Below are 56483 nucleotides of genomic sequence, written 5' to 3'. Positions count from 1 at the left end.
ATCGTAAGATCGTTCCCACGCTCTGCGTGGGAATGCAGCCCTGGACGCTCCGCGTCCACAGCGTGACGCAGAGCGTCACAGGAGGCGCTACCACGCGGAGCATGGGAGCGATCAGTCTTAGACCGGTGCTGGCACGTACATAAGATCGTTCCCACGCTCTGCGTGGGAATGCAGCCCTGGATGCTCCGCGTCCACAGCGTGACGCAGAGCGTCACAGGAGACACTCCCACGCGGAGCGTGGGAGCGATCGGTCTTAGACCGGTGCTGGCGCCCGGCGTACATCCGGCTGCTTCCAGCCATCTGCCGCGGCTTCTTCAATCGCTTGCTGGATCGCCTTCTTGCGTCGCTCTTCAGCACGGCGGCTGAAGAACCACACCAAAAAGGTCACCAGCGACACCGCCAACAGGATCAGGCTGGCCACGGCGTTGATCTCAGGCTTGACCCCAAGGCGCACCGCCGAGAACACTTCCATCGGCAAGGTGGTCGAGCCCGGGCCCGAGACGAAGCTGGCCAGTACCAGGTCATCCAGGGACAGCGCGAACGACATCATGCCGCCCGCCGCCAGCGAAGGCGCGATCATCGGGATGGTGATCAGGAAGAACACCTTCCACGGCCGCGCCCCCAGGTCCATGGCCGCTTCTTCGATCGACAGGTCCAGCTCCCGCAGGCGCGCCGACACCACCACCGCCACATACGCCGCACAGAACGTGGTGTGAGCGATCCAGATGGTGACGATGCCACGCTCCTGGGGCCAGCCGATCATCTGCGCCATGGCCACGAACAGCAGCAACAGCGACAGACCGGTGATCACTTCGGGCATGACCAGTGGCGCGGTCACCAGGCCGCCGAACAGCGTGCGGCCCTTGAACTGGCTGATACGGGTCAGCACGAACGCGGCCAATGTGCCCAGCGCCACCGCGGCCACCGCCGTGTAGCAGGCGATTTCCAGGGAACGCGCCACCGAGCCCATCAACTGGGTGTTGTCCAACAGGCCCACGTACCACTTGATCGACCAGCCGCCCCACACCGTCACCAGTTTCGATTCGTTGAACGAATAGATCACCAGGATCAGCATCGGCAGGTAGATGAACAACAACCCGGCTACCAGCATGAAGCTGGAGAAACTGAAGCGCTTCATACCTTGCCCTCCATCTCTTTGGCTTGGCTGCGGTTAAACAGAATGATCGGCACGATCAGGATCGCCAGCATCACCACCGCCAGGGCGGAAGCCACCGGCCAGTCACGGTTGTTGAAGAATTCTTGCCACAACACTTTACCGATCATCAGGGTTTCCGGGCCGCCCAGCAGTTCCGGGATCACGAACTCGCCCACCACCGGGATGAATACCAGCATGCAGCCGGCAATGATGCCGTTCTTGGACAACGGCACGGTGATTTTCCAGAAGCTGTTGAAGGTGCTCGAACCCAGGTCCGACGCGGCTTCCAGCAGGCTCTGGTCATGTTTGACCAGGTTGGCATACAGCGGCAGGATCATGAACGGCAGGTACGAATAGACCACGCCGATATACACCGCGATATTGGTGTTGAGGATCTGCAACGGTTCGTTGATCAGGCCCATGGACATCAGGAAGCCATTGAGCAAGCCGTTGTTGCTGAGGATGCCCATCCACGCATACACGCGGATCAGGATCGCGGTCCAGGTCGGCATCATGATCAGCAGCACCAGCACGGTCTGCATCTCTTTGCGCGCACTGGCGATGGCGTAGGCCATCGGGTAGCCGATCAGCAGGCACAAGGCCGTGCTGAAAAATGCCATCTTCAGCGAGCCCAGGTAAGCGGCGATGTACAGTTCGTCGCCGGCCAGCAGGCTGTAGTTGGCCAGGTTGAGCACCACCTCCAGCTTCTGCTCGATGTAGGTGTAGATCTCGGTGTAGGGCGGGATCGCCACGTCGGCTTCGGCAAAGCTGATCTTCAGGACAATGAAGAACGGCAGCATGAAGAACAGGAACAGCCACAGGAACGGAATCCCGATGACCACCTGCTTGCCGCTGGGAATTATTCGGTGCAATCGCCGTTTGAATTTCTTTATGTTCATGAGCGAAGTACCACGCCGCTGTCGTCTTCCCACCACACGTAGACCTGGTCACCCCAGGTCGGCCGCGCGCCACGGCGTTCGGCGTTGGCGACGAAGGACTGCACCAGCTTGCCGCTCGGCAGCTCGACGTAGAACACCGAGTGGCCGCCCAGGTAGGCAATGTCATGCACCTTGCCGCTGGACCAGTTGTGCTCGCAGGTCGGCATTTCGGTGGTGACCAGCAGTTTTTCCGGGCGGATGGCGTAGGTCACCGACTTGTCTTCCACCGACGTGGCGATGCCATAGCCCACGTAGATATCGCGGTCCAGGTCGGCGCACTTGAGCACCGCGTGGCCTTCAGCGTCATCCACCACCACGGTGTCGAAGATGTTGACGTTGCCGATGAACTCGCACACCAGGCGGCTGGTGGGGGTTTCGTAGATATCGATCGGGCTGCCGATCTGCGCGATCCAGCCCAGGTGCATGATCGCGATGCGCTCGGCCATGGTCATGGCCTCTTCCTGGTCGTGGGTCACCATCACGCAGGTCACGCCGACGCGCTCGATGATCTCCACCAGTTCCAGCTGCATCTGCGAGCGCAGCTTCTTGTCCAGGGCGCCCATCGGCTCATCGAGCAGCAGCAGTTTCGGGCGCTTGGCCAGGGAACGGGCCAGGGCCACCCGCTGACGCTGGCCGCCAGACAACTGGTGCGGCTTGCGCTTGGCGTACTGGCTCATCTGTACCAGCTTGAGCATCTCGGCCACGCGGGCCTCGACTTCGGCCTTGGGGATCTTGTCCTGCTGCAGGCCGAAGGCGATGTTCTGCGCCACGGTCATATGGGGGAACAAGGCGTAGGACTGGAACATCATGTTGATCGGCCGCTCGTAGGGCGGCATGTCGGTGATATCCACACCGTCGAGGAAAATCCGCCCTTCGGTCGGGCGCTCGAAACCTGCGAGCATGCGCAGCAAGGTGGACTTGCCCGAACCCGATCCGCCGAGCAAGGCGAAGATCTCGCCTTTCTTGATTTCCAGGGACACATCGTCCACGGCAATCGTCTCGTCGAACTTCTTCGTGACCCGGTCGATTTTGACCAACACCTTTTTCGGTGTCTGGTCGCCCTCGAGGGCTTTCTTATAGGCGCCGGAGGCAACTGCCATTTACGAAACTCCCAGAAAAAAAGAGTGCAGAACGTCCAATACGAACGAACCTTAGATAGTGTGAGCCTTACTTGCCCGTCTTGACCTTGGTCCAGCTGCGGGTCATCAAGCGTTGCACTTTCGGGGGTAGCTCGACGTTGACAAACGTCCGATCGAGAACCGCCTGCGGTGGATAAACCGCTTCGTCAGTGCGTATCGATTGCTCCATCAGCGTGTCCGCCCCTGGGTTAGGGTTGGCGTAGCCGACATAATCACTGACCTGAGCGATCACTTCAGGTTGCAGTAAATAGTTGATGAAGGCGTGGGCCTCCTTGACGTTGGTCGAGTCCTTGGGGATCGCCAGCACGTCAAACCACAGGTTGCCGCCTTCTTTCGGAATCGCGTAGGCGATATTCACACCCTTGCCCGCCTCGGCTGCACGGGCCTTGGCCTGGAACACATCGCCGGAGAACCCGGCGGCCACGCAGATATTGCCGTTGGCCAGGTCCGAGATGTATTTGGAAGAGTGGAAGTAGGTCACATAGGGACGCACTTTCAGGAGCTTTTCCTCGGCCTTCTTGTAGTCGGCCGGGTTGGTGCTGTTGGGGTCCAGGCCCATGTAGTTGAGCACCGCCGGCAGCATTTCATCGGCCGAGTCCATGAAGGACACGCCGCAACTGGCCAGCTTTTTCATGTTTTCCGGCTCGAACAGCACGGCCCAGGAGTCGATCTTGTCGACACCCAGCACTTCTTTGACTTTATCGACGTTGTAGCCAATGCCGTTGGTGCCCCACAGGTAGGGCACGGCGTATTGGTTACCCGGGTCGTTCTTTTCCAGGCGCTTGAGCAGCGCCGGGTCGAGGTTGGCGTAGTTGCTCAACTGCGCCTTGTCGATCTTCTGGAACGCGCCCGCCTTGATCTGCTTGCCCAGGAAGTGGTTGGACGGCACCACCACGTCATACCCGGTGCGCCCGGCCAGTAATTTGCCTTCCAGGGTTTCGTTGGAATCGAACACGTCATAGACCGGCTTGATGCCGGTGGCCTTTTCAAAGTTGGCCAGGGTCTCGGGGCCGATATAGTCCGACCAGTTATAAACATGCACAGTCGAAGCCGCCTGCACGCTGACTGCCAACGTGAGACCCGCCCCTACCAGCAAGGCTTTGCGAAATAAAGAAATTGGCAAGTGGAGGTCCTCTTAAATAGTTGGGCCCAAAGTTGTTGCCCGACAACAAAACCGGCGCGCAACTTACCCTCGATAAACCGATCCGGCAAAACTTTCTGTCATTTAATTTGTGAGAGCGGGCCTGGGTGGGAGCGAGCAAGCCCGCTCCCACACAAGCTCGCTCCTACAGGTTCTTGCTTATTTACCCGACTTGATCTTGGTCCAGCTGCGCGTCAGCAGGCGCTGGGTCGCGGCCGGCAGATCGCTGATTGCATACAGCTTGGCTTTCACGTCATCCGACGGGTAGATGCTCGGGTCGCCCGAGATATCCTTGTTCACCAGCGGCGTGGCGGCCTTGTTACCGTTCGGGAAACGTACGCTGTTGGTGATTGCCGCCATGACTTCAGGCTTGAGCAGGTAGTTCATGAACTGGTAGGCGGCGTCCAGGTTCTCGGCATCTTTAGGGATGGCAACCATGTCGTAGAAGCTGCCTGCGCCTTCCTTCGGAATGGCGTAGGAAACCTTGACCTTGCCACCGGCTTCAGCCGCGCGGGACTTGGATTGTTCCAGGTCACCCGAGTAACCCACGGCCACGCAGATGTTGCCGTTGGCCAGGTCCGAGATGTACTTGGAGGAGTGGAAGTAGCCTATCGAAGGACGGATCTTGAGGAACAGTGCCTCGGCTTCAGCCAGTTGCTTCTTGTCCTGGCTGTCGGTCGGGTAGCCCAGGTAGTGCAGGGCCACCGGGATCATTTCGGTTGGCGAGTCGAGGAAGCTCACGCCACAGCTCTTGAGTTTTTCGATGTTCTCGGGCTTGAACAGCACATCCCAGGAGTCGATCTTGTCCACGCCCAGCGCAGCCTTGACCTTGTCCGGGTTGTAGCCGATGCCGATGGTGCCCCACATGTACGGGAATGCGTGCAGGTTGCCTTTGTCGCTGGCGTCACCGACGGCCTTGAGCAGGTCGGTATCGAGGTTCTTCCAGTTAGGCAGCTTGGACTTGTCCAGTTCCTGGTACACGCCGGCCTTGATCTGCTTGGCCAGGAAGTTGTTCGACGGCACCACCACGTCGTAGCCGGACTTGCCCGCCAGCAGCTTGGCTTCCAGGGTTTCGTTGCTATCGAAAACGTCGTACACCACCTTGATGCCGGACTCTTTCTCAAAGTTGGCGATGGTGTCCGGTGCGATGTAGTCGGACCAGTTGTAGACGTGCAGCACTTTGTCGGCAGCCTGGGCCATGCTGGCCATTGCGCCCATCAGGGACAAGGCCAGGAGGGTCTTGCCAGCGTTCTTCAAACCTAATGCCTTCATTCGGTCATGCTCCAATTTTTTCTTTTTTGGGCCACATTTCTCTATGTTTCATGGCCCGTCGAGGGGCGACAAAACAGGGCGACAGTCTGGCAAGTTCAGGGGCCGGCTTTCAACCAAAGCCCCGCATTTATCATTGCCCGGATGCAACAGCCGCAGCCGCTGCATTCTGAGCCTAGCACTTAGCCCTGCAATGCCGCCAAAGTCAGGTCCAGGCACTGGCGAGCCTTGGTGACCAACTCGTCAATTTCGGCCTTGCTGATCACCAGCGGCGGCGAAATGATCATGGTATCGCCCACGGCGCGCATGATCAGGCCGTTCTCAAAGCAGAAGGTGCGGCAGATCATGCCCACGCCCTTGCCTTCATAACGCTTGCGCGTGGCCTTGTCCTGGACCAGCTCGATGGCCCCCAGCATGCCGACACCACGCACTTCGCCCACCAGCGGATGATCCGCCAACTCGCGTAGACGCTTTTGCAAATACGGTGCCGTTTCGTCATGGACGCGGCTGACAATTTTTTCATCGCGCAGGATGCGGATGTTTTCCAGGGCCACCGCCGCCGCCACCGGGTGGCCGGAATAGGTGAAACCGTGGTTGAAATCGCCACCTTCGTTGAGTACCGCCACCACTTCGTCGCGCACGACCAGGCCGCCCATGGGGATATAACCCGAGGTCAGGCCCTTGGCGATAGTCATCATGTCTGGTTTGAGGCCGAAAAAATCGCTACCGAACCACTCACCGGTGCGGCCAAAGCCACAGATCACTTCGTCGGCGACAAACAGGATGTCGTACTTGGCGAGGATTTCCTTGATGCGCGGCCAGTAGGTCTCTGGCGGCACGATCACACCGCCGGCGCCCTGGATCGGCTCGGCGATAAAGGCACCGACGTTGTCCACGCCGACTTCGAGGATCTTCTCTTCCAGTTGGTTGGCCGCCCATACCCCGAATTCTTCAGGGCTCATGTCGCCGCCTTCGCCGAACCAGTACGGCTGGGCGATGTGCACGATGCCCGGGATCGGTAAGTCGCCCTGCTCGTGCATATACGTCATGCCGCCCAGGCTGGCGCCGGCCACGGTGGAGCCGTGGTAGCCATTCTTGCGGCTGATGATGGTTTTTTTGTTCGGCTGGCCCTTGATCGCCCAGTAGTGGCGGACCATGCGCAACATGGTGTCGTTGCCTTCGGAGCCGGAGCCGGTGAAGAACACATGGTTCATGCCGGCCGGAGCGATATCGGCGATGGCCTTGGCCAGTTCCAGCACCGGCGGGTGGGCGGTCTGGAAGAACAGGTTGTAATAAGGCAGTTGTTTCATCTGCTGGGCGGCGGCATCAGCCAGCTCGTCGCGGCCATAACCGATGGCCACGCACCACAGGCCGGCCATGCCGTCGAGGATCTTGTTGCCTTCGCTGTCCCACAGGTAAACGCCCTTGGCGTTGGTGATGATGCGCGGGCCTTTCTCTTTCAACTGCTTGAAATCGCTGAACGGCGCCAGGTGATGATCGTTGCTCAGGGCTTGCCATTCACGGGTTTGCGGGTTGTTGCTGGACATACCAATCTCCAAAAAGTAGGTGAAGGTGCGGCGTATGACAGCCGCACCCGGCGCATCAGACGGCGAAGAGCAGGAATTCCCGCTCCCACGAACTGATCACGCGCTTGAAGTTTTCATGCTCGGCCCGCTTGACCGCGACGTAGCCAGTGATGAATTTGTGACCCAGGTATTTCTCGATGGTCTTGCTGTTTTCCATGCGTTCCAGTGCGTCTTCGATGGTCAACGGCAGGCGCAGGTTGCGGCGCTCGTAACCACGGCCGACCACCGGGGCGCTCGGGCTGATGCCTTCGACCATGCCGATATAGCCGCACAGCAGGCTGGCGGCGATGGCCAGGTACGGGTTGGCATCGGCGCCCGGCAGGCGGTTTTCCACACGGCGGTTCTGCGGGCCGGCATCCGGCACGCGCAGGCCCACGGTGCGGTTCTCTTCGCCCCACTCCACGTTCACCGGCGCCGAGGTGTCCGGCAGGAAGCGGCGGAACGAGTTGACGTTGGGCGCAAACAGCGGCAACAGCTCGGGGATGAACTTCTGCAGGCCACCGATGTGATGCAGGAACAGCTCGCTCTTGGAGCCGTCTTCATTGGAGAACACGTTCTTGCCGGTGGCGATATCAATGATGCTCTGGTGCAGGTGCATGGCGCTGCCGGGCTCGCCGGTCATGGGCTTGGCCATGAAGGTGGCAGCCACATCATGCTTGAGCGCGGCTTCACGCATGGTGCGCTTGAACACCAGGATCTGGTCGGCCAGGGACAGGGCATCGCCGTGACGGAAGTTGATTTCCATCTGCGCCGTGCCGTCCTCGTGGATCAGGGTGTCGAGGTCCAGCTCCTGCAACTCGCACCAGTCGTAGACGTCTTCAAACAACGGGTCGAATTCGTTGGCCGCTTCTATAGAGAAGGACTGGCGACCGGTTTCCGGGCGGCCGGAACGGCCAATCGGCGGTTGCAGCGGGAAGTCCGGGTCTTCGCAGCGCTTGGTCAGGTAGAACTCCATCTCCGGCGCCACGATGGGCTGCCAGCCTTTGTCGGCGTAGAGCTTGAGGACTTTCTTGAGCACGTTGCGCGGCGACAGCTCGATCGGGTTGCCTTGCTTGTCGTAGGTGTCGTGGATCACCTGGGCGGTGGGCTCGATGGCCCAGGGCACCAGGAATACCGCGTTCTGGTCGGGGCGGCAGATCATGTCGATGTCGGCCGGGTCGAGCAATTCGTAATAGATGTCGTCTTCGACATAGTCGCCGGTCACGGTCTGCAACAGAACGCTCTCGGGCAGGCGCATGCCTTTTTCGGCGATGAACTTGTTGGTCGGCGAGATCTTGCCCCGGGTGATCCCCGTGAGGTCGCCAATCATGCATTCGACTTCTGTGATCTTGTGGTCTTTCAACCAATCGGTGAGCTGGTCGAGGTTGTTACTCATAAATGCCTCTGGGCTGGGTTTCCTGACATCCATTAAAGGTCAGGCGTTGTTTGACGCGTGTGCGTCTCTTTGTTTCGCCCGCGTTCGGCAGGCATCGCCAAATGCCTGGAAGATCGCGAGGTAGTACGGGTTGGAGCTTACCTGCCATTCGGGGTGCCATTGCACTCCTAATGCAAAAGCCTCTGCAAATGCCTTGCCCTGTTTGAGCGAAAAAGCCTCGACCAGGCCGTCCGGCGCGCGCGCTTCGACCTGCAGGCCGGGCGCCAGACGGTCAACGCCCTGGCTGTGGATCGAGTTGACCTGGATCGTGTCCGGCAAGCCCAGGCCAGACAAGACCCCGCCCGGCGTGATCGCCACGGCATGCGCCGGGCCGTACTGCACATCCAGCGGCTGGGTGTCGTCTTCGCGGTGATCGAGCATACCCGGCAGTTCATGAACCTTCTGGTGCAGGCTGCCGCCCAGGGCCACGTTCATTTCCTGGAAGCCCCGGCAGACTCCCAGCACCGGCACGCCTGCGGCAATCGCCGCGCGAATCAGCGGCAGGGTGCTCTGGTCCCGTGCAGGATCATGGGCAGTCCCGGGCGCGCTGGCCGGACCGTCGTAGTGAAAGGGTTCGATATTGGAAGGTGAGCCGGTAAAGAGAATGCCGTCCAGGCCGTCAAGAATATTGGCCGGGTCGAGCAACTGCCCCAGGGACGGAATAATCAATGGCAGGCCCTTGGCAGCGATTGCCACGGCGCGGACATATTTGTCGCCACTGATGTGATAAGCATGCAGACCGACCTGTTTGGAGCAGGCGGTGACGCCGATTAACGGCAGGCCAGACATGAAGCACCCCGGTATTATTGCTGTTATGGGTTTGAATCGAGCTTAGCCTTGTTCATTTTTTTACACAACACCCCCGTAAAAAATACAACACGGCCCGCTCAAGCCTGCTAGTCCCAAGCCGGTCAAACCGATAAAACTGCCCAAAAAAGCCACAAAAAAGCCCTCAACGCGCTTTTTTAGGGCAAAAAAGGCCTCGCTTGACTTCGGCATGCCGTTCGGGTTGACTGAAACCAGAAAAGATCAATGATTGATATTTTTAACAACAAAGGTGTTGCATCATGTCGGTACCCCCGCGTGCCGTTCAGCTTAACGAAGCGAACGCGTTCCTTAAGGATCATCCTGAGGTTCTGTACGTAGACCTTCTAATTGCGGATATGAATGGTGTGGTGCGCGGTAAGCGCATCGAACGCACCAGCCTCCACAAGGTTTACGAGAAAGGCATCAACTTGCCGGCCTCTTTATTTGCCCTGGATATCAATGGCTCAACGGTGGAAAGCACCGGCCTGGGCCTGGACATCGGTGATGCTGACCGAATCTGTTATCCAATCCCCGACACCCTGTGCAATGAACCCTGGCAAAAGCGCCCTACCGCGCAACTGCTGATGACCATGCACGAACTTGAAGGTGAACCTTTCTTCGCCGATCCGCGCGAAGTGCTCCGCCAAGTTGTAACCAAGTTTGACGATATGGGCCTGACCATCTGCGCCGCCTTCGAGCTTGAGTTCTACCTGATCGACCAGGAGAACGTGAACGGCCGACCACAACCTCCCCGCTCGCCGATTTCCGGCAAACGCCCGCACTCGACACAGGTCTACCTGATCGACGACCTCGACGAATATGTCGATTGCCTCCAGGACATTCTGGAAGGTGCCAAAGAGCAAGGCATCCCGGCTGACGCCATCGTCAAGGAAAGTGCCCCGGCGCAGTTTGAAGTGAACCTGCACCACGTCGCCGACCCGATCAAGGCGTGCGACTACGCGGTACTGCTCAAGCGTTTGATCAAGAACATTGCCTACGACCATGAGATGGACACCACCTTCATGGCCAAGCCTTACCCAGGCCAGGCCGGCAATGGTTTGCACGTGCATATTTCGATCCTGGACAAAGACGGCAAGAACATCTTTGCCAGCGAGGATCCCGAGCAGAACGCCGCATTGCGTCACGCGATCGGCGGTGTGCTGGAGACCCTGCCTGCACAAATGGCCTTCCTGTGCCCCAACGTCAACTCCTACCGTCGTTTCGGCGCACAGTTCTACGTGCCGAACTCGCCGTGCTGGGGCCTGGACAACCGCACCGTGGCGATTCGCGTACCGACCGGCTCGTCCGACGCCGTACGTATCGAACACCGTGTGGCCGGCGCCGATGCCAACCCTTACCTGCTGATGGCTTCGGTCCTGGCGGGCGTGCACCACGGCCTGACCAACAAGATCGAGCCTGGCGCACCGGTGGAAGGCAACAGCTACGAGCAGAACGAACAAAGCCTGCCGAACAACCTGCGCGATGCCCTGCGCGAGTTGGACGACAGCGAGGTGATGGCCAAGTACATCGATCCGAAATACATCGATATCTTCGTCGCCTGCAAGGAAAGTGAGCTGGAGGAATTTGAACACTCCATCTCCGACCTTGAGTACAACTGGTACCTGCATACCGTGTAAGCGGTGGCTGCAATAAATGAACGCTGCAGGCTTATGGCCTGTGGCGTTTTTTTATGCCCTGCTCCCTCGTTCCCCCGCGGAGCGTGGGAACGATCAAGGTCGCGTACAATGCCCGCTGCCTTGTAGGAGACTTCCATGACAACCCGCCCCGCCGCCCCTCGCAAACCCCGCGCCCGCAGCCAGGCCCGGATCGACGCGATCCTCGACGCCGCCCGCACGTTGCTGGCCGCCGAAGGCGTGGCCAGCCTGTCGATCTACAGCGTGGCCGAACGGGCGCAGATTCCGCCGTCATCGGTGTATCACTTTTTCGCCAGCGTCCCGGCCTTGCTCGAAGCCCTGACAGCCGATGTGCACGCCGCCTTCCGCGCCGCGCTGCAAGCGCCCATCGACCACGACCAACTGCACACTTGGCGCGACCTGTCGCGCCTGGTCGAGTTGCGCATGCTGGCGATCTACAGCAAGGACGCCGCCGCCCGCCAATTGATCCTCGCCCAGCACGGCCTCACGGAAGTGACCCAGGCCGACCGCCAGCACGACCTGGAGTTGGGGGACTTGATGCTGCACGTGTTCAACCGCCACTTTGAAGTGCCGGTGCTGCCGGCGGATGTGGACGTGTTTGCCCTGGCGCTGGAACTGAGCGACCGCGTGTATGCACGCTCGGTGCATCAGCATGGGCAGATCACCCCGCGCATGGCGGAGGAAGGGATGCGGGTGTTTGATGCGTATGTGGGGCTTTACCTGCCGGCGTTTTTGCCCAAGCGCCTCCAATGATCGTTCCCACGCTCTGCGTGGGAACGCCTCTTAGGACGCTCTGCGTCCGCTGTTGTGACGCAGAGCGTCACGGGGTGCATTCCCACGCAGAGCGTGGGAACGATCATCCGCAGAGCGTGGGAACGATCATCACAGCTTGGCGATCGACACCTCGGTGGACTTCACAAACGCAATCACTTCACTGCCAATCACCAGCTCCAGCTCTTTGACCGAGCGGGTGGTGATCACTGACGTGACGATGCCGGATGCCGTCTGCACATCGATCTCCGACAGTACGTCGCCTTCGACGATTTCCTTGATGGTGCCTTTGAACTGGTTACGCACGTTGATGGCTTTAATAGTCATGGTGTTCTTCCTTCGTAGGACAAGTGAGTTATTGCGCCCACCGCAATTGCGTAGGCAACGGTGAAACAGGTTCCGGCGCAGGCGGCGTGCCGGGCAGTGCCAGCACACGGTTAAGCACTTCGGTTTCCAGGGCCGCCTGGCGATGGGAGCCACGGACCCGCGGGCGCGGTAGTTCCACCTGCAAGTCGAGGCCGATTGCGCCGTCTTCGATCAGGATCACCCGGTCGGCAATGGCCACGGCTTCGCTGACATCATGGGTCACCAGCAACACGGTAAAACCGTGCTTGCGCCACAGGTTCTCGATCAGTTGCTGCATCTCGATGCGGGTCAGGGCATCCAGCGCGCCCAAGGGCTCATCCAGCAGCAACAGGCGCGGTTGGTGAATCAGCGCGCGGGCCAGGGCCACCCGTTGTTTCTGCCCGCCGGACAACGCCGCCGGCCATTCATCGGCACGCTCGGCCAGGCCGACCGCTTCCAGCGCCTCCAGCGCCTGGGGCCGCCAGTTGCCTTTAAGGCCCAGGCCGACGTTATCGATGATCTTTTTCCACGGCAGCAGGCGCGCTTCCTGGAACATCAGTCGCGTGTCTTCGAGGGCTTCGCTCAACGCTGCGGAGCCTGCAAGCAACTCGCCACTGCTGGCGCTATCAAGGCCGGCCAGCAGGCGCAGCAAGGTACTTTTGCCGCAGCCACTGCGCCCGACCACAGCGACGAACTGGCCCGCCGGGATGTGCAGATCGATCTCGCGCAGCACTTCCCGCGCGCCAAACGCCTTGCGCAACTTGCGCACCGCCAACGGGATGCCGCGCAGCAAACGTGGAGGTTGTTGAGCGGTCATGCCGCACCTCCCTTATGCACTTGATAGGCCGGATGCCAGCGCAGCCACACCCGCTCCAGGCCTCGCGCCGCGAGGTCCGCCAACTTACCGAGCACGGCGTACAGCACAATCGCCAGTACCACCACGTCGGTTTGCAGGAACTCCCGGGCATTCATCGCCAGGTAGCCAATACCGGAACTGGCCGAGATGGTTTCCGCAACGATCAGCGTCAGCCACATAAAGCCCAGGGCAAAGCGCACCCCCACCAGGATCGAGGGCAAGGCGCCGGGCAGGATCACCTGGCGAAACAGACTAAAGCCGGACAAGCCATAACTGCGGGCCATCTCCACCAGCGCCGGGTCGACGTTGCGGATGCCGTGATAGGTATTGAGGTAGATCGGGAACAGCGTGCCAAGGGCCACCAGGAAAATCTTCGCCGTCTCATCGATGCCAAACCACAGGATCACCAGCGGGATCAGCGCCAGGTGCGGCACGTTGCGAATCATTTGTACCGAGCTGTCCAGCAGGCGCTCGCCCCAGGCCGACAGACCGGTGATAAAACCCAGGGCCAAGCCGATGCCGCCGCCGATCACAAAGCCCAGGCCGGCACGCCAGCCACTGATGGCCAGGTGGGTCCAGATTTCACCGCTGCTGACCAGGTGCACCCCGGCCGCAATCACGGCGCTGGGAGCCGGCAGAATCCGTGTCGACAACCAGCCCGCCGACACCGACAACTGCCACACCGCCAGCAACAGGATCGGCAGCGCCCACGGCGCCAGCCGATGCACAATCCGTTGACTCTTCATGACGGCGCCTCAGCTCTGCGACGCGGCTTTGGGAAGAATGTCGTTGGCCACCATCTCGCCAAACGGGCTGACGTAACCGGCGCTTTTCGGCAGCTCTGGGCGCTCGATATCCAGGTGCGGGAACAGCAATTCCGCGACCCGGTACGACTCTTCCAGGTGTGGATACCCAGAGAAGATAAAGGTGTCGATGCCAAGCTCTGCGTATTCCTTGACCCGCGCCGCCACGGTCGGGCCATCGCCCACCAGTGCCGTGCCAGCACCGCCGCGCACCAGGCCGACGCCGGCCCACAGGTTGGGGCTGACTTCCAGGTTGTCGCGGCTGCCGCCATGCAGGGCGGCCATGCGTTGCTGGCCCACCGAATCAAAGCGCGCCAGCGACGCCTGGGCGCGGGCGATAGTGTCGTCGTCCAGATGGGAGATCAGTTTATCGGCGGCTTTCCATGCCTCTTCGTTGGTTTCACGCACGATCACATGCAAGCGAATACCAAAGCGCACAGTGCGCCCAAGCTTGGCCGCCTTGGCCTGTACCTGCTGGATTTTTTCCGCCACCGCCGCCGGTGGTTCGCCCCAGGTCAGGACCATTTCCACCTGTTCGGCCGCCAGGTCCTGGGCCGCTTCGGAAGAGCCGCCGAAATACAACGGCGGGCGCGGTTGCTGGATCGGCGGGTACAGCAGCTTGGCGCCTTTGACGCTGATGTGCTGGCCGTCGTAGTCCACGGTTTCGCCTTCCAGCACGCGCCGCCAGATGCGGGTGAATTCCACCGAGGCCTGGTAGCGCTCCTCATGGCTGAGGAACAGGCCGTCGCCGGCCAGTTCTTCCGGGTCACCACCGGTCACCAGGTTGAACAACGCCCGGCCACCGGACAGCCGGTCCAGGGTCGCCGCCTGGCGCGCCGCCACCGTCGGGGAAATGATCCCGGGGCGCAGTGCAACCAGAAATTTCAGGCGCTGGGTCACCGGGATCAGCGAGGCGGCCACCAGCCACGAGTCTTCGCAGGAGCGGCCGGTGGGAATCAACACCCCGCCAAAGCCCAGGCGATCAGCGGCCTGGGCCACCTGTTGCAAATAACCGTGATCCACGGCGCGAGCGCCTTCGGCAGTGCCAAGGTAATGGCCATCGCCGTGGGTAGGCAGGAACCAGAAAATACTGAGGCTCATGGAGTTGTCTCCTGAAGAAGTCGGATTACGGCGCTTTGGCCACGGTCGCAGGTGGGGTCCAGATCACGTCCTTGATGCTCAAGGGCTTGGGAATCAATTTGAGCTGGTAGAAGGTGTCGGCGATTTTCTGCTGCGCGGCGACCACTGCCGGGGTCAGGAACAGCGCGCCATAGCCCTGGCGTTTCACCGATGTCAGGGTGATGTCAGCCGGCAGGCCGAGCAGCGGTGCGACTTGTTCGGTGACTTGCTGGGGGTTGGCCTTGGACCATTCGCCCACGGCGCGCACTTCTTCCACCAAGGCCTTGATCACCTGCGGGTGTTTCTCGGTGTAAGGCTTGGTGGCCAGGTAGAACTGATGGTTGTCGGCAATGCCGGTGGCGTCACGCAACGTGCGGGCTTGCAACTGCTTCTCGGCAGCCGCCTGGTACGGATCCCAGATCACCCAGGCATCGACACTGCCCCGCTCGAAGGCAGCACGGGCGTCGGCGGGCGGCAGGAACACGGTCTGTACATCGGTGTATTTCAGACCGGCATCTTCCAGGGCGCGCACCAGCAGGTAATGCACATTGGAGCCTTTATTGAGCACGACTTTCTTGCCCTTGAGCCCGGCCACCGATGTGATCGGCGAGTCCTTGGGCACCAGGATGGCTTCGCTGGTCGGCGCTGGCGGTTCATAGGCGACGTACAGCAGGTCGGCGCCGGCGGCCTGGGCGAACACTGGCGGGGTCTCGCCGGTGACGCCAAAGTCGATGGAGCCGACATTCAGCCCTTCAAGCAACTGCGGGCCGCCGGGGAACTCGGTCCACTGCACGTTCACGCCCTGCTCGGCCAGGCGTTTTTCCAGGGTGCCCTTGGCCTTGAGCAGCACCAGAGTGCCGTATTTCTGATAACCGATCCGCAGGGTTTCGGCCGCTTGAGCTTGAACAATGGCGCCGAAGGACACAGCCGCAGCAAACAGTGCGACCAGGCCCCGACGCAAGATGACAGTGCGCATGGCGCTCTCCATATTGACGATAAGGGTTGTGGCTGCACCTGCTTGGCCGTTGGCGGCGAAGTAAGGTGAGGGTTTCTTACATTAGGGTTCGGCTTAGATGCTCCAGCGAGCACTCAACAAACGCTCATTCAACACATGGGGGTCCAGCGGTTGCGGGCGGCGGGCCATGGCGCTGTAGAACTGCTCCAGGGCTTCGCTCAAGCGTTGTTCCAGGATCGGCAGCAACTGCGCCTGGGCACTGCCTTCGCCATAGGCAATCTGACTGTCTTCGGCAAAAATCCCGTGCAGCAGCTCCTGGGCTTTGAGCGCCGACAGCACGGGCTTCAAGGCGTAATCCACCGCCAACATATGGGCAATGCTGCCACCGGTGGCCATGGGCAATACCACCTTGTGGGCCAGGGCCCGTTCCGGCAGCAGGTCGAGGACGGTTTTCAACGCGCCGGAAAACGAAGCCTTGTACACCGGCGTAGCGATCAGCAAACCATCGGCATTGGCCACCTGGGCCAGCAGGTCGAGGACCTTGGGGCTGTCAAAGCGGGCATACAGCAAATCTTCGGCCGGGAAGTCCCGTATCTGATAACTCACCACTTCCACGCCTTGCTGCTGCAGCCAGCGCCGGGAATGATCCAGCAGCACCCCGGAGCGGGAGCGTTGGCTGGGACTGCCACCAAGTGTTACGACCAGCATCGGGGAGGTTCCTTGAGCAAGTGTCGGCGGTTCGCGGTGTGGCGATGGCGCCAAGATGGAACAGACCTTATCAGCAGATTTATATATCTATAAATCTTATTTATTCATTTGTTTATTCTTAAATTGCATATGAGAAAGAGCATTCGGAGGGCGAAAAAAAAGGCCGTCGAAACGGCCTGAAAACCCCTGCTAGGTGAGTCGCTCCTCATGCAATGTTTGCAGCGTTTGTACTGACGCCATCGCGGGCAAGCCCGCTCCCACAGGGGAATGCGGTCAACTGTGGGAGCGGGCTTGCCCGCGATGGCGATGTCAGCTTCAGCGGTTGGGCTGCGGGGTCAGCCGCAGATACGGCTTCACCGCACGATAGCCCTTGGGAAAGCGTTTCTTGATCTCGTCCTCATCCTTGAGCGACGGCACGATCACCACTTCATCACCGTCCTGCCAGTTGGCCGGGGTGGCGACCTTGTAGTTGTCGGTCAGCTGCAACGAGTCGATGACCCGCAGGATTTCATGGAAGTTGCGCCCGGTGCTGGCCGGGTAGGTGATGGTCAGGCGAATTTTTTTGTTCGGGTCGATCACGAACAGCGAACGCACGGTAAGGGTGTCGTTGGCATTGGGGTGAATCAGGTCGTACAGGTCCGAGACCTTGCGGTCGGCATCGGCCAGGATCGGGAAGTTGACGAGGGTGTTCTGGGTTTCGTTGATGTCCTCGATCCACTTGTGGTGGGAGTCCACCGGGTCTACCGACAGGGCAATGGCCTTGACCCCACGCTTGGCGAATTCGTCCTTGAGCTTGGCAGTAAAGCCCAGTTCGGTGGTGCACACCGGGGTGAAGTCCGCCGGATGGGAAAACAACACGCCCCAGCTATCGCCCAGCCACTCGTGGAAGCGAATCTTGCCGGCGCTGGAATCCTGTTCAAAGTCGGGGGCGATATCGCCCAGTCTGAGGCTCATGGTGTGGCTCCTGATGAGTGCTTATGGAGCCCACTGTGCCTGCGCTGCTGGATTTTTTAAAAGAATAAATATCGATTTATTTAGACGATATAGGAATATTAAAAATCTGTTCACTGGACCGTGAGAAAGAAGAGTTCAGGGAGGGCTGGTGAGGGTTTCGACTTGAAAGCAACAGCACCTTGCCCGGCATTGCGCCGGGCAAGGTTTTTACCGCTGTTGTTACAGGATCGGCAGGGTGTAGCTGACGATCAGACGGTTTTCGTCCTGGTCACGCTGGGTAGTGACCTGGGAACGCAGCGAGGCGTTTTTCCACGCCAGGCCCAGACCCTTGAAGGTGCCTTCCGGGATTACGTAACCGAGGTTGAAGTCACGCTCCCACTCGCCCTTGTCGCCGGTCGAAGTGGCGATGTTGTCACCCTTGAGGTAGACAACAGAGGTGGTCAGGCCTGGCAAACCGATGGTTGCGAAGTCATAAGCGTACTGGGCCAACCAGGTGCGCTCGCCGGCGCGTTGGAACTTGCCGATTTGCGAGTCGGTGATGATGTAAGCCGAAGCGCCATCACCCTGGTTGAGGAACGGGAAGTCGCTGGTGCCATTGACACGCTGGTAGCCGGCGCTGATCGCATGGCCTTGCAGGCTGTACGTGAACTTGGCGCTCCAGGTGCGGTTGTCGACTTCGCCGCCATTCTGGTAGCCCGAGGCACGGTAGCCGGCAATACGACCTTCCTGGCTCGAGTTCTTGCCATCGGAGTCACTGTTGAAGTAACGCAGGTCGGACTTGAGGCTACCCACTGGCAGCGCCCAGTTGTGAGTCAGACCCAGGAAGTGCTGCTTGTAGAAGTCGGACAGGTTGCCGTAGTAGTACTGGGCAGTCAGGTCCTTGGTGATCTTGTAGTCACCACCAGCAAAGTAGAACTCGTTGCTGCGTGCGTTGGCCGTCGCGGTACGGGTTGCGCCGTTGGAGCCAGCGATGGTCAGCGAGTCGTTGTTGGTGGAGTTACGACCTTTGGCGTGTTCCAACTTACCGCCAACCAGGGTCAGGTTGTCGATGTCGTTGGAGGTGATCTGACCGCCTTCAAAGGTCTGTGGCAGCATACGACCGTCGTTGGACGTCACTACCGGCAGTTTCGGCAGCAAGGTACCCAGCTTCAGTTCGGTCTTGGAGATCTTGACCTTGCCGGTCAGGCCCAGGCTGGCGAAGTCGTCTACCGCACGACCGTCGTGGTCGCTAGGGAACACGGTGCCGCCCTTGGAGTTATTGCCGTTGTAGGCAGTGCCTTTACCGGAGTCCAGCTTGACGCCGTACAGGCCGATGGCATCCACACCAAAACCAACGGTGCCTTGGGTATAACCCGAGGTGAAGTTGAAAATGAAGCCCTGGCCCCATTCTTCCTGCTTGGAAGGCTTGGCCGTGCCATCACGGTTGTCGGTGTTGATGTAGAAATTACGTGCAGTAACGCTTGCCTTGCTGTCTTCAACAAAACCAGCGGCGCCAGCTTGCTGGGCCAAAACGCCAGCTGCGACGGCGAACGCCAATGTGGACTTCTTCATGTACCGCTCCTCTGATTTATAATTTTTGTAGTTCTTTGGTCTCGGATCTGACGCCCTCGATCCATAGATGCGCGATTAGCGCCAGATCATGACTGACAAGTCAATCGTAACCTTGTGTGTCTACTACCTTCGTCTAATCGCAGTTGATTTGGTCCCTGCAGGGTAATGAGTTTTTCATACACCCAAAAAGAATTATTTCATCCTTTTTCATACCGTTCAGGAATAACACTTTCCATGGAGCCACCAGCTCGCAGCGGGATATCGCTCCATAAGCTAATTCCTAAAGGGTATTTATTGGCCGTTTTTTAGATCGTTTAGTGTGAGCAAAATCTTGCACACGTCACTCACGATCAAAAAGGCGACGCCATCATGGCCAAACGCGCATCCTCTAGTCAATTTGTTACAGTTTTACTGTCAGTTACACTTTCTTTTGGCGTGCAGGCAGCCAACCTCACCATCGGCTACCAGACCGGCGTCGACCCAAGCAAAGTGCCCCAGGCCGACGGTCTTTACGAGCAAGCCATCGGCGAGAACATCGACTGGCGCCGCTTCAACAGCGGCCCGGACGTGATCAGCGCAATGGCCTCCGGCGATGTGCAGATCGGCAACCTCGGTTCCAGCCCGTTGGCCGCCGCCGCATCCCGCAATCTACCCATCGTAGCGTTCATCGTATCGGCTCAGATCAACAGTTCTGAAGCGTTGGTAGTGCGTAACGACAGCCAAATTGACGCACCCAAGGACCTGATCGGCAAAACCATTGCGACACCTTTTGTCTCCACATCCCACTACAGCCTGCTCGGGGCCTTGAAACACTGGGGCCTGGACACCCGCCAGGTGAAAGTGCTGAACCTGCAGCCGGCACAAATTGCCGCAGCCTGGAAACGCGGGGATATCGACGGGGCTTTTGTCTGGTCGCCTGCCCTGGGGGAAATCCGCAAAACTGGTAAGACGTTGACCGATGCGGCCGAGGTGGGCCAATGGGGCGCGCCGACCTTCGAGGTGTGGGTGGCGCGCAAGGACTTTGCCGAGAAACATCCTGAGGTCGTGGCCAAGTTTGCCAAGGTCACCCTGGATTCGTTTGCCGAGTATGCGGCGCACAAATCCGAGTGGACGGTGGATTCGGTGCCGGTACAGAAGATCGCCCGGTTGACCGGGGCAAACGCTGCGGATATCCCGGAACTGCTGGAGGGCAGCACATTCCCGGATGTCCGGGCGCAGCAAACTGAGGCCTTGCTCAATGGTGGGACGGCCAGGTCCATTGGGGAAACAGCGAAATTTCTCAAGGAACAAGGGAAGGTAGAGACAGTGCTACCAGACTATTCGGCCTATGTGACCGGAAAATTCATCAAGGAATAAACCCGGACAAAAATGTGGGAGCTGGCTTGCCTGCTCCCACACTAGATGTGTGGCGCCTATAGGGTCTTCTCGAAGATCTTTGAATTACGCTGGAAGTTGTACAGCGAAGCCCGCGCCGACGGCAGGCGGTCTACGCTGCTCGGTACAAAGCCGCGCTCGCGGAACCAGTGGGCGGTGCGGGTCGTCAGCACGAACAGGGTCTTCAAGCCTTGGGTGCGGGCGCGGGTTTCGATGCGTTCGAGCAGCTCATCGCCACGCCCGCCATGGCGATATTCCGGGTTGACCGCCAGGCACGCCAGCTCACCCGCGTCCGAATCGGCAATCGGGTACAACGCGGCGCAGGCGATGATCATGCCTTCGCGCTCCACCACGCTGAACTGCTCGATTTCCCGCTCCAGCACTTCCCGCGAGCGACGCACCAGGATCCCCTGCTCTTCCAGCGGGCTGATCAGGTCCAGCAAGCCGCCGACATCCTCAATCGCCGCCTCGCGCACCAGCTCGAACTGTTCCTGGGCCACCAGCGTACCACCGCCGTCCCGGGTAAAGAGTTCGGTCAGCAGTGCACCATCCTCGACATAACTGACGATATGGCTGCGCCCCACGCCCCCACGACAGGCCTCGGCCGCCGCATCCAGCAGTTCGGCCTGGTAGTTGTTGCCCAGGCGTTGCAGGTGCGCCGGCACTTGCTGCGGGCGCAGTTCGCGCACCAGCCGGCCATTTTCGTCGATCAGGCCCAGGTCGGCGCCAAACAGCAGCAGCTTGTCGGCGCCCAGGTCGATGGCGGCGCGGGTGGCCACGTCTTCACAGGCCAGGTTGAAAATTTCCCCGGTCGGCGAATAGCCCAGGGGCGACAGCACCACGATGGAGCGCTCGTCCAGCAGGCGGTTGATGCCCTTGCGGTCGACCCGGCGTACTTCGCCGGTATGGTGGTAGTCGATGCCATCCAGCACGCCGATGGGCCGCGCGGTCACCAGGTTGCCGCTGGCCACCCGCAAGCGCGAGCCCTGCATCGGCGACGATGCCATGTCCATGGACAGCCGCGCTTCGATGGCGATACGCAGGTGGCCGACCGCATCGATCACGCACTCCAGGGTCGCCGCATCGGTAATGCGCATGCCGTCGTGGTAATGCGGGGTCAGGCCGCGAGCGGCGAGGCGGGTTTCGATTTGCGGGCGCGAGCCGTGCACCAGCACCAGGCGCACGCCGAGGCTGTGCAGCAGCACCAGGTCGTGGACGATATTGCCGAAGTTGGGGTGATCCACACCGTCGCCCGGCAACATGACCACAAAGGTGCAGTCACGGTGGGCATTGATGTAGGGCGAAGCGTGACGAAGCCAATTGACGTATTCGGGCATAACACCTGGGCCTGTAATAAAAAGCAGCCAAAAAAGGATGAATCGCTAAACGCACAGCGGGCTGATGGTTATCGTCGGAACAGGCTTGGCGACACGCTCGCTCTCCTTCTATGTACGGGGTGCAATGGGGTTAATTTATGCGGGCTTGAGGCAGTAGTGTTCAATCAATTCCCGCAATAGACGCACTGTAGGCGTCAAGCGTGACATTTCTAGGTACTCGCCCGGTTGATGGGCGCAGGCGATGTCGCCGGGGCCGAGCACCAGGGTTTCGCAACCCAGGCGCTGAAGATAAGGCGCTTCAGTGCCGAACGCTACTGCTTCAGCACGATGGCCGGTCAAACGCTCCGCGACCCGCACCAGCTCGGCGTCTTCGGGCTGCTCGAAGGGTGGCACTTCGGGGAACAGCGGCGCGTAGTCGATCTGCACCTGGTGGCGCTCGGCGATGGGCGTCAATTTCTGGCGAATGGCCTCGCGCAACACCTGGGGGTCCATGCCGGGCAAGGGCCGCAGGTCGAACTCCAGGGAGCACTGGCCGCAAATGCGGTTGGGGTTGTCGCCGCCGTGGATGCAGCCAAAATTCAAGGTCGGCTGGGGCACGCTGAACTGAGGGTTGCGATACTCCCGCTGCCAGGCCAGACGCAGGCCGCGCAGCTCGCCCATGGCGTCATGCATGGCTTCGAGGGCGCTGTGGCCCAGGCTCGGGTCCGACGAATGGCCGCTGCGCCCGAGGATATCGATGCGCTCCATCATCACGCCCTTATGCAGGCGGATCGGCTTGAGGCCCGTGGGCTCGCCAATCACCGCCGCGCGGCCCAGGGGGCGACCGGCCGCCGCCAGGGCGCGGGCGCCGGCCATGGAGCTTTCTTCATCACAGGTGGCGAGGATCAACAGCGGCTGCTTGAACGGTTGGTCCAGCAGCGGCAGCACCGCTTCGATGGCCAGCGCGAAAAAGCCTTTCATGTCGCAGCTACCCAGTCCTACCCAACGGCCATCCACTTCCGTCAACTTCAAAGGATCGGTCTGCCACAGCGCTTCATCGTACGGCACGGTATCACTGTGCCCCGCCAGCACCAGGCCACCGGGGCCGCTGCCGAAGCTGGCCAGCAGGTTGAATTTGCCGGGGCTGACCTGCTGGATATCGCAGGCAAACCCCAGGTCGCCCAGCCAGGTGGCAAGCAAGTCGATCACCGGGCGGTTGGTCTGGTCGAGAGACGCTTGGGTACAACTGACAGAGGGCGCGGCAACCAGGGCGGCAAACTGTTCTTTCATGGACGGTAAAGGCATACGCTGTCTCTCAACTTCCACGGATGAAACCCATCATAGAACCATCTACGCTGCACAATAAACCCGTTGCGGCACGTTGCCCGGCTCAGTCCTGTACACTGCACGACCTTGGCAGCCACCGATTCCCCCGGCTGCACTCCCGATCCTGGATGTTCCGGCCATGCAAAAAGAAACCGAAATCAAGCTGCGCGTCAGCCGCGAGACCCTCGTCGCGCTACGTGAGCACCCGCTCCTGAAAAAACGCAACAAAAGTGGCTGGGAACGCCGTGAGTTGATGAACCAGTACTTCGACACCCCCGAGCGCGACCTGGCCCAGGCCAAGGTTGCCCTGCGCCTGCGCAAGGATGGCGACGAAGTGATCCAGACCCTCAAGACCCGTGGCCACAGCGTTGCCGGCTTGTCGGAGCGCAATGAATACGACTGGAAACTGGCCAAGGCCAAGCTCGACGTGAAGAAACTCGACGGCGAATGCTGGCCCGAGCAACTGGCCGAGTTGGACAAAAAGACCCTCAAGCCGATCTTCACCACCGACTTCGTACGCGAACGTGCCGAGATCGCCTGGGGCCGTGGCAAGGCCAAGGTGGTGATCGAAGCCGCCCTGGACCTGGGCCAGGTGATTGTCGGCAAGCAGAAGGAAGAAATCTGCGAGCTGGAACTGGAACTGCGCGAAGGCGAGCCCGCCGCCCTGCTGGAGCTGGCGGCCGAACTGGCCCAGACCCTGGCGCTGATGCCGTGTGATATCAGCAAGGCCGAGCGCGGCTATCGCCTGTTCGACGCCAACAGCTATTCCCTGAGCCTGCCGGCCCCGCAACTGCAGCCGCAAATGCCCCTGGATGACGCTTTCGCCGCGCTGACCTGGCATCTGCTGGGCAGCAGCCAGCGCCTGGCCGAGCAATATCGTTTCAACGGCCACTGGCGCCTGTTGCAGGACTGGGTAGAAAACCTCGCGCAAATGCGTGCCCTGATCGGCAGCCTCGGCCAGGCCGCGCCACGCCAGTCCACCAGCGAACTGCGCAGCGCCCTCGACGCCCTGCTGGAAGACTGGCGCCCGCTGGTCCAGGCCGGTGAAGACGATGAAGACGTGCGCAAGGCCGCGCCGGAACAGTTCCTCGAAGAATTGACCGACGTGCGCTGGGGCCTGTTCTCACTGAACACTTCACGCTGGCTGCTGGCCCGTACCTGGACCCTGGAGCGCAATGTGCGGGGCAACCGCCAGGGCGCCGCCCAGGTCGCCAACTGGTTGCCACGCCTGCTGGCCGACGAAGCCGTCGCCCTGCGCCTGCCACGCTACCAGCAACAGCCGGAAGACCTGGCCGAGCAACTGCCGCGCATCGAGCGCCTGCAGGCCTGGCTGCACCACGCCCGCCACCTGTTGGAGATCCCGGAGCTGGATCGCTTGTACGGTGAACTGAACAAGTTGGCGGCCCTGGCCAACCAGCCGATCACCGATGAGTCGCTGGATGCGCGGATGCACCAGGTGATTGCGGTGTATCAGAACCGGGCCTGGAAGACTTTGTTGCGCATGTAAGACTGCTATCGCGGGCAAGCCCGCTCCCACATTGGAATGCATTTTCCTGTGGGAGCGGGCTTGCCCGCGATGACACCCGCACCCTCACCGCAACACTGGCAGGCTGGTGGTGGACTTGATCTCCGACAGCGCCACAATCGAATTAACCTCCTGTATCCCCGGCACCATCGACAGCTTCTCGAAGAAAAACCGCTCATATGCCTCGATATCCGAGGTGACAATGCGCAACAGAAAATCCACCGACCCCATCAGCACATAACACTCCAGCACTTGGGGGAAGCCGCGAATCGCCTCGGTGAATTCCGTGAAGTTGGAGCGCCCATGGGCGTTGAGTTTGACCTCGGCAAAGATCTGCGTGTTGAGGCCGATTTTCTTGCGGTCGAGCAATGTCACCTGGGCACGAATCACTCCCTCTTCCTTGAGCCGCTGGATCCGCCGCCAGCAGGGCGACTGCGACAGGCCGACCTGTTCGGCAATCTGCGCGCTGGAGAGCGATGCATCTTCCTGGAGCAACGCCAGAATCCGACGGTCGTAGACATCCAATTCACTGTGCATAAAAATACCTTTAAACCCAACTTCTGCGAATTGCCTTAGTCATTTATAAGGCATATCGCTCAAACATAGATAAAAAATACCCGCCACCCCATGTAAAAATTTCTCCAGTCAATTTTGGAGAACGGCCATGCATTCAGTCCCCGCCAGCCCCGCCACCCGCCTCGATGCCTGGGCCGTCAGCAACAGCCATTGCCAGGCGCGCTATCAGATCCTCGCCGAGGCCGAGCCCGATGTGCTGTGCCGCATCCTCAACTACTTCGCCTTGCAGTGCCTGGTGCCCCAACAAGTGAGCGTGACCCGCGACGATGACCTGCTGAACATCGACGTGGTGATGGATGGCCTGAGCTGGCACCGTGCCCAGGTGATCGGTGAAAAGCTTCGTAACTTGATCAGCGTGTGCTCGCTGGAACTGCAACCCGTTGAATCCACAAGGCTGCAAGCCGTACAGGCGGTGGCGCAGTAAAAGCCGGCAACAACCCTGGGGGCGACAGCGGCCAGGAGCGGACTAGCCTTGGCGCTACTGCTCGAAATCGCCCAGGAAACCGCCATGCCCGCTGTGCCAGAACACCAGGATCGCAGGCTTCGTCTCGACGACCTGCTGCCCGCCCTCACCGCCCACGGCCTGCTCGACCAGGCCCTGGCCGAGCGTTTGCGGCGCACTCCGGCGGGCGGCCTGCACCCGCTGGAGTTTCTCGCCAGCCAGGCCCTGCCCGACCCCGCCCGGCCCGGCCTGTCGCTGTCCCTGGAGCACCTGTCGGAGTGGCTCGCCAATCATGTGGGGCAACCCTATCTACGCATCGACCCGCTGAATATCGATGTGGCGAGCGTGGTGCCGCTGATGTCCCATGCCTTCGCCCAGCGCCACCATATCCTTGCCGTCGCCCTTGATCGCGACAGCGTGACGGTGGCCAGTGCCGAGCCGTACCTGCGCGAGTGGGAAACAGGCCTGGCCCATGTGTTGAAGCGCTCGATCAAGCGCGTGGTGGCCAACCCCCAGGCGATCCGCCGTTGTACCCAGGAGTTCTTCCAGCTGGCCAGGTCGGTCAGCGGGGCCGATCAGGTCAACCCCGCTGCATCCCCTATGGAGACCCTACTCAGCCTCGGCGCCAGCGATCAGGAACCCGATGCCAACGACGCGCACATCGTCAATATTGTCGATTGGCTGCTGCAATTTGCCTTCGGCCAGCGCGCCAGCGATATCCATATCGAGCCTGGCGGCGACCAGGGCCGCGTGCGCTTGCGTATCGATGGGCTGCTGCACGATGTCTATCAGTTCCCGCCCCAGGTCACCACCGCCGTGGTCAGCCGCCTGAAAAGCCTCGGGCGGATGAATGTCGCCGAGAAGCGCAAACCCCAGGATGGCCGGGTCAAGACCAGGACCCCCACGGGTCTCGAAGTGGAACTGCGTCTTTCAACCCTGCCCACGGCCTTCGGCGAGAAACTGGTGATGCGGATTTTCGACCCCCAGGTCCTGCTCCAGGATTTCCAGCAACTGGGCCTTTCAGCCGATGACCTGCAGCGCTGGCAGCAAATGACCGGCCAGGCCAACGGCATCATCCTGGTCACCGGCCCTACCGGGTCGGGCAAGACCAGCACCCTCTATAGCACCCTGCGGCAACTGGCGACCCGCACGGTCAACCTGTGTACGGTGGAAGATCCCATCGAGATGGTGGAGCCGGCCTTCAACCAGATGCAGGTCCAGCACAATATCGACCTGACCTTTGCCAGCGGCATCCGCGCCCTGATGCGCCAGGACCCGGACATCATCATGATCGGCGAGATCCGCGACCTGGAAACCGCCGAAATGGCGATCCAGGCAGCCTTGACCGGCCACCTGGTGCTCTCGACCCTGCACACCAACGACGCCCCCAGCGCAGTCAGCCGCCTGCTGGAACTGGGCATTGCCCATTACCTGATCAAAGCCACCTTGCTTGGGGTCATGGCCCAGCGCCTGGTGCGGCGGTTGTGCCCACAGTGTAAAAGCCCGGTGGCGTTGAACCAGGACGACTGGCACAGCGCCACCCAGTCCTGCATGCCGCCACCCGCCAGCGTCTACCGGGCCAATGGCTGCGCAGAGTGCCGGGACAGTGGCTATCGCGGGCGCGTCGGGGTCTACGAGATCATGCTGATGAATGACGCTGCCAGGGCCCTGGTCAGCGCCGACACCGACCTGCAGGCCTTGCGCCGCGAGGCCCTCAAGGGCGGTATGCACAGCCTGCGCCTGGCGGGTGCGCACAAGGTGGCTGCCGGGCTGACCACCCTCGAAGAAGTGTTGCGGGTCACCCCCGCGAACGAGTAAACCGTTCTTATCTGCGACAAGCCCGTTACAATCGACAGACCTCACGTTAGCCATCACCAGACAAGGAATCGTTATGCAGATCGGAACAGTGCTTCTCCTCTTCGTAGGCTTGGCCATCGCCATCCTGTTCATGGGCTTCAAGGTCGTGCCCCAGGGCTACCAGTGGACGGTGGAGCGCTTCGGCCGCTACACCAATACGCTCAAGCCTGGCCTGAATATCATCATCCCGGTGATGGACCGCATCGGTCGCAAGATCAACGTGATGGAAAGCGTGCTGGATATTCCGCCCCAGGAAGTGATCACCGCCGATAACGCCACGGTGCAGATCGACGCGGTGTGTTTCTTCCAGGTGGTGAACACCGCCCAGGCGGCCTACGAGGTCAACAACCTCGAACATGCGATCCGCAACCTGCTGCAAACCAATATCCGTACGGTGCTCGGCTCCATGGAGCTGGACGCCATGCTCAGCCAGCGCGACGGCATCAACGAAAAGCTGCTGCGCACGGTCGATGAAGCCACCGCGCCGTGGGGCATCAAGATCACCCGTATCGAGATCAAGGACATCAGCCCGCCTGCCGACCTGATGGCGGCCATGTCCGGCCAGATGAAAGCCGAGCGGATCAAGCGTGCCCAGATCCTGGAAGCCGAAGGCCTGCGCGCCTCCGCCATCCTGACCGCCGAAGGCAAGAAGCAGGCGCAGATCCTCGAGGCTGAAGGGGGGCGCCAGGCCGCGTTCCTCGAGTCCGAAGCCCGTGAACGGCAAGCCGAAGCCGAAGCCCGCGCCACCCAAGTGGTCTCGGAAGCGATTGCCACCGGTAATGTGCAGGCCATCAACTACTTTGTCGCGCAAAAATACATCGATGCCCTGGGCAAGCTGGCCTCGGCCAACAACAGCAAAGTGATCCTGATGCCGCTGGAGGCCAGCCAGGTCATCGGCGCAGTGGGCGGCATCGGCGAAATCGTCAAGGCCACCTTCGACAACAAGAAAGCCTGAGGCCCGCGCCATGTGGGAATTTTTGCAACACCTGTCGTTCTGGGATTGGCTGGCGCTGGGCACGGTGCTGTTGATTCTCGAAGTGTTTGGTGCCGGTGGCTATCTGCTGTGGATGGGGATCGCGGCGGCGGCCGTGGGCGTGCTCAAGTTCCTGATCCCGGGGCTTGGGCTGGAGCTGCAACTGCTGCTGTTTGCCGTGCTGTCCATCCTCACGGCGGTGTACTGGTGGAAGCGCCAGCGCAGCAGCGCCAAGGCCAGCGACCAGCCGGGCCTGAATATGCGGGGTTCGGAGCTGGTTGGCCGTACCTTTGTGGTGCACCAGGCAATTATCGATGGCCGGGGCAAGATCAAGGTCGGCGATGGGGTATGGATGGTCACCGGGCCTGATGCGCCTGTGGGGGCTCAAGTGCGGGTGGTTGGCCAGGACGGCGTGATTCTGCGGATCGAAACTGTTTAGGCCGCCACGGAACTAGGCTGGGTTATCGACAATCAAACAGTTCAGTTAACCCAGTCGGAGTCACCCATCATGCGTCTCAAATATGCTGTCGCCACCCTCGCCGTGCTGTCCCTCCCTGTTGGTTCAGCGATGGCCGACAGCTTCTGGCGTAATGTCATCTCGTCGGGCGCCACTACCGGCTCGACCTACCTGACCTTCAAGGACCACAAGCTGGTCGTCGCCGCCCAGGACGACGCTGGCAGCTTCGTCGCCAGCGACGGTGGCATCCGTGGCCCTTACCTGGAAGCCGCCATGCAGAAAGTGCGGGCCGACCACCCAGGCCTGAAGGCCACGGACATGGAACTGGCCAACGCCATCCTGGCGAAAAACGCCATCGCCGCCGAGTAATACCGTTCAGTAAAAATGCCGCTTTTTAAAGCGGCATTTTTTTGCGTTGTTTTCCTACAGGCTGCACTGAAAACTCTATAGACGGTTGCATCGACGTCGCCAACAAACGCCAGAAAAGTCCTGTTCAGACCAGGCACTCCCCGCCGCAAGCTATGGATTCCCTTCTTGGTGAAAGTGAATCAACAACCATGCAAAAGCTGCCTCTGACCCTGCTACTGGCCACGGTCGCAACCACCTCAGCCCAGGCGGAAGGCTGGTACGGTTCGGCAAAATTCAACAGCGCCCGTCAAAACCTCTCCAGCGCACTGCTGACCAGCCCGCGTGTTAACGAACGGGTCGATGCGCCAGACAACACCAAAACATTCACCCCGGCCTTCGCCGTGGGTTATGCCTTTATGGAGGGGTGGCGCCTGGAAGGTGAATACACCATGCCAAGCAACTCGACATTCAAATCCTATTGGGCGCCCTTCAACGCCAACGTCAACAGCCTCGACACCCATAGCCAACGCTTGATGCTCAATGGCTACAAGGATATCCCGCTCAACGATTGGCTTTCGTTTTATGGCATGGCCGGAGTGGGGCTGGCCCGTATCGACTCCGACGGTTACCAGACCAACGAAACCCGGCGCTTTGCCGGCAACCGCCAGCACAACTTTGCCTACAGCGTAGGTCTTGGGCTCGACGCCAAGGTCAGCGAAAAAGTGACCCTGGGCGTCGGCTATCGCTATGTGTCCATGGGTGATGTTGAAACGGGCTACAACACCTTCGCCAATCGTATAAACGCGCGGGATGAGCAGCTCAAAGGCAAGCTCAAGGAACAGAATCTCTTCCTTGAAGCCCGGGTTGCCTTCTAAGCACCATGGCTGACAATTCGTTCACAGGCGACAGGCTATATTCAGTCAGGCCGTGCAACCATACCGGCACTGATCTGCTTCTTTACTTATCGCCTATCTGAAACGGATGCTTTCAACATCATGAGCCAACTGCCTTTCCTGCCGTTTTCAAAACCTAGCATTGATGAAGCCACTATTGCGGCGGTTGGTGATGTGTTGCGTTCCGGCTGGATCACCAGCGGGCCCAAGGTGCAGGCGTTTGAAGCGCAATTGTCGGCCTATTTTGGCGGCCGGCCGGTACGTACCTTCAACTCCGGCACCTGCACCATGGAGATTGCCCTGCGCATCGCCGGTGTCGGGCCAGGGGATGAAGTGATCACCACGCCGATTTCCTGGGTGGCAACGGCCAACGTGATTCTGGAGGTCGGCGCCACGCCCGTGTTTGCCGATATTGACCCGGTGACCCGCAATATAGACCTGGCGCAACTGGAGGCGGCCATTACGCCGCGCACCAAGGCGATCATTCCGGTCTACCTGGCGGGCCTGCCGCTGGACATGCCGATGCTCTACGCGCTGGCCAACAAGTATGGGCTGCGGATCATCGAGGATGCCGCCCAGGCGCTGGGCTCCAGCTGGGATGGCCAGCGTATTGGTGCCACCGGGGATTTTGTCTCGTTCAGTTTCCAGGCCAACAAGAACATTACCTGCTCCGAAGGCGGCTGCCTGGTCTTGAACACCCCAGAAGAAGCACGCCTGGCAGAGAAGTACCGCCTGCAAGGCGTGACCCGCAGCGGGTTCGATGGCCTGGACGTGGATGTACTGGGCGGCAAGTTCAACATGACCGATATCGCCGCCGCCATCGGCCTGGGCCAGTTTGCCCATATCGAGCAGATCACCGCCCATCGGCAAGTGCTGGCCCGGCATTACTTCGAGTGCTTTGGCAACGATTTCGAGCACCTGTACGGCGCGCAACTGCCGCCTGCTGACTTTGAAAACAGCAACTGGCACCTGTTCCAGTTGGTGCTGCCCGAGCGCGCGGACGGCCTGCCGGCCCGTGCCACGTTCATGGAACAGATGCAGGCCCAGGGCGTGGGCATTGGCTATCACTACCCGCCGATCCACCTGCTGAGCCTGTATCGGGCACAGGGGTTCAAGGACGGCATGTTCCCGGTGGCGGAAAGAGTTGGGCGTTTGATTGTGTCGTTGCCGATGTTTACGGCGATGACCAAGGCGGATGTGGAACGGGCTGTGGCGGCGGTGAAGCAGGCGCTCAAGCCTTGACCTTTGCAGGAGCCGGCAAGCCGGCTCCTGCAGCGGGCGGTGTTATTCGTCGGTGGCGGCTTTGTAGCCAGCGGCATCCAGCAGTTTGTCCAGTTCGGCGGTATTGCTTGGCTTGAGTTTGAAGATCCAGGCCTCGTAGGGTTTTTCATTGAGCAACTCAGGGGTGTCGGTCAATTCCTCGTTGACCGCAATCACTTCACCCGACACTGGCGAATAAATATCCGAAGCAGCCTTCACCGACTCTACTACGCCCGCAGCGTCGCCTGCGGCGAACACCTTGCCCACTTCCGCCAAATCAACAAAAACCACATCACCCAACGCTGACTGGGCGTGATCGGAGATCCCGACGGTCACGCTGCCATCCGCTTCCAGGCGTGCCCATTCGTGACTTTCGGCAAAACGCAGTGCGGCAGGGATATCGCTCATAGTCTGTGTCCTCAAAAATAAATGTCAGCGGCCATTGGCCCGCCAGAAAAGGTTAGATCAAGGTTTTGCCATGACGCACGAAGGTCGGCTTGACCACTCGCACCGGGTACCACTTTCCGCGAATCTCGACTTCGGCGCGGTCAGCGGTGGCCATCGGTACACGCGCCAGGGCAATGGATTTACTCAGCGTAGGAGAGAAACTACCACTGGTGATCTCTCCTTCGCCAACATCGGCGATACGAACCACTTGATGAGCGCGTAAAACCCCGCGTTCTTCCAGCACCAAACCCACCAATTTAAGCTGCACCCCGGCCGCCCGCTCGGCTTCCAGGGCGGCGCGCCCGATGAAGTCGCGGCTGGCGGGCTCCCAGGCGATGCTCCAGGCCATATTCGCGGCCAACGGTGACACATTCAGGTGGATATCCTGGCCGTAGAGGTTCATGCCAGCCTCCAGGCGCAGGGTGTCGCGCGCGCCCAGGCCGATGGGCGAGATGCCCGCGCCCACCAGGTCGTTGAAAAACCCCGGGGCCTGGTCGGCAGGCAGGACGATTTCCAAGCCATCTTCGCCAGTATAGCCAGTACGTGCGATAAACCAGTCGCCGTCGGCACGGCCCTCGAAAGGCTTGAGCTGGTGGATCAACACACCGCGAGACTGGGTAACCAGCTCGGCAATTTTGTGCCGGGCGTGGGGGCCCTGGATCGCCAGCATGGCCAGGTCCGGGCGTTCGCGCATCAGTACCGGGTAGTTGCCCAGTTGGGCCTGCATCCAGGCGATATCCTGGTCGCGGGTGGCCGCATTGACCACCAGCCGGTAACCGTCTTCGGCGCGGTAGACAATCATGTCGTCCACCACCCCGCCCTGCTCGTTGAGCATGGCGCTGTACAACGCATGGCCGCAACCATGCAAACGATCGACATCATTGGCCAGCAGGTACTGCAGCCATTCCCTGGCCTGGGGGCCCGAAATATCGATCACGGTCATGTGGGAAACATCAAACACCCCGCAGTCACGACGCACCTGATGGTGCTCCTCGACTTGCGAGCCGTAGTGCAGAGGCATATCCCAACCGCCAAAATCGACCATCTTCGCGCCAAGGGCGAGATGCAGGTCATACAGAGGCGTACGCTGTCCCATGGGTTTCTCCTTCCGGGCGTGGCGAAGGTGCGGACGGTTGCCGTTCGGGCTACACACCTTGAAATACAAGGCCCGCAGCCACAATCAGCAACCCAGCCCGAAAGACGGGCCGCACCGAATGCCGCGCATTGTAGCCTCAAGCCGTAGGACTGGCACCTAACCGATTCGTCGGGCCGAACGTCGGATCAAACCGATGACCGGCAACAGGCCGACCAATACCAGGGTCAGGGCAGGCAAGGAGGCACGCGCCCACTCGCCCTCGCTGGTCATCTCAAAGATGCGTACCGCCAGCGTATCCCAGCCGAACGGGCGCATCAGCAGGGTCGCGGGCATTTCCTTGAGCACATCGACAAACACCAGCAAGGCCGCGCTCAAGGTGCCTGGCAGCAACAGCGGCAGATACACTTTGCAAAACAGTCGTGGCCCACTGACCCCAAGACTGCGCGCTGCTTCCGGCAACGACGGGCGGATGCGCGCCAGGCTGTTTTCCAGCGGGCCATAGGCCACGGCCAGGAAGCGCACCAGATAGGCCATCACCAGGGCCGACAGGCTGCCCAGCAACAAAGGCTTGCCCGCACCGCCCAACCAGCTGGAAACCGGGATCACCAGCTCGCGGTCCAGATAGCTGAACGCCAGCATGATCGACACTGCCAAGACCGACCCCGGCAAGGCGTAGCCCAGGTTGCCCAGGCTGATCCCGGAACGGATGGCCCGGGTCGGCGCCAGGCGGTTGGCGAAGGCCAACAGCAACGCGACGCTGACGGTGATCAACGCGGCCATGCCGCCCAGGTAGAGGGTATGCACAATCAGCCCGGCATAGCGCTCGTCGAGGTCGAAACGCCCGCGCTGCCAGAACCAGGCCAGCAGTTGGATCATCGGGATGACGAAGGCGCAGGCAAACACCAGGGCGCACCAGCCCGTGGCGGCGGCTGCCTTGAAGCCATGCAGGTGATACAGCGCCTTGCCCCGCGGTCGCTCATTGCCCGGGCGGCTGGCCCCCCGGGCCCGGCGTTCGCCGTAGAGCACCAGCATCACCACCAACAGCAGCAGGCTCGCCAGTTGCGCGGCGCTGGACAGGCTGAAAAAGCCATACCAGGTCTTGTAGATGGCGGTAGTAAAGGTATCGAAATTAAACACCGACACCGCGCCGAAATCCGCCAGGGTTTCCATCAACGCCAGGGCCACGCCGGCACCGACAGCCGGGCGCGCCATGGGCAGGGCCACCCGCCAGAAGGCCTGCCAGGGCGATTGACCCAGCACCCGCGCCGCTTCCATCAAGCCCTTGCCCTGGGCCAGGAAGGCGGTACGCGCCAGCAGGTAGACATAGGGATAGAACACCAGCACCAGCACGATGATCACGCCACTGGTCGAACGCACACGCGGCAGGCGCAGGCCCATGCCGAACCATTCGCGCAGCAGGGTTTGTACCGGCCCGGAGAAGTCCAGCAGGCCAACGAAGACAAATGCCAGGACATAGGCCGGGATGGCAAACGGCAGCATCAAGGCCCAATCCAGCCAGCGCCGGCCGGGGAACTCACAGAGGCTGGTCAGCCACGCCAGGCTCACGCCCAGCACCGTGACACCCACCCCGACGCCCAACACCAGGGTCAAGGTGTTGCCCAGCAGACGCGGCATCTGGGTGGCCCACAGGTGCGACCAGATTTGCGTATCGATGCTTTGCCAGGACAGCAGCAGGACGCTCAGCGGCAGCAGCACCAGGGCGGCGACAGTGAAGACCGGCAGGTACCAGCGGCGTTGGGCGGGGTGGGCCAAAAGGAATTCTCAAGCAGTGGATGATTTGGAGGCATGCACAAAACATTGTGGGAGCTGGCTTGCCTGCGATGCAGACACCTCGGTTTATCAGTGATACCGGGGTGATGCTATCGCAGGCAAGCCAGCTCCCACATTAGATTTGTGGAGCCTTACAAATTGTACTCAGTTCCAGCCCGCACGATCCATCAGGCGAATCGCCTCGGCCTGGCGCTTGCCCGCCACTTCCACCGGCAAGGTATCAGCCTTGAACTTGCCCCAGGCAGCCACTTCTTCAGACGGCTGCACCGCCGGGTTGGCCGGGAACTCCTGGTTCACGTCGGCAAAGATCTTCTGCGCCTCAGGCGTGGTCATCCATTCCACCAGGGCCTTGGCGGCTTCCGGGTGCGGCGCGTACTGGGTCAGGCCGATGCCCGAGAGGTTGACGTGTACACCACGGTCACCCTGGTTCGGCCAGAACAGTTTGACGCCCAGGTCCGGCTTTTGCTTATGCAGGCGGCCATAGTAGTAAGTGTTGACGATACCGACATCGCATTGCCCGGCATTGATCGCTTCCAGCACGGCCACGTCATCGGAGAACACGTCGGTGGACAGGTTGTTGACCCACCCCTTGATGATCTCCTCGGTCTTTTGCGCGCCATGGGTCTCGATCAGGGTGGCGGTCAGCGACTGGTTGTAGACCTTCTTCGCCGTACGCAGGCACAGGCGGCCTTCCCATTGTTTGTCGGCCAGGGCTTCGTAGGTGGTCAACTCACCCGGTTTGACGCGAGCGGTGGAGTAGGCAATGGTCCGCGCCCGCAGGCTCAAGCCGGTCCAGGCGTGGCTGGCAGCACGATATTGCGCAGGAATATTGGCGTCGATCACCTTGGAGGTGAACGGTTGCAGAATGCCCATCTGCTCGGCTTGCCAGAGGTTGCCGGCATCGACGGTCAGCAGCAGGTCAGCCGTGGCGTTCTGACCTTCGGCCTTGATGCGCTGCATCAGCGGCGCTTCCTTGTCGGTGATGAACTTCACCTTCACCCCGGTTTTCTGGGTGTAGGCGTCGAAGACCGGCTTGATCAACTCATCGATACGAGAGGAGTAGACCACCACCTCGTCAGCCGCCTGGGCGGTGGTGCTGGCGATCAGGGTGAGTGCCAGGGCAGTCAGGAGGCGCTTGGGTGCCAACATAGGTGCGGTCTCTCGTAGGAAAAGTGAGCGCAAATGATAAGGACTCACATTTAGCATCTCAACCTAACACTGGCCGCAGAAGTTACGAGATGTTGCATGAGCCCCCCTTTAGGGTGCGGCAGATGGCCTCAGGCCTTGGCCAGATCCGGCAAGTCCCCAGTCAAACCCAGCGCCTGTCGCACAAACAGGGCCTTGGCCTCAGGCATCTGGTCGACCATCTTCAGCCCGGCATTGCGCAACCAGCGCAACGGCAACTGATCGGCCTGGAATAGCCGTTCAAAGCCCTCCATCGCCGCCATCAGCGCCAGGTTGTGGGGCATGCGCCGCCGCTCGTAGCGGCTGAGCACCTTCACATCCGCCAAGCGTTCACCGCGTTCAGACGCCTGCAACAGCACCTCGGCCAACACCGCCGCGTCGAGGAAGCCCAGGTTCACGCCCTGCCCCGCCAATGGGTGGATAACGTGGGCGGCATCACCAATCAGCGCCAGGCCCTCGGCGACGTAGCGCTTGGCGTGGCGCTGGCGCAGCGGGACGCACAGGCGTGGGTCGGCACTGACCACGCGGCCCAGCCGGCCTTCAAAGGCGCGCTCCAGTTCACCGCAGAAGCTTGCGTCGTCCAGGGCCATCAGGCGTTCGGACTCGCTCGGCGTGGTCGACCAGACGATCGAGCACCAATCGTCCTGGCCATCGCGCACCAGCGGCAGGAACGCCAGCGGGCCATGGTCGGTGAAACGCTGCCAGGCCGTGCGCTGGTGTGGTTGGCTGCTGCGCACGCTGGTGACGATGGCGTGGTGCAGGTAATCCCATTCACGGGTGGCGGTGCCGGTCAGGCGGCGCACGGCCGAGTTGGCACCGTCGGCGGCGATCACCAGCGGCGCGCGCAGGGTGCGGCCATCGGCCAGGGTCAGCAGCCAGTCATCGCCGGAGCGACGCATCTGCTCCAGGCGCGCATTGGCCAGCAGGCCCAGGTCGCAATCGTGCAGGCGGTCGAGCAGGGCGTCCTGGACCACACGGTTTTCGACAATATGCCCCAGCACCTCGGCATGCACGCTGGCCGCCGAAAAGTGGATCTGCCCGGTGCCGCTGCCATCCCACACCTGCATCTCGCCGTAGGGGCTGGCGCGGCGGCTGGCAATGCCGTCCCACACGCCCAGGCGTTCGAGAATGCGCTGGCTGGCGGCCGACAAGGCGCTCACCCGCGGTTCAAAGGGTGCATCGGCGTCGAACGGCTTGACGCTCATTGGGCTGCCATCGAGCAGCAGCACCTGCAGGCCACTGCCCTGCAACGCCAGCGCCAGGGCGCTTCCGACCATTCCGGCCCCGACAATCAGCACATCTGCGCGCATGTCCATGCTTTATGCCTGTTTCGCTGGCGGCGTGTGCCGCAGGTAAAGGACTCGCGCCACCTGGGTGGCGCAACTGTCATGAAGGTGTTCGTAGGGCAACCACTTACGCATCGGGGCGCGTGCCCAGGCCCATGGCCTGTCGGGCGAACCAGCGTTTGGCCGGCGGCAGCAGGTCCAGGCCCAGCAGGCCGAGGTTGCGGCCCATGGCGACCAGTGGTTGGCCGCTGCCGAACAGGCGGGTGACCTGGTCGGAGAAGCCCACGGTCAGTTGCTGGTCCAGGCGCTGGCGTTCGCGGTAGGCCTGCAAGGTCGCCAGGTCGCCCGGCACCGCCGGCCCGGCCAGCAAGGCCTCGGCCAAGGCAGAGGCATCGCGCAGCGACAGGTTGAAACCCTGGCCGGCAATCGGGTGCAGGCTGTGGGCGGCGTTGCCGAGGATCACCAGGTGCGAGCGCACCTGCTCCTCGGCCTCCACCAGGGTCAGCGGATACAAGTGACGGGCACCGACCTGCTTGAGGGTGCCCAGGCGATAGCCGAACACGCCCTGCAACTCGCTGAGGAAACTGCGTTCATCCAACTGCGCCAAGCGCTGGGCGTCCATGCCGACGCGGGTCCACACCAGCGCGCAACGGTTGTCGGCCAGGGGCAGCAAGGCCATCGGGCCATCGTCGGTGAAACGCTCGAAGGCCTCGCCGTTATGGGCTTCGCTGGGGGTGATGTTGGCGATCAGGGCGCTCTGGTTGTAGGGGCGCTGCTTGACGCCAATGCCCAACTGCTCGCGCAGGCCGGAGCGGCCACCATCGGCCAGTACCGCCAGGTCGCACTCGATGACGGTTTCGTCGTTGAGGGTCAGGCGGTAGCCATCGGCCAGCGGTTCCAGGCGGCTGACTTCGGCCGGGCAACGCCAACTGATCACGTCCTTATCCAAGCCTTGCCACAGGCACTGCCCGAGCCAGGCGTTTTCCACCACATAGCCCAGGGCCGGCACACCCTCTTCGAGCGCCGACAAGCGTGCAGTGGAGAAGCGGCCACGGTCGGAAACATGGATCTGCTTGATCGGCTCGGCGCGCCGGGAAATGTCTTGCCACACACCCAGGCGCTGATAGATCTGCCGCGCGCCAAAGGACAGCGCCGAGGAACGGGCGTCGTAGCTCGGCTGGTAGCTGTCGCCGGGGGCGAAGGGTTCGATCAGCATGATCTTCCAGCCCCGGGCCTTGGCCCCGGCCTGCAATGCCAAGGCCAGGCTGGCGCCCACCAGGCCGCCACCGATAATGGCCAGGTTGACCCGGCTCATCGGGCGGCCGCCATCAGCGCTTCGATCTCGGCCACGCCCTTGGGCACGCCATCGGTCAGAATTTCACAGCCTTGCTTGGTCACCACCACGTCATCCTCGATGCGCACGCCTATGCCACGCCATTTCTTTGCCACGTTCTGGTTGTCCGGGGCAATGTAGATACCCGGTTCCACGGTCAGGGCCATGCCCACTTCCAGCACCCGCCATTCGCCGCCGACCTTGTACTCGCCTACATCATGCACATCCATGCCCAGCCAGTGCCCGGCGCGGTGCATATAGAACGCCTTGTAGGCTTCGCTGGCGATCAACTCGTCCACCTCACCCTGCAACAAGCCCAGCTTCACCAGCCCGGCGGTGATCACTTGCACGGTTGCCTCATGGGCCTGGTTCCAGTGCTTGTTCGGCGCGATCTGCGCAAAAGCGGCTTCCTGGGAGGCCAGCACAATTTCGTAGATCGCCTTCTGCTCGGCGGAGAACTTGCCATTGACCGGCCAGGTCCGGGTGATATCGCTGGCATAGCAGTCGATCTCACAACCGGCGTCGATCAATACCAGGTCGCCGTCCTTGAGCAGCGCGTCATTCTGCTGGTAGTGCAGGATGCAACTGTTGCGCCCCGAAGCGACGATGGAGCCATAGGCCGGCATCTTCGCCCCGCCCCGGCGGAACTCGTAGTCCAGCTCGGCTTCCAGGCTGAACTCATGCAGCCCGGCGCGGCAGGCCTGCATCGCCCGGATATGGGCCGCGCAGGAAATCCGCGCGGCTTCGCGCATGACTTTCACTTCTGCGGCGGATTTATACAGGCGCATGTCGTGCAGCAGATGATCCAGGGCAACGAATTCGTTCGGCGGCTGCGCACCGAGGTGCGCCTTGGAGCGGATCACATTGATCCACTCCATTAGGTGCCGGTCGAACTCGGCATTGCTGCCCATGGCCGAATACACCCGGTCGCGGCCTTCGATCAGGCCGGGCAGGATGTCGTCGATATCGGTGATCGGAAAGGCATCGTCGGCCCCGTACTCGCGAATCGCGCCTTCGGTGCCGGCGCGCAGGCCGTCCCACAATTCGCGCTCGGCATTGCGTTCGCGGCAGAACAGCACGTATTCGCCGTGAATGCGCCCAGGCATCAACACAATCACCGCTTGCGGCTCGGGGAAACCGCTCAGGTACTGGAAGTCGCTGTCCTGGCGGTAGACGTGTTCGACATCACGGTTGCGGATCGCCACGGCGGCGGCCGGCAGGATCGCGATGCTGTTGGGTTCCATCTGCGCCATGAGCGCCTTGCGGCGGCGGGTGTATTCCGCTTTGGGGATATGAATCATGGGCAGGTGGGTTCCCTCTCTTAGTGCAGCGACGGCTTGATGGCGGCGGGTTCAGCCGATTTTTTGGTCTCGGTGAACAACAGCAGCGGCGCGACGCGCAGGTATTCCATGACTTCCATGTAGTCACCTTCGCCGTCTTCGGATTCTTCCAGGGCATCTTGCACCTGGGAGATGGCTGCCAGGTCCTGCAACACTTCCTGGGCGTCGGTGCTCAGTTCCAGGCCGCCGGAATTCACGCCAAAGCCGGTGAGGAAACCCTTGCACCATTCGCCCAGGGCGGCAGCGCGCTCGGCCAGTGGCGCATCATCGCTCGGCAGCAATAGGACTACCGCAATGTCATCGCCGGTCAACTCGCCCTTGACCATTTCTTGCAGGCCGATCAAGGCGTTACGAACATTATCTACTGGCTCCGTTTCGAGCACTTCTGCGGCGTCGGCCAACCAGTTGTCGGCGTCAAAACCGACGCCGGTGCAACTGCGGCCCAGCAGCACGCCATGCAGTTCGGCAGGCGAGCAAGAATGACCGCTGGCGCTCAGCAGTTTGGAAAAAGCATCGTACGGGGAGTTCTGAATAGGCATGATGAGCTAGGCGCCAGGCGGCGCGATGTCTAGAATGAAGCGCTGTATCCTAGCACCGGCAGACGCACCCGACTATCAAGGGCGTCAGATCGTTTATCCTGCAGTTGCCATTCATCAGACAAATCCAGTGGAACCCCATGGAAGACACCGACTTGCAAGCGCTGATGGCCAGACTCGAATTGCTAATTACCCGGGTCGAGCAACTAAAGAGTCAAAACGGACTCCTATTAGCTCAGGAAAAGACCTGGCGCGAGGAACGCGCTCACCTCATTGAAAAAAACGAAATCGCCCGGCGTAAGGTCGAATCGATGATTTCGCGCCTGAAGGCCCTGGAGCAAGACTCATGAGTTCAAGCAATAGCGTCACCGTGCAGATCCTCGACAAAGAGTATTCAATCATCTGCCCCCAGGAAGAGCGCAGCAACCTGGTGAGCGCCGCCCGCTACCTGGATGGCAAGATGCGTGAAATCCGCAGCAGCGGCAAAGTCATCGGCGCCGACCGTATCGCCGTGATGGCCGCGCTGAACATTACCCACGATTTGCTGCACAGGCAGGAACGCCCTGACGTCCAGGCCAGCGGCTCGACACGCGAGCAAGTACGCGACCTGCTGGAACGTGTCGACCTGGCCCTTTCCAACGATCAAGAGCAACCCAAAGGCTGATTGCCGGACCTGTTTGGGGTATACTCGCCTCACTCCCTGGCGTGCTTGCCAGTCGGCGATGTCCCTGAGCCGATTCGCACTACCCTGGAAGTTGCACGTTGGGCTGGTGTGCATGTCCGCTAGACGGAAAGCCTTAAAGCCTACTGCTTCTTCCACCTTGAACTTTCGGGTTCAAGGGCTAAGTCGACAGCGGTTCTGTCGGGGAGCCTGAATTCCCAAACTCAATGCCAGTCCCCGGACTGGCATTGTTTTATGAGCCGAACACCATGACCGAACCTGCGCCGCTTTCCCGTCCGCACCTTCGACGCATGTTACGCAAGGCCCGCCGCGCCCTCACGCCAGGCGAGCAACGCCAGGCAGCGCTTGGCTTGTATCGGCAACTGGCACAGCACCCGCTGTTTTGCCGGGCCAAACATATTTCCCTGTACCTGCCGACGGATGGCGAAATCGATCCGCGCTTGCTGCTGCGCGCGGCCCAGCGTCGGGGCAAGGCCACCTACCTGCCGGTGCTCAGTGCCTGGCCACGGACCAAGATGGTGTTCCAACGCGTGCGCCCCGGGGAAAAGCTTGTGCCCAATCGCTTCGGCATTCTTGAGCCACGGGTCAATGTCGGCCGCCAGCGCAAGGTCTGGGCCCTGGACCTGGTGCTGCTGCCGTTGGTGGGTTTTGATGACGCGGGTGGGCGGCTGGGCATGGGCGGCGGTTTTTACGATCGTAGCCTGGCGTACCTGGCGCGCCGCTCGGCGTGGCGCAAGCCGACGCTACTGGGGCTGGCCCATGAATGCCAGAAGGTCGAGCGACTGGCGCAGGCCAGCTGGGACGTGCCGCTGAATGGCACCGTGACCGACAGGAAGTGGTATGTCGCAGAGGGAACGCCGCTGCAATCAACGGCGCCGAAATAGCATCAATGCTTGAAGGTTTGTGGCTGCTGCTGTGCAAATTCAACAGGCGCTTCGGTCTTGTTCGACCAGAGGCTCTGCGCATACCCGGTGGTCACGACGCCCAGACCGAACAAAATAACCAAAATCCATAGTAAATCCGGTTTGCGTTTCATCGATTGCCCCCCTTCAGGCCTATCACACACGATGACAGCAACGTTCCAAAGTAGCCCGTTCCAGCTGCGTCAAGCTTAAAATCCCGGCATTCTGCGTTAACGTGAACCAACACGCAAACCTTGACGTCAACCGACCGTCGGTTTGTCATGAAGTTGCCGCACAACCTGCCCAATCCCCTGTAAAGGAGCAAAACCATGGCCTATTGGCTGATGAAGTCCGAGCCCGATGAGTTGTCCATCCAGGGCCTGGAAAAACTCGGCGAAGCACGCTGGGATGGCGTGCGCAATTACCAGGCGCGCAACTTCCTGCGGGCCATGGCCGTGGGTGACGCGTTTTTCTTCTACCACTCCAGTTGCCCGGAACCGGGGATTGCCGGTGTAGGGAAAATCATCGAAGCAGCGTATCCAGACCCGACGGCGCTGGAGCCCGACAGCCATTACTTCGATGCCAAGGCCACAGCGGAAAAAAATCCGTGGAGCGCCATCACCGTGGCCCACGTCGAGGCCTTCCCCAAAGTCCTCGGGCTGGGCTACCTCAAGCAACAAACCGCCCTGGCCGAATTGCCGTTGGTACAAAAAGGCAGTCGCTTGTCGGTGATGCCGGTGACGGCCGAGCAATGGGCGGCGGTCATGGCCCTGCGTTAACGCCTAAAGGGATTCATTTGACCGGTATCAACGGCTATCGGTTACGATCCCGGCAAACTAGGACGCTAACACCGCAGGATGCACCCATGTCGACGCCCCATCGCAGTTCGCACTTCTTCGCTTTTCTCCTGATTCTGTTGCTGGTGGCCGCCGGCGGCTTCGGCTACTGGAAGTCCACCCTCGACCGCCTGCCGGAAGGGTTGAGCATGGGCAACGGCCGACTGGAGTCCACCGAAGTGCAGATCGCCACCAAGGTCCCCGGGCGCCTGGCCGAGGTGCGGGTCGATGAAGGCGACAAGGTGCTCAAGGGCCAACTGCTGGCACGTATCGACACCCGCACCCTGGAAGCCCAGCGCTCCCAGGCCGAGGCCGAAGTGCTGCGGGCCAAGGAAAACTTCGCCGCCGCCGAAGCCAATGTGCAGCTGCGCCAGAGCGAAAACCTGCTGGCCAGCCAGGAACTCAAGCGTACCCAAGAGCTGTACCGCCGCGGCTTCGCCAGCGCGCAGTTGATCGACCAGCAACAGGCACGCCAGAACACCGGCAATGCAGCGGTGGTAGCCGCCCAGGCCCAGGTCAATGCGGTCAAGGCTGCCATCGGTGCGGCCCAGGCCCAGGTGGCGCAACTGACCAGCGAAATCGAGGACAGCAGCCTGCGCGCGCCCATCGACGGCATCATCCAGCTGCGCCTGGCCGAACCTGGCGAAGTGCTCGGGGCCGGCGGGCGGGTGTTGCTGCTGATCGATCCGAATGACCAGTACATGAACCTCTACCTGCCCGCCTCCGTCACCGGCCGCCTGACCGTGGGCAGTGACGCGCGGATCGTACTCGACGCCCTGCCGGACCAGCCGTTGCCGGCGAAAATCAGCTTTGTTGCGGCCAAGTCGCAGTTCACCCCCAAAGAAGTGGAAACCCGCGACGAACGCCAGAAACTGGTGTTCCGCGTCAAACTGCGCCTGACTCAACCCAGCGCCGTGCCCCAGGCCAAGCCCGGCATGCCCGGCGCCGGCTACGTGCGCACTGCCGACCTGGACTGGCCGGCCAACCTGCAATGAACGGGCTGGCGCTGCACGCCACGGGCATCAACCACCGCTACGGCAAGCAACAGGCACTGCTCGACATTGCCTTCAGCCTGCCGGCCGGCACCCGCTGCGGCCTGATCGGCCCGGATGGCGCGGGCAAGTCGAGCCTGCTGGGCCTGATCGCCGGGGTTAAAAAGCTGCAGGCCGGCGACCTGCAGGTGCTGGGCGGCTCCATCGAAGACCGCCGCCACCGCAACAGCCTGTACCCGCTGATCGCCTTTATGCCCCAGGGCCTGGGCGGCAACCTGTACCCCGAGCTGTCCATCCGCGAAAACATCCGGTTTTTTGCCACCCTGTTTGGCCTGTCCAAAGCCGATTGCGAGCAGCGCATGCACAACCTGCTGCTGGCCACCGACCTGGCACGTTTCGCCGACCGCCCAGCCGGCAAGCTGTCGGGCGGGATGAAGCAGAAACTGGGGCTGTGCTGCGCGCTGATCCATGACCCGGACTTGCTGATCCTTGATGAGCCCACGACCGGCGTCGACCCGCTATCACGCCGACGTTTCTGGGAGTTGGTAGAAACCGTACGCAGCGAGCGCCCGCAACTGACGCTGCTGGTGGCCACGGCCTACATGGAAGAAGCCGAGCAGTTCGAGCACTGCCTGATGCTCGACCGCGGCAAGCTGATTGCCGATGGCCTGAGCCGTGACCTGGCTGCTGTTACGCCCAGTGGCAAGCTGGATGAAGCCTTCACCCATTTCCAGGGCGACAGCGCGCACAACAACCAGCCGCTGGTGATCCCCCCTCGGGCACACGACAACACCGATATCGCCATCGAAGCCCACGACCTGACCCTGCGCTTTGGCGACTTCACCGCTGTCAACAAAGTCAGCTTCGCCATTGGCCGTGGCGAGATCTTCGGCTTTCTCGGCTCCAACGGCTGCGGCAAGACCACCACCATGAAAGTCCTCACCGGGCTGATGCCGGCCAGTGAAGGCAGCGCCACACTGCTGGGCAACCCGGTGAATGCCAAGGACCTGGCGACCCGCAAGCGCGTGGGCTTCATGTCCCAGAGTTTCTCGCTGTACGGCGAACTCAGCGTGCGCCAGAACCTGGTGCTGCACGCACAGTTGTTCGACCTGCCCAAGGCCGACAGTGGGCCGCGCATTGAGGAACTGATCCAACGCTTTGACCTGGGCGAAATCGCCGAACAGCCCTCCGGCGAACTGCCCCTGGGTTTGCGCCAGCGCCTGTCCCTGGCCGTGGCGGTGCTGCATCGCCCGGAAGTGCTGATCCTCGACGAACCCACGTCCGGCGTGGACCCCGCCGCGCGCGACGATTTCTGGCGTTTGCTGGTGGAGCTGTCCCGCGAGCAAGGGGTGACGATTTTCCTCTCCACCCACTTTATGAACGAAGCCCAGCGCTGCGACCGCATCTCGTTGATGCACGCCGGCAAGGTGCTGGCCTGCGACACCCCGGACGCTCTGCAACAGCAATTCCACGGCGAGACCCTGGAAGCCGCGTTTGTCACCTGCCTGGAGCAAGCCCAGGAGGCCCCGGAAGCCGCCGCGCCCAGCGCAACCGTCAGCACACCGAGCACGCCGCCGGTCAGCAAACGCGGCTTCAGCCTGGCGCGCCTGCTGGCGGTGGCCAGTCGCGAAGGCAAGGAACTGCTGCGCGACAAAGTGCGCATGGCCTTTGCTCTGCTCGGGGCGATTTTCATGATGGTGATCTTCGGCTACGGCATTTCCCTGGACGTAGAGAAGCTCGCCTTCGCCGTGTACGACCAGGACCAGACGCCGCAAAGCCGCGCTTACCTGGAGGCCTTCCGCAGTTCGCGCTACTTCGCCGAACAGCCACCGATCAGCGATTCGGCCGAGTTGCACCGGCGCCTGCAACGTTCGGAAATCAAACTGGCCCTGGAAATCCCCCCGGGCTTTGGCCGCGACCTGTACGCCGGGCGCCAACCGGCGGTGGCCGCCTGGCTCGATGGCGGCATGCCGTTTCGCGCCGAGACCAGCCGCAACTATGTCGAGGCTGTGCATCAGGAAAATCTGCAGCAGTTGGCCGAACTCAGCAGCACACCGCAAACCCGCCCCGCCGCCGCCAAACTGGAAACGCGCTTTCGCTATAACCAGGACGTGGTCAGCGTCAATGCCATCGGCCCGGGCGTGATGGCGCTGATCCTGGCGTTTATCCCGGCCATGCTCACCGCCCTGGGCATCGTGCGCGAGAAGGAACTGGGCTCGATCACCAACTTTTATGCCACACCGCTGACCCGCCTGGAGTTTCTCCTGGGCAAACAGGCGCCGTACCTGGTCATCAGCCTGATCAACCTGGCCTTGCTGGTGGCGATGAACCGCTGGCTGTTCGGCGTGCCGTTCAAGGGCAGTGGCGTGACCCTGGCGTTTGGCGGCCTGCTGTATGTGCTGGCCACCACCAGCATGGGCCTGCTGATTTCCGCGTTCACCCGCACCCAGATCGCGGCGATCCTCGGCACCATGATCATCACCAGCCTGCCGACCATCCAGTTCTCCGGGTTGATCGTGCCGCGCTCGTCCCTGGAAGGCGCGGCCGCGCTGATGGGTATACTGTTTCCCGCTGGCTATTTCCTGGATGTGGCCGTCGGCACCTTCACCAAAGCCCTGGACCTGCGCCAACTGTGGCCACAGTGCCTGGCGCTGTTCGGATTTTTCCTGGGGTTCACCGGGCTGAGCCTGGTCATGCTCAAGAAGCAGGAGGCCTGATGCATAAGTTCGCCCATATCCTGCGCCTGGGGCTCAAAGAACTCACCAGCCTGCGTCACGACAGCGTGTTGCTGCTGTTTCTGTTCTATGCCTTCACCGTCGCCATCTATATGCCAGCGGCCGGCTCGGTGATTGGCGTGCATAACGCCAGCGTGGCCTTTGTCGATGAAGACCATGGCCAATTGTCACGCCAGTTGGCCGAAGCCCTGCAACCCCCGGAATTCCAGCCCGCCGTGCCACTGGCCTACGACCAACTGGACAAGGTGATGGACAGCGGCCAGTACACCTTCGTGATCAACGTGCCGGCCAATTTCCAGGCCGACCTGCTGGCCGGCCGCCAGCCGAGCGTGCAGGTCAATGTGGATGCCACGGCCATGAGCCAGGCCTTTATGGGCGCCGGCTATATCGGGCGGATTTTCCAGCGCGAGCTGCTGACCTACAGCGGCCAGGCGGATGCCAGTCAACGGGCACCGGCGGCGCTGACCACCCGGGCGCTGTTCAATACCAACCTGGAAGGTGGCTGGTTCCTGGCGGTGATCCAGATTGTCAATAACATCACCATCCTCGCCATCGTCCTGACCGGCACCGCCCTGCTGCGCGAACGTGAGCACGGCACCCTCGACCATTTGCTGGTACTGCCACTGACCGCCCTGGAAATCATGCTGGCAAAAATCTGGAGCAACATGCTGGTGGTGGTGCTGTGTACCTGGCTGTCGCTGGAAGTGGTGGTCAAGGGCCTGCTCGGCGTGCCGCTGGCCGGCTCGTTGAGCCTGTTCCTGCTGGTGACGGCGCTGTACCTGTTTGCCAGCACCGCCCTGGGCATCTTCCTCGCCACCCTCGCCCGCTCGACGCCGCAGTTTGGCTTGTTGGCGATCCCGGTGATTATTCCGATGTTGCTGTTGTCAGGCGGCAGTACGCCGCTGGACAGCATGCCCGAATGGTTGCAATGGGTGATGCAGGGCTCGCCGTCGACGCATTTTGTGAGCTTGAGTGCGGCGATTCTGTTTCGCGATGCCGGGGTGAGTGTGGTGTGGCCGGATTTACTGGCGCTGGCGGGGATTGGGTTGGTGTTTTTTGCGGTGGCGTTGGCGCGGTTTAGGAAGAGCCTTGCCTCTTGAGATAAATATCTAAAGAATCATTGGCTATAAAAAAAATTTAAATACTGAAAAACAATATAAATAACTGTCATTTATAACAGTAGAAGACTCGCTCCCCAGAATGTTTACTTAAAGACGTAATAGCCACCAACAAAATAGCAAAACGTTGGTGACCTTTTGCACTCAGCACTTCAGGGAGAATGGTTATGAGCACCGAGACAACAGCATCCAGACAATGCGAGTGTGGCAACACTACAATCGTCACTATCGACAAAAACAACCCCACGGGAATAATGACCGTAACAGGTGAATACTCTCTCTGGGGATTCAAGGGCTATATAGAACTCGAGTACACCATTGCCGGAAGTAAATTTATCATCACAACCCGAAAATATAATTTCACCGGATCGCTCGGGGATAAGGACCCAAGATTTGAAATTTTGACTCACAGCGGACCAATATTGGCTATAGTACCAGTGCGAAATGCTGGCTGGGTTAATTGGCCCTCGTCAGCCGAAACAAATTATTACTCTCCAGGAATGGCTGTTGTATTTGACTTCCGCTTCCATATCGATCATGGCGGCAACCCCCTGTCTGACAGGAAAGTTATTGTATTCAGATAATTAGTCCAACCACATAAAAACTAACCTGCGGCTTTCCTGGAAAGCCGCAGGCTTCGCCAATCGATGCTTACTGAATAATCAAGTTATTAAATAATAAGTCCTCAACCACTGGCTTGCCCGTCTCATCATTCATCACTTGCTGAGCCTGCTTCAATGCTTCCTGACGCAATTTCTCTTTGCCCTCAACACTGCCCATACTCTCGACAGTCTGCTGGGTAAACAGCGCCACCAGTTGATTACGGATCAACGGCTCATTGGCCTTGATCGCCGCCGCCGCTTCCGTGCCGGTCACGCGCAGGGCCACATCGGCCTTGTACACCCGCAGTTTCGGGCCGCCGTCCAGGGCGTAGTTGCCGACAAAGGGCGGGGTCAGGCTGTAGTAGCTGACCTTCGGCGCTTCGCCTTCCTTGGCTTCTTCGGCATGGGCTGCCATCGGCAACGTCAGGGCCAGCATCAACAGGATCCACGCTTTCACAGTTCATTCCTCACATTCGGTTGCCAGTAGCATAACGCTAGCAAGGCAGAGCACAAGCTTATGGCGACTTATCAGGCCGGGGCATGCTCGTTGACCCATGACCTGACCCACCTACACTTATCGGCCAATACGCCAAAAGGAATAGTCCGATGAAAGCCGTGCTGTGCAAAGCCTTCGGCCCTGCCGAAACCCTGGTGTTGGAAGACGTCGAAAGCCCGGCGATCAAGAAGAACGAGATCCTGCTGGAGGTGCATGCCGCCGGGGTGAATTTCCCGGACACGCTGATCATCGAGGGCAAGTACCAGTTCAAGCCACCCTTCCCGTTCTCGCCGGGTGGCGAAGCGGCAGGGGTGGTCAGCGAAGTCGGGGAAAAGGTCAGCCACCTGAAGGTCGGCGACCGGGTCATGGCGTTGACCGGTTGGGGCAGCTTTGCCGAGCAGGTCGCGGTGCCGGGCTATAACGTATTGCCGATCCCGCCTAGCATGGACTTCAACACCGCCGCCGCCTTCAGCATGACCTACGGCACCTCGATGCACGCCCTCAAGCAGCGTGGCCACCTGGCGGCCGGCGAGACCCTGTTGGTGCTGGGCGCGTCCGGTGGCGTGGGCCTGGCCGCCGTGGAAATCGGCAAGGCCATGGGCGCCCGGGTGATCGCCGCCGCCAGCAGCGCCGACAAGCTGGCCGTGGCCAAGGCGGCGGGTGCCGATGAATTGATCAACTACAGCGAAAGCAACCTCAAGGATGAAATCAAGCGCCTGACCGACGGCAACGGTGCCGACGTGATCTACGACCCGGTGGGCGGCGATCTGTTTGACCAGGCCATTCGCGCCATTGCCTGGAACGGCCGGCTGCTGGTGGTGGGGTTTGCCAGCGGGCGCATCCCTGAATTGCCGGTGAACCTGGCGCTGCTCAAGGGCGCGGCGGTGGTCGGGGTGTTCTGGGGTGCGTTTGCCCAGCGCCAGCCGCAGGAGAATGCGGCGAATTTCCAGCAGCTGTTTGGTTGGTATGCCGAGGGGAAGTTGAAGCCGCTGGTGTCGCAGGTGTATCCGCTGGACAACGCGGCGCAGGCGATCAATGACCTGGGGCAACGCAGGGCGGTGGGCAAGGTGGTCGTGCAAGTCCGCCAGTGATTTGAAATGCGGTCAATGTGGGAGCAGGCTTGCCTGCGATAGCCATAGGTATCTACACAACTCTCTTCTCGGTCTGTGTACATATCCATTATTGCGATGGCGGCCAGTCAGCCAACGTATTTATCGACTGATACACCGCCATCGCGGGCAAGCCCGCTCCCACAGGGGTACGCGTACGCTTCAAGGATCAGGTCGGCTGTCAGGCCGCCTCGCTTTGCTTGTGATTTTGATCTTAGGCGCCCCGTTAAACCACGCTGGCCGTCATCCGATATTGATTTGGGGGGTAAACCGGCAGGACGCCGGTTTAGCCGCGCTGGGCCATGGATGGCCCATCGCGGCGGCCCCCCAAATCAATGTCGGATGACGGGTACACCGAGCCTAGGCGAGGTGCCGAGTGGTGGGGCAAGAGCCCTTTGGTTACTTTGGGGCTTTTCCAAAGTGACCCGCCGTCAGGGCGGAACCCTAAGTGGCCGTTACCGCAGCAATGGATATGTACTCATACCCAAAAGAGAGTTGTGTAGATACCTATGCTGCGATAGCGGTGGGTCAGCTACATCTTTCGTGACTGATCCACCGCTATCGCAGGCAAGCCAGCTCCTACATTTGATCTGCGGTGTTCTGAGGAATCTGATCACGACCCAAATTTATCTATTAGCGACATGTTCGTAAAAGAACATGCAATTACTCCAGTTTCCTGTGTTTGCAGATAAGAGGCGATGCTATTTTCGGTAACGAAACTGTAACATTCGCATCCGCAGTCAAAACAAGAAATTTGGAGCTCTTGAATGTTTGCTTTCTTTCGTCCTGCCCCTCATCAGGCACCCCTGCCTGAAGAAAAGATCGACAGTACCTACCGACGACTGCGCTGGCAGATCTTCGCCGGTATTTTCTTTGGCTACGCGGGTTACTACCTGCTGCGCAAGAACTTCTCCCTGGCCATGCCGTACCTGATCGACGAGGGTTACACCCGTGGTCAGCTGGGCCTGGCCATGTCGGCGATCGCGATTGCCTACGGCCTGTCCAAGTTCCTCATGGGCCTGGTGTCCGACCGCTCCAACCCGCGCTACTTCCTGCCCTTTGGCTTGCTGGTATCGGCCGGGGTGATGTTCATTTTCGGTTTCGCGCCTTGGGCAACGTCCAGCGTGACCATGATGTTCATTCTGCTGTTCATCAACGGCTGGGCCCAGGGCATGGGCTGGCCGCCGAGTGGACGGACCATGGTGCACTGGTGGTCGCAGAAAGAACGCGGCGGCGTGGTGTCGGTGTGGAACGTGGCGCATAACGTCGGCGGCGGCCTGATCGGCCCGCTATTCCTGTTGGGCATGGCCTGGTTCAACGACTGGCACGCAGCGTTCTATGTGCCGGCAACGGTGGCCTTGGCAGTGGCGGCCTTTGCCTTTATCACCATGCGTGACACCCCGCAGTCGGTAGGCTTGCCGCCGATCGAGAAGTACAAGAACGACTACCCGGAAGGCTACGACGACAGCCACGAAGACGAATTCAGCGCCAAGGAAATCTTCGTCAAGTACGTGCTGCGCAACAAGATGCTGTGGTACATCGCCTTCGCCAACGTGTTCGTCTACCTGCTGCGTTATGGCGTGCTGGACTGGGCACCGACCTACCTCAAGGAAGCCAAGCACTTCACCGTCGATAAATCGTCGTGGGCGTACTTCTTCTACGAGTGGGCGGGGATCCCCGGCACGCTGCTGTGCGGCTGGATGTCGGACAAGATCTTCCGTGGCAACCGTGGCCTGACCGGCATTGTGTTCATGGCCCTGGTGACCGTGGCGACCCTGGTGTACTGGCTCAACCCGCCGGGCAACCCGATGGTCGACATGATCGCGCTGTTCTCCATTGGCTTTTTGATCTACGGCCCGGTGATGCTGATCGGCCTGCAGGCCCTGGAACTGGCGCCGAAGAAAGCCGCAGGTACGGCAGCAGGCTTTACCGGTCTGTTCGGTTACCTGGGCGGTTCGGTAGCCGCCAGTGCGGCCATGGGCTACACCGTGGACCACTTCGGCTGGGACGGCGGCTTTGTGCTGCTGATCGGCGCGTGCCTGTTGGCCATCGCGTTCCTGATCCCCACCCTGTGGCACACCAATAGCGTCAGCTCGGCGCGTTAATCGCCGCGACGCCTTTGGCACATCGCTTGAGCCGCGCCTCCAGATTCTTGTCTGGCATGGCGTGGCTACGCAGGGCGTTGACGGTCTGCTCGACATAATCGCGAGTGGTGCCGTAACGCCCGCAAGCACAGGCAAAGACCTGGTTCAGCACGCTGTCGGGCAAGTTGCCGGCATAGCTGGGCAGGTGCCGCTCCAGCACAAAACCCAATGCCTGCACCTGGCTGCCGTCTTCAAGCCGGCAACTGAGCCAGTGGGGCCGATAGGACGGGTAAGGCATCTCGCGCTGCCACAAGGCATAGAGCGAGGCCTCCAGTTGATCCTCCGGCAGGCGATAGGCAAAACCGCTGCACGAGCCGCCACGATCCAGGCCAAACACCAGCCCCGGTAACTCCGGCGTGCCCCGGTGCTCGTGGGACCACAGGTACAGACCCCGGTGATACCCATGGACCCGTGCACGCACGCGCTGGGCTGCCGAACATTCAGGGCGCCAGATCAGCGAACCATACGCAAACAGCCAGACCGGCCCACCCTTGTGCAGCCCCATGGTGGCCTGCATCGAGCTCATCAATTGTTCGTGAGTGAGTTGCGGCCCCAGATCGAGCCGCGGCGGGTAAGCCAATTGCAGAAGTTCGGATTCAATAACGGTCATGGCAGATCGCTTAGGTCTCCTGTGCCTTACCAGTTATAGGCGACTTTACCGTAATAGAACGCGCCGCTGTAAGCGTAAGGCGAAAAAGTGCTAGTGGATGAGCCCGGAAAACGCCGCAATTTTCAGCGTCCGTTCAGCCTTTATCGGCGGCCTGCCCGCAAAATAGACCCGCGTCACGACCCACTTTGTCGCGCATCTACCGACTATCGAGGTCGCCCCATGAAAAACCGACTTTCCGGCCTGCTGCTCCTGGCGCAGGCCACCACCGCCCTGGCCGCCGAAGCGCCCAACGACGACAAAGGCTTCTGGTACGCCCAGACCAGCGTCTACACCCGGCACTTTGCACCGGATCCCGAGCACAACAACCATCAAGACCTGATCGGCCTGGAGCGCAATGACGCTTCGGGGTGGGTGTATGGCGGTGCGACCTTTCGCAACTCGTTTCGCCAGCGCTCGTATTACGCCTATGCGGGCAAGCGCTATGACATGGCCGACTATCCGGTGTATCTGAAGCTGACCGGCGGCGCAATCCAGGGCTATCGCGGCCAATACCGCGACAAGATCCCGCTGAACCGCTACGGCGTAGCGCCAGTGATCATTCCGTCGGTGGGTGCCTACTACGGACCGGTGGCGGCGGAGTTTGTGTTGCTGGGGTTCAATGCGGCGATGGTGACCACGGGCGTGCGCTTCTGACGCCGCACACCTGAGTAGACACAATCCAATGTGGGAGCTTGCCCGCTCACATATTTGATTTGTGGCGGTACCAAAATTCCCTGCCATGCGCAGATCCCCTGTGGGAGCGGGCTTGCCCTAATGCCAGTCAGTTAAGCGGATTCTGCTTTCTGTAGGAGCGAGCTTGCTCGCGAAGGACGTCAACGATAACGCGTGTTTGCTAGGTAAACGCGGCGCTCTCAAGTTCTTCGCGAGCAAGCTCGCTCCTACAAAAAGGCTTAACTGACTGGCATTAGGGCTTGCCCGCGATAGCGTTGGTTCAGTCAATATCGTCGGTGACTGATACACCGCTATCGCGGGCAAGCCCGCTCCCACAGTTTGAGCGGCGTCTCAGGCGCGGGGGGCGTAGGCAAATACGTCAGCGCGCATCTGGTGCGCATCCATCCCGGCATGTACCAGCGCATCCAGCGTGCCATAGATCATCGCCGGCGAGCCGCTGGCGTAGACATGCACGGCCTTGAGGTCGGTGATGTCTTCGCACACCGCTTCATGCAACAAGCCACAACGCCCTTCCCACCCGCACAGGTCGCTGACCACTTTGTGCAGGAACAGGTTGGGCAGTTGCTGCCACTGCTCCCAGTGCTCGACCTGGTAGAAGTCATCGGGACGACGCACGCCCCAGTACAGATGCACCGGGTGCTTGAAACCGCTGGCCCGGCAGTGTTCGATCAGGCTGTGCATCTGCGCCATACCGGTGCCAGCCGCGATCAGCACCAGCGGACCGTCGGGTAGCTCGGCCAGGTGGGTATCGCCAAATGGCAGTTCGACCCGCGCCATCCGGTTACGCTGCAACTGCTCGATCAGGCTGCGGGCGCTGTCTTCGCGCACCAGCACATGCAGCTCCAGCTCGCGCCCGGCATGGGGTGCCGACGCCAGGGAAAACGCCGATTTCTCGCCGTTTTCGCGCTCGATCATCAGGTACTGGCCCGCGTGGTAACGCAGCGCTTTGCCAGCCGGGGCCCGCAGGCGCACGCGCCACACATCGCCCCCCAGCTCCACGCATTCGCTCAACTGGCAGGCAAGCTGGCGCACCGGCAACTCGCCCGGCGCCAGCACGCCATCCCACAGCACGATGCAATCTTCCAGCGGTTCGGCGATGCAGGTGTAGAACTCGCCATGATCGCGTACCTCACCGGCTTGCTGCACCCGGCCCTCGACCAGCAGCGCCGCACACACGTGACACACTCCATTACGACACGCCTGGGGGCATTCATAGCCCAGGCGCCGCGCACCTTCAAGAATCCGCTCACCCGGCTGCAAGTCGAGGACCGCACCGGAAGGTTGCAGGGTTACACGCATCAATCTATTCCCAATTCTTTCCACATCGCATCGACACGCGCCGTCACCGCTTCATCCTTGACGATCACCCGGCCCCACTCGCGGGTGGTTTCACCCGGCCATTTATGGGTGGCATCCAGGCCCATCTTCGAGCCCAGGCCCGACACCGGCGAGGCAAAGTCGAGGTAGTCGATGGGCGTGTTATCGATCATCACCGTGTCGCGCTTGGGGTCCATGCGCGTGGTGATAGCCCAGATCACGTCGTTCCAGTCCCGGGCGTTGATGTCGTCGTCGGTGACAATAACGAACTTGGTGTACATGAACTGTCGCAAAAACGACCACACACCGAGCATCACGCGCTTGGCATGGCCCGGGTACGACTTCTTCATGGTCACGATGGCCATGCGGTACGAGCAGCCTTCCGGCGGCAGGTAGAAGTCGGTGATTTCCGGGAACTGCTTCTGCAGGATCGGCACGAACACCTCGTTCAGCGCCACGCCGAGGATCGCCGGCTCATCAGGCGGGCGGCCGGTGTAGGTGCTGTGGTAGATCGGCTTGATCCGGTGGGTGATGCGCTCGACGGTGAACACCGGGAAGCTGTCGACTTCATTGTAGTAGCCGGTGTGGTCGCCATACGGGCCTTCATCGGCCATCTCACCCGGATGAATCACGCCTTCGAGGATGATTTCGGCGGTGGCCGGTACTTGCAGGTCGTTGCCACGGCACTTCACCAGCTCGGTACGGTTGCCGCGCAGCAGGCCGGCAAAGGCGTATTCGGACAAGCTGTCGGGCACCGGCGTCACGGCGCCGAGGATCGTCGCCGGGTCGGCGCCCAGGGCCACGGAGACCGGGAACGGCTGGCCCGGGTGCTTCTCGCACCACTCGCGGTAATCCAGGGCGCCGCCACGGTGGCTCAGCCAGCGCATGATCACCTTGTTGCGGCCAATCACTTGCTGACGGTAGATGCCGAGGTTCTGGCGGTCCTTGTTCGGGCCCTTGGTGACGGTCAGGCCCCAGGTGATCAGCGGGCCGACGTCGCCGGGCCAGCAGGTCTGCACCGGGAGCATCGCCAGGTCGACATCATCGCCTTCGATGACCACTTCCTGGCAGACCGCGTCCTTGACCACCTTGGGCGCCATGGCAATGATCTTGCGGAAGATCGGCAGCTTCGACCACGCATCCTTGAGGCCCTTGGGCGGCTCGGGCTCCTTGAGGAAGGCCAGTAGCTTGCCGATTTCGCGCAGTTCGCTGACCGACTCGGCGCCCATGCCGAACGCTACCCGGTCGGGTGTGCCGAACAGGTTGCCGAGCACCGGGATATCAAAGCCTGTGGGGTTCTCGAACAGCAGCGCCGGGCCCTTGTTGCGCAAGGTGCGGTCGCAAATCTCAGTCATTTCCAGGACCGGGGACACCGGCACCTGAATACGTTTCAACTCTCCGCGCTGCTCAAGTTGCTGCACGAAATCCCGAAGATCCTTGAATTTCATTAACCATGCCACCCGTAAAATAGGCGTACATCCTACCTGCTCTGAGGGCCGCTGGCAGCCTTATCGAGGCGCAATTACCCGCCAGGTGTCGTTAAAAATCCCGGGATCGAGTAGGAGGCGGATTCACATCCGCCGTCCTCTCACACCACCGTACGTACGGTTCCGTATACGGCGGTTCAGGTTATACGGTTAAGTCGGTTTATCGTATCCAGTATCGAGACCAGCCCGAGGC

54 protein-coding genes and 1 other RNA gene are annotated in these 56483 nt (G+C 61.0%); 23 read left to right on the top strand and 32 right to left on the bottom strand.

Features of this window, described 5'->3' with window-relative positions:
* Positions 1-253: 253 nt before the first annotated feature.
* From BLL38_RS17440 to BLL38_RS17405, 8 genes are all read right to left on the bottom strand, one after another.
* Complete coding sequence (locus tag BLL38_RS17440; protein ID WP_038444270.1) at positions 254-1138, bottom strand: ABC transporter permease subunit; 885 nt, start codon at positions 1136-1138, stop codon at positions 254-256.
* Positions 1135-2055, bottom strand: coding sequence for an ABC transporter permease subunit (locus tag BLL38_RS17435; protein WP_076963656.1), 921 nt, complete (start codon positions 2053-2055; stop codon positions 1135-1137). Before BLL38_RS17435 ends, BLL38_RS17440 begins: the two co-directional genes overlap by 4 nt.
* Positions 2052-3194, bottom strand: coding sequence for an ABC transporter ATP-binding protein (locus BLL38_RS17430; RefSeq protein WP_029289449.1), 1143 nt, complete (start codon positions 3192-3194; stop codon positions 2052-2054). The genes BLL38_RS17435 and BLL38_RS17430 overlap by 4 nt, the downstream gene beginning before the upstream one ends.
* Positions 3195-3261: 67 nt before the next feature.
* Positions 3262-4356: a polyamine ABC transporter substrate-binding protein gene (locus tag BLL38_RS17425; RefSeq protein WP_076963655.1), complete on the bottom strand. Its 1095-nt coding sequence runs from the start codon at positions 4354-4356 to the stop codon at positions 3262-3264.
* Between the two features lie 177 nt (positions 4357-4533).
* Complete coding sequence (locus BLL38_RS17420) at positions 4534-5631, bottom strand: polyamine ABC transporter substrate-binding protein (protein ID WP_076963677.1); 1098 nt, start codon at positions 5629-5631, stop codon at positions 4534-4536.
* Between the two features lie 194 nt (positions 5632-5825).
* Complete coding sequence (locus BLL38_RS17415) at positions 5826-7190, bottom strand: aspartate aminotransferase family protein (protein WP_076963654.1); 1365 nt, start codon at positions 7188-7190, stop codon at positions 5826-5828.
* A 55-nt stretch (positions 7191-7245) separates the two neighbouring features.
* Positions 7246-8604 carry a glutamine synthetase family protein gene (locus BLL38_RS17410; RefSeq protein ID WP_038444282.1) on the bottom strand — a complete coding sequence of 453 codons (1359 nt, stop codon included), beginning with the start codon at positions 8602-8604 and terminating at the stop codon, positions 7246-7248.
* Positions 8605-8643: 39 nt separating this feature from the next.
* The gene (locus BLL38_RS17405; RefSeq protein WP_076963653.1) at positions 8644-9432 is read right to left on the bottom strand and encodes a gamma-glutamyl-gamma-aminobutyrate hydrolase family protein; all 789 of its coding nucleotides are present in this window, start codon (positions 9430-9432) and stop codon (positions 8644-8646) included.
* Positions 9433-9710: 278 nt separating this feature from the next.
* Between BLL38_RS17405 and BLL38_RS17400 the strand changes: the two genes are divergently transcribed.
* Together BLL38_RS17400 and BLL38_RS17395 are read left to right on the top strand one after the other, a co-directional pair.
* Positions 9711-11087, top strand: a complete 1377-nt coding sequence (locus BLL38_RS17400; protein ID WP_057440427.1) for a glutamine synthetase family protein — start codon at positions 9711-9713, stop codon at positions 11085-11087.
* A 135-nt stretch (positions 11088-11222) separates the two neighbouring features.
* Positions 11223-11858 carry a TetR/AcrR family transcriptional regulator gene (locus BLL38_RS17395; RefSeq protein WP_076963652.1) on the top strand — a complete coding sequence of 212 codons (636 nt, stop codon included), beginning with the start codon at positions 11223-11225 and terminating at the stop codon, positions 11856-11858.
* Positions 11859-11987: 129 nt separating this feature from the next.
* Here BLL38_RS17395 and BLL38_RS17390 read toward each other — a convergent pair whose 3' ends face one another.
* The 8 genes from BLL38_RS17390 to BLL38_RS17355 form a co-directional block, all read right to left on the bottom strand.
* Positions 11988-12203, bottom strand: coding sequence for a TOBE domain-containing protein (locus BLL38_RS17390; RefSeq protein ID WP_003213899.1), 216 nt, complete (start codon positions 12201-12203; stop codon positions 11988-11990).
* A gap of 28 nt (positions 12204-12231) precedes the next feature.
* A complete protein-coding gene (ssuB, locus tag BLL38_RS17385) occupies positions 12232-13038 on the bottom strand; it encodes an aliphatic sulfonates ABC transporter ATP-binding protein (RefSeq protein WP_076963651.1) in 807 nt (268 codons plus the stop codon).
* A complete protein-coding gene (gene ssuC, locus BLL38_RS17380) occupies positions 13035-13823 on the bottom strand; it encodes an aliphatic sulfonate ABC transporter permease SsuC (protein WP_076963650.1) in 789 nt (262 codons plus the stop codon). The genes ssuB and ssuC overlap by 4 nt, the downstream gene beginning before the upstream one ends.
* Before the next feature lie 9 nt (positions 13824-13832).
* Complete coding sequence (gene ssuD, locus BLL38_RS17375; RefSeq protein ID WP_076963649.1) at positions 13833-14981, bottom strand: FMNH2-dependent alkanesulfonate monooxygenase; 1149 nt, start codon at positions 14979-14981, stop codon at positions 13833-13835.
* A 25-nt stretch (positions 14982-15006) separates the two neighbouring features.
* Entirely contained in the window at positions 15007-15975 is a 969-nt protein-coding gene (locus BLL38_RS17370) for a sulfonate ABC transporter substrate-binding protein (RefSeq protein WP_076963648.1), read from the bottom strand.
* A 93-nt stretch (positions 15976-16068) separates the two neighbouring features.
* Complete coding sequence (ssuE, locus tag BLL38_RS17365) at positions 16069-16662, bottom strand: NADPH-dependent FMN reductase (protein ID WP_076963647.1); 594 nt, start codon at positions 16660-16662, stop codon at positions 16069-16071.
* A gap of 315 nt (positions 16663-16977) precedes the next feature.
* On the bottom strand, positions 16978-17616 hold the full coding sequence (locus BLL38_RS17360) for a peroxiredoxin (RefSeq protein WP_029289478.1): 639 nt from the start codon (positions 17614-17616) through the stop codon (positions 16978-16980).
* A 219-nt stretch (positions 17617-17835) separates the two neighbouring features.
* A complete protein-coding gene (locus BLL38_RS17355; RefSeq protein ID WP_076963646.1) occupies positions 17836-19167 on the bottom strand; it encodes an OprD family porin in 1332 nt (443 codons plus the stop codon).
* Between the two features lie 369 nt (positions 19168-19536).
* Between BLL38_RS17355 and tauA the strand changes: the two genes are divergently transcribed.
* Positions 19537-20523, top strand: a complete 987-nt coding sequence (gene tauA, locus BLL38_RS17350) for a taurine ABC transporter substrate-binding protein (protein WP_076963645.1) — start codon at positions 19537-19539, stop codon at positions 20521-20523.
* A gap of 56 nt (positions 20524-20579) precedes the next feature.
* Here the strand turns inward: tauA and argA are convergent, their stop codons facing one another.
* Both argA and argE read right to left on the bottom strand, forming a co-directional pair.
* Positions 20580-21878: an amino-acid N-acetyltransferase gene (gene argA, locus BLL38_RS17345; protein WP_032858930.1), complete on the bottom strand. Its 1299-nt coding sequence runs from the start codon at positions 21876-21878 to the stop codon at positions 20580-20582.
* A gap of 135 nt (positions 21879-22013) precedes the next feature.
* Positions 22014-23162 (bottom strand): acetylornithine deacetylase, encoded by a 1149-nt coding sequence (gene argE / locus BLL38_RS17340; RefSeq protein ID WP_076963644.1) that lies wholly within the window; start codon positions 23160-23162, stop codon positions 22014-22016.
* A 160-nt stretch (positions 23163-23322) separates the two neighbouring features.
* Between argE and BLL38_RS17335 the strand changes: the two genes are divergently transcribed.
* Positions 23323-24690, top strand: a complete 1368-nt coding sequence (locus tag BLL38_RS17335) for a CYTH domain-containing protein (RefSeq protein ID WP_076963643.1) — start codon at positions 23323-23325, stop codon at positions 24688-24690.
* An 84-nt stretch (positions 24691-24774) separates the two neighbouring features.
* Here the strand turns inward: BLL38_RS17335 and BLL38_RS17330 are convergent, their stop codons facing one another.
* A complete protein-coding gene (locus BLL38_RS17330; RefSeq protein WP_076963642.1) occupies positions 24775-25245 on the bottom strand; it encodes an Lrp/AsnC family transcriptional regulator in 471 nt (156 codons plus the stop codon).
* 127 nt (positions 25246-25372) lie between these two features.
* Here BLL38_RS17330 and BLL38_RS17325 point away from each other — a divergent pair, with 127 nt between their 5' ends.
* From BLL38_RS17325 to BLL38_RS17295, 7 genes are all read left to right on the top strand, one after another.
* Complete coding sequence (locus BLL38_RS17325; RefSeq protein WP_076963641.1) at positions 25373-25708, top strand: hypothetical protein; 336 nt, start codon at positions 25373-25375, stop codon at positions 25706-25708.
* An 84-nt stretch (positions 25709-25792) separates the two neighbouring features.
* The gene (gene tfpB, locus BLL38_RS17320) at positions 25793-27544 is read left to right on the top strand and encodes a type IV pilus assembly ATPase TfpB (RefSeq protein ID WP_076963676.1); all 1752 of its coding nucleotides are present in this window, start codon (positions 25793-25795) and stop codon (positions 27542-27544) included.
* A 73-nt stretch (positions 27545-27617) separates the two neighbouring features.
* Complete coding sequence (locus BLL38_RS17315) at positions 27618-28538, top strand: SPFH domain-containing protein (RefSeq protein ID WP_027608388.1); 921 nt, start codon at positions 27618-27620, stop codon at positions 28536-28538.
* A gap of 10 nt (positions 28539-28548) precedes the next feature.
* The gene (locus BLL38_RS17310; protein WP_076963640.1) at positions 28549-28995 is read left to right on the top strand and encodes an NfeD family protein; all 447 of its coding nucleotides are present in this window, start codon (positions 28549-28551) and stop codon (positions 28993-28995) included.
* A 69-nt stretch (positions 28996-29064) separates the two neighbouring features.
* A complete protein-coding gene (locus tag BLL38_RS17305) occupies positions 29065-29382 on the top strand; it encodes a DUF2388 domain-containing protein (RefSeq protein WP_076963639.1) in 318 nt (105 codons plus the stop codon).
* 188 nt (positions 29383-29570) lie between these two features.
* Entirely contained in the window at positions 29571-30236 is a 666-nt protein-coding gene (locus tag BLL38_RS17300) for an outer membrane protein (RefSeq protein WP_076963638.1), read from the top strand.
* Positions 30237-30356: 120 nt separating this feature from the next.
* A complete protein-coding gene (locus tag BLL38_RS17295) occupies positions 30357-31496 on the top strand; it encodes a DegT/DnrJ/EryC1/StrS family aminotransferase (RefSeq protein ID WP_076963637.1) in 1140 nt (379 codons plus the stop codon).
* Positions 31497-31538: 42 nt separating this feature from the next.
* Here the strand turns inward: BLL38_RS17295 and gcvH are convergent, their stop codons facing one another.
* From gcvH to BLL38_RS17255, 8 genes are all read right to left on the bottom strand, one after another.
* Entirely contained in the window at positions 31539-31922 is a 384-nt protein-coding gene (gene gcvH, locus BLL38_RS17290) for a glycine cleavage system protein GcvH (RefSeq protein WP_076963636.1), read from the bottom strand.
* Positions 31923-31974: 52 nt separating this feature from the next.
* Positions 31975-33057 carry a glycine cleavage system aminomethyltransferase GcvT gene (gene gcvT, locus BLL38_RS17285; protein ID WP_076963635.1) on the bottom strand — a complete coding sequence of 361 codons (1083 nt, stop codon included), beginning with the start codon at positions 33055-33057 and terminating at the stop codon, positions 31975-31977.
* Positions 33058-33213: 156 nt separating this feature from the next.
* Positions 33214-34830 carry an ABC transporter permease gene (locus BLL38_RS17280; protein ID WP_076963634.1) on the bottom strand — a complete coding sequence of 539 codons (1617 nt, stop codon included), beginning with the start codon at positions 34828-34830 and terminating at the stop codon, positions 33214-33216.
* A 162-nt stretch (positions 34831-34992) separates the two neighbouring features.
* Complete coding sequence (locus tag BLL38_RS17275) at positions 34993-35997, bottom strand: extracellular solute-binding protein (protein ID WP_076963633.1); 1005 nt, start codon at positions 35995-35997, stop codon at positions 34993-34995.
* A gap of 128 nt (positions 35998-36125) precedes the next feature.
* Positions 36126-37343, bottom strand: coding sequence for a 2-octaprenyl-3-methyl-6-methoxy-1,4-benzoquinol hydroxylase (locus BLL38_RS17270; protein WP_169897595.1), 1218 nt, complete (start codon positions 37341-37343; stop codon positions 36126-36128).
* Positions 37344-37446: 103 nt separating this feature from the next.
* Positions 37447-38634 (bottom strand): 2-octaprenyl-6-methoxyphenyl hydroxylase, encoded by a 1188-nt coding sequence (ubiH, locus tag BLL38_RS17265; RefSeq protein ID WP_076963631.1) that lies wholly within the window; start codon positions 38632-38634, stop codon positions 37447-37449.
* Positions 38631-39953, bottom strand: a complete 1323-nt coding sequence (pepP, locus tag BLL38_RS17260) for a Xaa-Pro aminopeptidase (RefSeq protein ID WP_076963630.1) — start codon at positions 39951-39953, stop codon at positions 38631-38633. Before pepP ends, ubiH begins: the two co-directional genes overlap by 4 nt.
* Before the next feature lie 20 nt (positions 39954-39973).
* Positions 39974-40531 (bottom strand): YecA/YgfB family protein, encoded by a 558-nt coding sequence (locus tag BLL38_RS17255; RefSeq protein WP_076963629.1) that lies wholly within the window; start codon positions 40529-40531, stop codon positions 39974-39976.
* Between the two features lie 137 nt (positions 40532-40668).
* On the opposite strand from BLL38_RS17255, the gene BLL38_RS17250 reads away from it, so the two are divergent.
* The 4 genes from BLL38_RS17250 to BLL38_RS17235 all read left to right on the top strand — a co-directional run bounded on the left by BLL38_RS17250 (position 40669) and on the right by BLL38_RS17235 (position 42094).
* Positions 40669-40878 (top strand): TIGR02449 family protein, encoded by a 210-nt coding sequence (locus BLL38_RS17250; RefSeq protein WP_007982902.1) that lies wholly within the window; start codon positions 40669-40671, stop codon positions 40876-40878.
* Positions 40875-41192 carry a cell division protein ZapA gene (locus BLL38_RS17245; RefSeq protein ID WP_076963628.1) on the top strand — a complete coding sequence of 106 codons (318 nt, stop codon included), beginning with the start codon at positions 40875-40877 and terminating at the stop codon, positions 41190-41192. The genes BLL38_RS17250 and BLL38_RS17245 overlap by 4 nt, the downstream gene beginning before the upstream one ends.
* A 30-nt stretch (positions 41193-41222) precedes the next feature.
* Positions 41223-41401: non-coding RNA, 6S RNA (gene ssrS / locus BLL38_RS17240), on the top strand.
* A gap of 57 nt (positions 41402-41458) precedes the next feature.
* Entirely contained in the window at positions 41459-42094 is a 636-nt protein-coding gene (locus tag BLL38_RS17235) for a 5-formyltetrahydrofolate cyclo-ligase (protein WP_076963627.1), read from the top strand.
* A gap of 2 nt (positions 42095-42096) precedes the next feature.
* Here BLL38_RS17235 and BLL38_RS31125 read toward each other — a convergent pair whose 3' ends face one another.
* The gene (locus BLL38_RS31125; RefSeq protein WP_090412884.1) at positions 42097-42246 is read right to left on the bottom strand and encodes a hypothetical protein; all 150 of its coding nucleotides are present in this window, start codon (positions 42244-42246) and stop codon (positions 42097-42099) included.
* A gap of 195 nt (positions 42247-42441) precedes the next feature.
* On the opposite strand from BLL38_RS31125, the gene BLL38_RS17230 reads away from it, so the two are divergent.
* The 5 genes from BLL38_RS17230 to BLL38_RS30630 all read left to right on the top strand — a co-directional run bounded on the left by BLL38_RS17230 (position 42442) and on the right by BLL38_RS30630 (position 48377).
* Positions 42442-42891, top strand: coding sequence for an EVE domain-containing protein (locus tag BLL38_RS17230; protein ID WP_076963626.1), 450 nt, complete (start codon positions 42442-42444; stop codon positions 42889-42891).
* A gap of 86 nt (positions 42892-42977) precedes the next feature.
* Positions 42978-43943, top strand: a complete 966-nt coding sequence (locus BLL38_RS17225) for an HlyD family secretion protein (RefSeq protein WP_076963625.1) — start codon at positions 42978-42980, stop codon at positions 43941-43943.
* Positions 43940-46657 (top strand): ribosome-associated ATPase/putative transporter RbbA, encoded by a 2718-nt coding sequence (rbbA, locus tag BLL38_RS17220; RefSeq protein ID WP_076963624.1) that lies wholly within the window; start codon positions 43940-43942, stop codon positions 46655-46657. Before BLL38_RS17225 ends, rbbA begins: the two co-directional genes overlap by 4 nt.
* A complete protein-coding gene (locus BLL38_RS17215; protein ID WP_076963623.1) occupies positions 46657-47775 on the top strand; it encodes an ABC transporter permease in 1119 nt (372 codons plus the stop codon). The genes rbbA and BLL38_RS17215 overlap by 1 nt, the downstream gene beginning before the upstream one ends.
* Before the next feature lie 185 nt (positions 47776-47960).
* Entirely contained in the window at positions 47961-48377 is a 417-nt protein-coding gene (locus BLL38_RS30630) for a hypothetical protein (RefSeq protein ID WP_130898241.1), read from the top strand.
* Between the two features lie 67 nt (positions 48378-48444).
* Here the strand turns inward: BLL38_RS30630 and BLL38_RS17210 are convergent, their stop codons facing one another.
* A complete protein-coding gene (locus BLL38_RS17210) occupies positions 48445-48852 on the bottom strand; it encodes a flagellar basal body-associated protein FliL (protein WP_076963622.1) in 408 nt (135 codons plus the stop codon).
* A 149-nt stretch (positions 48853-49001) separates the two neighbouring features.
* Between BLL38_RS17210 and BLL38_RS17205 the strand changes: the two genes are divergently transcribed.
* Both BLL38_RS17205 and glpT read left to right on the top strand, forming a co-directional pair.
* The gene (locus BLL38_RS17205) at positions 49002-49982 is read left to right on the top strand and encodes an NADPH:quinone oxidoreductase family protein (RefSeq protein ID WP_076963621.1); all 981 of its coding nucleotides are present in this window, start codon (positions 49002-49004) and stop codon (positions 49980-49982) included.
* 785 nt (positions 49983-50767) lie between these two features.
* Complete coding sequence (gene glpT, locus BLL38_RS17195; RefSeq protein ID WP_029289546.1) at positions 50768-52105, top strand: glycerol-3-phosphate transporter; 1338 nt, start codon at positions 50768-50770, stop codon at positions 52103-52105.
* Here the strand turns inward: glpT and BLL38_RS17190 are convergent.
* Positions 52089-52754, bottom strand: a complete 666-nt coding sequence (locus tag BLL38_RS17190) for a gamma-glutamylcyclotransferase (RefSeq protein ID WP_076963620.1) — start codon at positions 52752-52754, stop codon at positions 52089-52091. The two genes, glpT and BLL38_RS17190, sit on opposite strands and share 17 nt — an antisense overlap.
* Positions 52755-52973: 219 nt before the next feature.
* On the opposite strand from BLL38_RS17190, the gene BLL38_RS17185 reads away from it, so the two are divergent.
* Positions 52974-53447 carry a sn-glycerol-3-phosphate transporter gene (locus BLL38_RS17185; RefSeq protein WP_076963619.1) on the top strand — a complete coding sequence of 158 codons (474 nt, stop codon included), beginning with the start codon at positions 52974-52976 and terminating at the stop codon, positions 53445-53447.
* A 369-nt stretch (positions 53448-53816) separates the two neighbouring features.
* On the opposite strand, the gene BLL38_RS17180 is transcribed toward BLL38_RS17185, so the two are convergent.
* Both BLL38_RS17180 and ubiD read right to left on the bottom strand, forming a co-directional pair.
* Complete coding sequence (locus tag BLL38_RS17180) at positions 53817-54785, bottom strand: CDP-6-deoxy-delta-3,4-glucoseen reductase (protein WP_076963618.1); 969 nt, start codon at positions 54783-54785, stop codon at positions 53817-53819.
* Positions 54785-56251 (bottom strand): 4-hydroxy-3-polyprenylbenzoate decarboxylase, encoded by a 1467-nt coding sequence (gene ubiD / locus BLL38_RS17175; protein ID WP_076963617.1) that lies wholly within the window; start codon positions 56249-56251, stop codon positions 54785-54787. The genes BLL38_RS17180 and ubiD overlap by 1 nt, the downstream gene beginning before the upstream one ends.
* Positions 56252-56483 lie beyond the last annotated feature (232 nt).

It is taken from the genome of Pseudomonas gessardii (assembly GCF_001983165.1).
In the GTDB taxonomy this organism is placed as follows: Bacteria; Pseudomonadota; Gammaproteobacteria; order Pseudomonadales; family Pseudomonadaceae; genus Aquipseudomonas; species Aquipseudomonas gessardii.
This window is presented reverse-complemented; position numbering and strand designations above follow the sequence as displayed.

Bases quoted from the DNA above. Each gene is read 5' to 3' on its own strand.
- BLL38_RS17185 (WP_076963619.1), top strand. From the start codon at position 52,974: ATGAAAAACCGACTTTCCGGCCTGCTGCTCCTGGCGCAGGCCACCACC.
- ubiH (WP_076963631.1), bottom strand. From the start codon at position 38,634: ATGAGCCGGGTCAACCTGGCCATTATCGGTGGCGGCCTGGTGGGCGCC.
- BLL38_RS17205 (WP_076963621.1), top strand. From the start codon at position 49,002: ATGAAAGCCGTGCTGTGCAAAGCCTTCGGCCCTGCCGAAACCCTGGTG.
- tauA (WP_076963645.1), top strand. From the start codon at position 19,537: ATGGCCAAACGCGCATCCTCTAGTCAATTTGTTACAGTTTTACTGTCA.
- gcvH (WP_076963636.1), bottom strand. From the start codon at position 31,922: ATGAGCGATATCCCTGCCGCACTGCGTTTTGCCGAAAGTCACGAATGG.
- BLL38_RS17190 (WP_076963620.1), bottom strand. From the start codon at position 52,754: ATGACCGTTATTGAATCCGAACTTCTGCAATTGGCTTACCCGCCGCGG.
- BLL38_RS31125 (WP_090412884.1), bottom strand. From the start codon at position 42,246: ATGAAACGCAAACCGGATTTACTATGGATTTTGGTTATTTTGTTCGGT.
- BLL38_RS17225 (WP_076963625.1), top strand. From the start codon at position 42,978: ATGTCGACGCCCCATCGCAGTTCGCACTTCTTCGCTTTTCTCCTGATT.
- BLL38_RS17310 (WP_076963640.1), top strand. From the start codon at position 28,549: ATGTGGGAATTTTTGCAACACCTGTCGTTCTGGGATTGGCTGGCGCTG.
- tfpB (WP_076963676.1), top strand. From the start codon at position 25,793: ATGCCCGCTGTGCCAGAACACCAGGATCGCAGGCTTCGTCTCGACGAC.
- argA (WP_032858930.1), bottom strand. From the start codon at position 21,878: ATGCCCGAATACGTCAATTGGCTTCGTCACGCTTCGCCCTACATCAAT.
- BLL38_RS17435 (WP_076963656.1), bottom strand. From the start codon at position 2,055: ATGAACATAAAGAAATTCAAACGGCGATTGCACCGAATAATTCCCAGC.
- BLL38_RS17395 (WP_076963652.1), top strand. From the start codon at position 11,223: ATGACAACCCGCCCCGCCGCCCCTCGCAAACCCCGCGCCCGCAGCCAG.
- BLL38_RS17300 (WP_076963638.1), top strand. From the start codon at position 29,571: ATGCAAAAGCTGCCTCTGACCCTGCTACTGGCCACGGTCGCAACCACC.
- BLL38_RS17250 (WP_007982902.1), top strand. From the start codon at position 40,669: ATGGAAGACACCGACTTGCAAGCGCTGATGGCCAGACTCGAATTGCTA.
- BLL38_RS17230 (WP_076963626.1), top strand. From the start codon at position 42,442: ATGGCCTATTGGCTGATGAAGTCCGAGCCCGATGAGTTGTCCATCCAG.
- BLL38_RS17360 (WP_029289478.1), bottom strand. From the start codon at position 17,616: ATGAGCCTCAGACTGGGCGATATCGCCCCCGACTTTGAACAGGATTCC.
- ssuE (WP_076963647.1), bottom strand. From the start codon at position 16,662: ATGCTGGTCGTAACACTTGGTGGCAGTCCCAGCCAACGCTCCCGCTCC.
- BLL38_RS17400 (WP_057440427.1), top strand. From the start codon at position 9,711: ATGTCGGTACCCCCGCGTGCCGTTCAGCTTAACGAAGCGAACGCGTTC.
- BLL38_RS17415 (WP_076963654.1), bottom strand. From the start codon at position 7,190: ATGTCCAGCAACAACCCGCAAACCCGTGAATGGCAAGCCCTGAGCAAC.
- BLL38_RS17235 (WP_076963627.1), top strand. From the start codon at position 41,459: ATGACCGAACCTGCGCCGCTTTCCCGTCCGCACCTTCGACGCATGTTA.
- ssuB (WP_076963651.1), bottom strand. From the start codon at position 13,038: ATGACCGCTCAACAACCTCCACGTTTGCTGCGCGGCATCCCGTTGGCG.
- glpT (WP_029289546.1), top strand. From the start codon at position 50,768: ATGTTTGCTTTCTTTCGTCCTGCCCCTCATCAGGCACCCCTGCCTGAA.
- BLL38_RS17245 (WP_076963628.1), top strand. From the start codon at position 40,875: ATGAGTTCAAGCAATAGCGTCACCGTGCAGATCCTCGACAAAGAGTAT.
- BLL38_RS30630 (WP_130898241.1), top strand. From the start codon at position 47,961: ATGAGCACCGAGACAACAGCATCCAGACAATGCGAGTGTGGCAACACT.
- ubiD (WP_076963617.1), bottom strand. From the start codon at position 56,251: ATGAAATTCAAGGATCTTCGGGATTTCGTGCAGCAACTTGAGCAGCGC.
- BLL38_RS17330 (WP_076963642.1), bottom strand. From the start codon at position 25,245: ATGCACAGTGAATTGGATGTCTACGACCGTCGGATTCTGGCGTTGCTC.
- rbbA (WP_076963624.1), top strand. From the start codon at position 43,940: ATGAACGGGCTGGCGCTGCACGCCACGGGCATCAACCACCGCTACGGC.
- BLL38_RS17430 (WP_029289449.1), bottom strand. From the start codon at position 3,194: ATGGCAGTTGCCTCCGGCGCCTATAAGAAAGCCCTCGAGGGCGACCAG.
- BLL38_RS17305 (WP_076963639.1), top strand. From the start codon at position 29,065: ATGCGTCTCAAATATGCTGTCGCCACCCTCGCCGTGCTGTCCCTCCCT.
- pepP (WP_076963630.1), bottom strand. From the start codon at position 39,953: ATGATTCATATCCCCAAAGCGGAATACACCCGCCGCCGCAAGGCGCTC.
- argE (WP_076963644.1), bottom strand. From the start codon at position 23,162: ATGCCTTTACCGTCCATGAAAGAACAGTTTGCCGCCCTGGTTGCCGCG.
- BLL38_RS17405 (WP_076963653.1), bottom strand. From the start codon at position 9,432: ATGTCTGGCCTGCCGTTAATCGGCGTCACCGCCTGCTCCAAACAGGTC.
- BLL38_RS17315 (WP_027608388.1), top strand. From the start codon at position 27,618: ATGCAGATCGGAACAGTGCTTCTCCTCTTCGTAGGCTTGGCCATCGCC.
- BLL38_RS17255 (WP_076963629.1), bottom strand. From the start codon at position 40,531: ATGCCTATTCAGAACTCCCCGTACGATGCTTTTTCCAAACTGCTGAGC.
- BLL38_RS17180 (WP_076963618.1), bottom strand. From the start codon at position 54,785: ATGCGTGTAACCCTGCAACCTTCCGGTGCGGTCCTCGACTTGCAGCCG.
- BLL38_RS17390 (WP_003213899.1), bottom strand. From the start codon at position 12,203: ATGACTATTAAAGCCATCAACGTGCGTAACCAGTTCAAAGGCACCATC.
- gcvT (WP_076963635.1), bottom strand. From the start codon at position 33,057: ATGGGACAGCGTACGCCTCTGTATGACCTGCATCTCGCCCTTGGCGCG.
- BLL38_RS17440 (WP_038444270.1), bottom strand. From the start codon at position 1,138: ATGAAGCGCTTCAGTTTCTCCAGCTTCATGCTGGTAGCCGGGTTGTTG.
- BLL38_RS17355 (WP_076963646.1), bottom strand. From the start codon at position 19,167: ATGAAGAAGTCCACATTGGCGTTCGCCGTCGCAGCTGGCGTTTTGGCC.
- BLL38_RS17410 (WP_038444282.1), bottom strand. From the start codon at position 8,604: ATGAGTAACAACCTCGACCAGCTCACCGATTGGTTGAAAGACCACAAG.
- BLL38_RS17275 (WP_076963633.1), bottom strand. From the start codon at position 35,997: ATGTTGGCACCCAAGCGCCTCCTGACTGCCCTGGCACTCACCCTGATC.
- ssuD (WP_076963649.1), bottom strand. From the start codon at position 14,981: ATGAGCCTCAGTATTTTCTGGTTCCTGCCTACCCACGGCGATGGCCAT.
- BLL38_RS17215 (WP_076963623.1), top strand. From the start codon at position 46,657: ATGCATAAGTTCGCCCATATCCTGCGCCTGGGGCTCAAAGAACTCACC.
- BLL38_RS17325 (WP_076963641.1), top strand. From the start codon at position 25,373: ATGCATTCAGTCCCCGCCAGCCCCGCCACCCGCCTCGATGCCTGGGCC.
- BLL38_RS17295 (WP_076963637.1), top strand. From the start codon at position 30,357: ATGAGCCAACTGCCTTTCCTGCCGTTTTCAAAACCTAGCATTGATGAA.
- BLL38_RS17270 (WP_169897595.1), bottom strand. From the start codon at position 37,343: ATGCGCGCAGATGTGCTGATTGTCGGGGCCGGAATGGTCGGAAGCGCC.
- ssuC (WP_076963650.1), bottom strand. From the start codon at position 13,823: ATGAAGAGTCAACGGATTGTGCATCGGCTGGCGCCGTGGGCGCTGCCG.
- BLL38_RS17370 (WP_076963648.1), bottom strand. From the start codon at position 15,975: ATGCGCACTGTCATCTTGCGTCGGGGCCTGGTCGCACTGTTTGCTGCG.
- BLL38_RS17335 (WP_076963643.1), top strand. From the start codon at position 23,323: ATGCAAAAAGAAACCGAAATCAAGCTGCGCGTCAGCCGCGAGACCCTC.